At 43.5% G+C, this 57671-nt stretch carries 21 protein-coding genes, 1 tRNA gene and 1 other annotated feature (2 of these 23 only partly in view); all 22 genes read left to right on the plus strand.

Annotated features, from left to right (window positions below):
• A protein-coding gene (locus tag R4146_RS05150; RefSeq protein WP_339960352.1) for a hypothetical protein crosses the window boundary here: on the plus strand, positions 1-9817 show its 3' portion. It extends 13544 nt beyond the left edge of the window; the window shows 9817 of its 23361 coding nt (coding positions 13545-23361); its start codon lies beyond the left edge, outside the window; its stop codon occupies positions 9815-9817.
• A 140-nt stretch (positions 9818-9957) separates the two neighbouring features.
• Positions 9958-13488 carry a beta strand repeat-containing protein gene (locus tag R4146_RS05155; protein ID WP_339960354.1) on the plus strand — a complete coding sequence of 1177 codons (3531 nt, stop codon included), beginning with the start codon at positions 9958-9960 and terminating at the stop codon, positions 13486-13488.
• Between the two features lie 96 nt (positions 13489-13584).
• Positions 13585-16581, plus strand: coding sequence for a hypothetical protein (locus R4146_RS05160; RefSeq protein ID WP_339960355.1), 2997 nt, complete (start codon positions 13585-13587; stop codon positions 16579-16581).
• Positions 16499-18091, plus strand: a complete 1593-nt coding sequence (locus R4146_RS05165) for a DUF5776 domain-containing protein (protein WP_339960356.1) — start codon at positions 16499-16501, stop codon at positions 18089-18091. Before R4146_RS05160 ends, R4146_RS05165 begins: the two co-directional genes overlap by 83 nt.
• A 273-nt stretch (positions 18092-18364) precedes the next feature.
• A complete protein-coding gene (locus R4146_RS05170) occupies positions 18365-43477 on the plus strand; it encodes a DUF5776 domain-containing protein (RefSeq protein WP_339960357.1) in 25113 nt (8370 codons plus the stop codon).
• 354 nt (positions 43478-43831) lie between these two features.
• Positions 43832-44773, plus strand: a complete 942-nt coding sequence (locus R4146_RS05175) for an aspartate carbamoyltransferase catalytic subunit (RefSeq protein WP_339960358.1) — start codon at positions 43832-43834, stop codon at positions 44771-44773.
• A gap of 4 nt (positions 44774-44777) precedes the next feature.
• A complete protein-coding gene (pyrC, locus tag R4146_RS05180; RefSeq protein ID WP_339960359.1) occupies positions 44778-46031 on the plus strand; it encodes a dihydroorotase in 1254 nt (417 codons plus the stop codon).
• A 15-nt stretch (positions 46032-46046) separates the two neighbouring features.
• Positions 46047-47132 (plus strand): carbamoyl phosphate synthase small subunit, encoded by a 1086-nt coding sequence (locus tag R4146_RS05185; RefSeq protein ID WP_339960360.1) that lies wholly within the window; start codon positions 46047-46049, stop codon positions 47130-47132.
• Positions 47132-50305, plus strand: coding sequence for a carbamoyl-phosphate synthase large subunit (gene carB / locus R4146_RS05190; RefSeq protein ID WP_339960361.1), 3174 nt, complete (start codon positions 47132-47134; stop codon positions 50303-50305). Before R4146_RS05185 ends, carB begins: the two co-directional genes overlap by 1 nt.
• Before the next feature lie 21 nt (positions 50306-50326).
• On the plus strand, positions 50327-51253 hold the full coding sequence (locus R4146_RS05195) for a dihydroorotate oxidase (protein WP_373695349.1): 927 nt from the start codon (positions 50327-50329) through the stop codon (positions 51251-51253).
• A 127-nt stretch (positions 51254-51380) separates the two neighbouring features.
• A complete protein-coding gene (locus R4146_RS05200; RefSeq protein ID WP_339960363.1) occupies positions 51381-52253 on the plus strand; it encodes a hypothetical protein in 873 nt (290 codons plus the stop codon).
• Positions 52246-53172 carry a hypothetical protein gene (locus R4146_RS05205; protein WP_339960364.1) on the plus strand — a complete coding sequence of 309 codons (927 nt, stop codon included), beginning with the start codon at positions 52246-52248 and terminating at the stop codon, positions 53170-53172. The genes R4146_RS05200 and R4146_RS05205 overlap by 8 nt, the downstream gene beginning before the upstream one ends.
• A gap of 3 nt (positions 53173-53175) precedes the next feature.
• Complete coding sequence (locus R4146_RS05210) at positions 53176-53688, plus strand: hypothetical protein (protein ID WP_339960365.1); 513 nt, start codon at positions 53176-53178, stop codon at positions 53686-53688.
• A gap of 61 nt (positions 53689-53749) precedes the next feature.
• Positions 53750-53823: transfer RNA gene (locus tag R4146_RS05215), tRNA-Arg, on the plus strand.
• Between the two features lie 105 nt (positions 53824-53928).
• Positions 53929-54003, plus strand: a sequence feature (ribosomal protein L21 leader region).
• 20 nt (positions 54004-54023) lie between these two features.
• Positions 54024-54332, plus strand: coding sequence for a 50S ribosomal protein L21 (gene rplU, locus R4146_RS05220; RefSeq protein WP_339960366.1), 309 nt, complete (start codon positions 54024-54026; stop codon positions 54330-54332).
• Between the two features lie 16 nt (positions 54333-54348).
• Positions 54349-54684 carry a ribosomal-processing cysteine protease Prp gene (locus R4146_RS05225; protein WP_339960367.1) on the plus strand — a complete coding sequence of 112 codons (336 nt, stop codon included), beginning with the start codon at positions 54349-54351 and terminating at the stop codon, positions 54682-54684.
• Between the two features lie 25 nt (positions 54685-54709).
• Entirely contained in the window at positions 54710-55006 is a 297-nt protein-coding gene (rpmA, locus tag R4146_RS05230; RefSeq protein ID WP_339960368.1) for a 50S ribosomal protein L27, read from the plus strand.
• 145 nt (positions 55007-55151) lie between these two features.
• Entirely contained in the window at positions 55152-55715 is a 564-nt protein-coding gene (gene efp / locus R4146_RS05235) for an elongation factor P (RefSeq protein ID WP_339960369.1), read from the plus strand.
• Positions 55716-55756: 41 nt separating this feature from the next.
• Positions 55757-56197: an Asp23/Gls24 family envelope stress response protein gene (locus R4146_RS05240; RefSeq protein WP_339960370.1), complete on the plus strand. Its 441-nt coding sequence runs from the start codon at positions 55757-55759 to the stop codon at positions 56195-56197.
• Positions 56194-56595 (plus strand): transcription antitermination factor NusB, encoded by a 402-nt coding sequence (gene nusB, locus R4146_RS05245; RefSeq protein ID WP_339960371.1) that lies wholly within the window; start codon positions 56194-56196, stop codon positions 56593-56595. The genes R4146_RS05240 and nusB overlap by 4 nt, the downstream gene beginning before the upstream one ends.
• 137 nt (positions 56596-56732) lie before the next feature.
• Positions 56733-57593, plus strand: a complete 861-nt coding sequence (locus R4146_RS05250; RefSeq protein WP_339960372.1) for a bifunctional 5,10-methylenetetrahydrofolate dehydrogenase/5,10-methenyltetrahydrofolate cyclohydrolase — start codon at positions 56733-56735, stop codon at positions 57591-57593.
• Positions 57586-57671, plus strand: partial view of an exodeoxyribonuclease VII large subunit gene (gene xseA, locus R4146_RS05255; protein ID WP_339960373.1) — the beginning only. Its footprint extends 1273 nt past the window's final position; the window shows 86 of its 1359 coding nt (coding positions 1-86); the start codon lies at positions 57586-57588; its stop codon lies beyond the right edge, outside the window. Before R4146_RS05250 ends, xseA begins: the two co-directional genes overlap by 8 nt.

Below are 57671 nucleotides of genomic sequence, written 5' to 3' on the forward strand. Positions count from 1 at the left end.
AGGTCAAAAGACCATTGCTGCTAGCGCTAACAGTGTGGTCAATGCTAATGTGAACTTGATCAGCTCTGCTAGCTCAGCCTTTGTAGCTATTAGTGCTACTAATAGCATTTTCTACTCACAAGCTGTGTCTGCTTATGCTGCAGGTAATTTCGCCACTGCTTCACAAATGAATTCGGCTATGGCAAGTAATGCCGTAATTGCTAATAGTAATGCAGACGTTGCTAAGAGTGCGAGTGCAGCAATCACTAGCTTAAGCAGTGTTGCTAATTCCGCAGCTGCTCAAGCCGTTCAAGATGAAAGTAATGCATCTAATGCAGCAACTGCATTAAACACTGCTAATAGTAATGCTGCCAGTGCAGCTGCCTCAGCAACGCAAGGTGGCAATAGTAGTGCTAATGCAAATAGTAGTGCTGCTGCTAGTGCCTCTCAACAAACTAGTAGCTTTGCTAGTGCAGCCAATGCTAACGCCAATGGTGCTTCATTGTCTGCTAGTCAAGCTGCCAGTGCTGATAGTGCAATTAACAGTGCATCAGCTCAAGTAGATCAACAAAGTGCTCAAATGAGTAACGTAGTAACGAATAACCCAAGTAATGCAGCAATTAGTGCGGCTAATTCCTTGGTCAATAGTGCTAGTTCCGCTATTACTGGTCTCAAAACTGCTACTGATTCCCAAAGCAGCGCCGCTGCTTCTGATTACGCAACCGCTAGTTCAGCTGCTAGTGTGGCTAATGCAACGAGTGTTGCAGCTAGTTCGAATGCGAACTTAGCTAGCCTCTTTGCTAGTCAAGCTATCTCAGCTAATAATGCGGGTAACTACACGCAAGCGAGTGCTTTGAACCAAAGTGCAGCTAATTATGCTAGTGCCGCTACGAACTTGATCAGCCAAGCAAGTACGGCAAGTCAAAATGCTGCAACTGCAAGTACAAACGCTAGTACAGCAGCTAGTGCCGCCATTGCCAACCAATCCAAGGTTAATGGGTTAGCTAGTCAAATCAATAGTGCCATGAGTGCAGCCAATACTGCTAGTTCCGCCGCTAGTTACGCATCTAATGCTTCGAGTGCAGCCAATACTGCCAACCAGGCCAACTTAGCTACAAATACGAATAACACGAATACTAGTTCGAATGCGGTTATTGCAAGTGATAAGGCTAATTCAGCCAGTGCTAATGCACAATCAGCAAGTACTAATGCTAGCGCAGCTACTACTAGTGCAAGTGCAATTAATAGTTTATTTAGCGCTAACAGTGGTAACAGTGAAATCAGTTCTGCCGCCAGTGCTGCTAATAGTGCAGCGTCAGTAGCTAGTGCAGCTGCCAGTGAAGCTAACTCTGCTAACCAAGTAGCTAGTTCGGCTGCCAATACTGCTTCCAGTGCTGCCGGAAAAGCAAGTACAGCTAACTCGATTACTAGTGCTAACAATGCCGCTGCATCTGATGCTGCTTCGCTTGCTAGTTCCGCAGCTAATGGTGGTAACCAATCTGCTGCCTCTTCATATGCTCAAGCTGCATCTAGTGCTGCCAGCCTAGCGCAAAGTGCAAGCAATGATGCCCAAAGTGCATCAATAATTGCGAGTCAAAATGCATCAATTGCCAGTGCCGCTGCTAGCCAAGCCAATAGTGCTAATGTTGTAACTAGTTCTGCTAGTCAAACCATTAGTGCTGCAAACCATGATGCAAATAACGCTATTAGTAATACTAAGGACGGTAGTGACAGCGCCAATAGTGCTAACCAATCTGCTAATAATATTAATTCTCAAACTTCTAGTCTAGCTAATAGTACTAGTGCCGATGCTCAAAAGGCTATTTCATATGCTAACGATGCTAGTTCAGCTGCTGTTGCTACTAGTGGTTACAATAGTGGAGCAAGCAGTAATGCTAATGCTGTTTCTAGCGTGGCAGCTGCTAATAGTGGTAATACGATTGTTCAAAGTGCAAATACCGTTGCAAGTCAAAATGCATCGATCGCATCTTCAGCTAATGGGGTCGCTCAATCACAAGCTAGTGTGGCTGCCAGTGCTGCTAGTGTGGCCAGTGCAGCTAATAGTAAGGCGATTGCAGACAGTCAAGCTGCTAGTTCTGGTGCTAGTCTAGTTAATAGCATGACCAGTCAGGCTATGTCAGCTTATCAAGCCGGCAATTCAATTGCCGGTTCCATCTGGAACTCACAAGCTGCTAGTGCGGCAACTAGCTTAGCTAGTTACCAAAGTGATGCTACTAGTCAATCAAGCATTGCCAGTGCGGCCAAGTCTACGGCTAGTTCAGCGGCTAGTGATGCCATTAAGGCGCAATCAGCTGCTAATAGTGCTTCCGTAGCCATCAGTAATGCCAACTCAACTGCACAATCAGCTGCAACGGTGGCGCACAATGCTAATACCAATGCTAGTGGTAACCAAAGTACGGTAAGTAGTGCAACCTCGATTGCCAATAGTGCAATCAGCGCTGATACGACTAACGTTAGTGCTGCTAATCACTATGCTAGTGTTGCTAGTCAAACCGCTACTAGTGCAAGTACTAGTGCTAATAGTGTTAACAATATCAATAATAGTATTGCTAGTTTAGCAAGTTCCAACACGACCAATGTTTCACTAGCCAGTTATGCAACGGCTGCAAGTATGGCTAATGCTAACATTAGTTCATTTGCAGCAACTGCTAGTTCACAAGCCGCTATTGCAAGTAGTGCTGCCAGTGTTGCTAATGGGATTCATGCTTCAGACGCTAGTCTAAATGATTCAATTACGAGTGCTGCCAGTGCGGTTGTATCTGATAATACTTCTGCTAATTCCGCTTACTTAGCTGGTAATGATTCAGCTGGTAGTAGCTATGCCAGTGCTGCTAGTGCTGCTGCTTCAAATGCAAGCGCAAATGCTCAACAATTATCCAATCATGCTAGTGCAATTCAATCACTAACCAGTGTTGCTAGTGCGGCAGCGCAAAGTGCTTCTCAAGCGCTTCAAAATATGGGCGCTCAAATGGATGCCTTTAGCCGGGCTGCTAGTGCAGCTAGTCAAGCTAATACTGATCAAAGTCAGGGGAGTAGTTCAGCTCAATCTGCTAGTGATCGGACTCAATCTGCTATCAGTACCTTTAGTCAAACTGCTAGTGCAGAAGCCATTACTGCTAGCCAAGCTGGTAACTTTAACTCAACGACAGCATCAATTGCGAGTGCCGTTAGTTCCACTGCAGTTAGTGGTAATACGACAACCAGTCAAATTAATAGTTACTTTGCTGGTGATCCAGATAATAGTAACTTCCAAAATGCATCATCTGTTGCTAACAGTGCAATTACGATTATTAACAGTGCCAACTCAGATGCCCAAAGTCAAAAGGCAACGGCAAGTAGCGCTTATAGTGCAGTTACATCCCAAAACGCATTAATTAGTAGTGCTAATGCTACTTTAAACAGTGCTAACAGTGCTGTTAATGTTTACTATGCACGGGCTAGTGCTGCTTACCAAGTTGGTGATACGACCAATGGATCTGCATATACTGCTAGTGCTGCTAGTGCAGCTTCAGTTGCAGTAGCACAAGCTAGTTTAGCTACTAGTGCCAACAGTACGGTAATTGCCTTTAACGCTACTGCCAGCACGGCTGCTAGTGTGGCTGCTAACGATCAAACGAGTGCTGATCAAGCCGCTGCTAGTTTGAATTCGGCATTAACTAGTGCTAGTTCCGCTGCTAATGCGGCCAACCAAGGCGCTAGTGCAAGTGCTAATAATACGAACAGCAATGCTGCTAATGGTAGTGATAAAGCTAGTTCATTTGCTGGTAGTGCAAACGTTAGTGCATCTAGTGCTGCTAGTGCTAGTTCACTAGCCACTTCAATTGCAAGCTCCATTGCTAATGACTCAACAACTGCTAGTCAACAACAAGCAGTAATGAGCAGCTATGCTAATCATAATCAAACATCGGCCATGAGTACTGCTAATTCGGCCTTTAATAGTGCTAGTTCAGCATTAGGGAATGTTAAACAATCTGCTGATAACGCTGCTAGTGTGGCAAGTCAACAAAATCAACTCGCTAGTGCCGCTGCTTCAAATGCTAATAATGAAAATTCAATGGCTAGTGTGAATGCCAGCCTAGCTAGTTTCAACACCAGTTTGGCTAACTCAGCTAATAGTGCGCATAACTACACCCAAGCTAGTCAGTTCAATTCCATTGCTGCTAGTTACGCTAGTGGTGCTAACCAAAATGCTGCCAATGCAGGTACTGCTAGTCAAAGTGCTAACAATGCTAATCAAGCTGCTCAAGATGCCCTTAAGCAAGCTCAATCAGCTCAAAGCAGTGCCGATGCATTGAAGCAAACGCTTAACTCTGCCATGAGTGCTGCTGTTAATGCTGATGCTGCTAATCAGATTGCTAGTTCAGCTAGTGTTAACTCAGCGCAAGCTAATTCAGCTAATGCTGGGGCTAATACTGCTGCCAACAATGCTCAAACAGCTAGTTCCAATGCTAAGATTAGTCAATCCACGGCTGGTAGTTATGCTGCTCAAGCATCTGATAACGCGAGTGCTGCGGGCCAAGCTGCTAATAGTGCGTCATCCGTTGCTGCTAGTCAATCTAACAATGCAACGATTAAATCATTAGCTAGTGATGCAAGCAGTGCTGCTAGTGTTGCGAGTGCTGCTAGTCAAGCGGCTAGCCGGGCTCATGACTTAGCTACTTCTGCTAGTTACACGGCTGATAATAATAGTTCAATTGCTAGCTCAGCAGCTCAATCAGCATCTACTGCTAACCAAACAGCATCTCAAAATGCATCCCTTGCCGCTAGTTACGCCAATAACGGTGACTACAGTGCAGCCAGCTCAGCTCAACTGATTGCCAGTTCAGCAGCCAGTGCTGCTAAGAATGCCCAAAGTGTTGCTCAATCAGCAGCTAGTGTCGCAAGTAATGCTGCGAACGTGGCAAGTAGTGCGAACAATGATGCAAGCAACGCTGCTAGTTTAGCCAGTGCTGCTAACCACATGGCTACTAGTGATAATAGTGCCGTTAATTCAACCGTTAGTGCTGCTCAATCTGCTGCGGGCAATAACTCCACAATTAGTAGTAATGCTAGTCAAACATCATTGAGTGTCAGTCAGGCTACGAGTCAAACGATTGCCAACACAGCATCTGCATCTGCGGATGCGCTTAAGGCTAGTTCTGCAGCGGTTGCGGCTGGTAATTCGAACTCTAATGCCCAATCCAATGCCCAAACGGTAAGTAGTTTAGCCTTAGTTCACAGCAACAATAGTGTAGTTAATGCCCAACAATCAATCGTTAATACTGCTTCCAGCGCTGCGGTTAGTGCGGCTAGTGATGCCAATGTACAATCCAGTAGGGCTAATAGTGCTTACCAAGCAGCAAGTTTAGCTACTGCTCAAGCTCAATTAGCATCATCGAATGCTAGCTTAGCAAATAGTAATGTAGCTAGTTTAGTTGCTGCTGCCAATAGTGCTTATGGCAATGGTAATGCTACTGAAGGCAGCGTATATGCTCAACAAGCTAGTCAATCAGCTAGTGCAATGGTTCAACAATCTACCATTGCCAGTGCCCAATCATCGGTGGCTGCTTCTGCTAGCGCAGTTGCCAGTGCCGCTGCTAGTCAGGCAATTATTGATCAAAGTACGGCTAGTTCGGCTGCAGCAGCAATTGCAAATGCTACTAGTACGGCTAGTTCAGCGATTGCTGGGGCTTCACAAGCTGCCACGAATGCTGAAAAGAATAATGGTGCAGCTCAGTACAATTCATCATTAGGCTCTAGTGCAGCCGCTGCTGATGCAGCTAACGTTAGTTCAGCTAACTCTTATGCTTCTGATGCGGCTACAATGAATCAATCTGCTACGGCGATTGCAAGTACTGCTAATAGTATCAATTCAAATGTAACTAGCTTAGCTAGTGCAAATGCATCGAATGCATCGGTTGCTAGTTATGCTAATGCGGCGAGTGCTGCCATTGCGCAAATCTCAGCTAATGCAAGCATGGCCAGTGATCAAGCAAGCGTTGCAGCGAGTGCAGCTAGTGTAGCTAATACCATTCACAATACTGATGCATCCTTAACCACTACGTTAAGCAGTGCTTCTAGTGCAGTTGCAGCTAACAATGCGTCAGCTAATGCGGCTTACCTTGCTGGTAATTCCAGTGCGGGGGACAGTTATGCTAAACAAGCTGCTGATGCAGTTAACACTGCTAGCTTAACTGCGCAACAAATTGTGAACCATGCTAGTTCAGTTCAATCATTAACGATTGTGGCTAGTCAAGCAGCATCCAGTGCCGCCCAAAACGTACAAAACATGGCCGTTCAAATGAGTGCCTTTAACCAGGCTTCAAATGGCATCAATAGTGCCTTATCTGATGCGGCCAGCGGGACCAAGAGTGCTGCCACCGCTAGTGATAATGCCAGTGCTGCTAGTTCGGCAGTTAATAGTGATGCAACGATTGCAAGTGGCAACTTTAATGCTACTAGTGGTTATAACTCAGTAGCATCTACTGCTGCCGGTGCAGTTAGTGGTAGTACCACGGCCGCTAGTTCAATGACTTCAGCCATCAATAGCTATCTATCGAACGATCCATTTAATAGTACGTTCAGTAGTAATGCTAGTGCTGCCGGTCAACTAATGAACACCATCAATAGTTTGAACAGTAATGCGCAATCGCAAAAAGCAATTGCAAGCAGTGCTAACAGTGCGGCTGCTTCTCAATCTGCAGTCGTTCAATCTACTGCCGTGGTGATCACCTCTGCAAATAGTAATGCTAATAGTTACTATCAACAAGCTAGTGCAGCATATCAATCTGGTAATCAACAAGTTGGTTCATTATATACAGCCTTTGCTGCTTCGGCAGCGGCTGTAGCCAGTTCTCAAGCTGCAATCGCAGATAGTGCAACTAAGACGACGGATCAATTAGTGAGTGCTGCTAGTTTGGCAGCGGCTCAAGCTCAAGTTGATCAACAAAGTGCTGAAACAGCCACGACTAACCTTAGTCAAATGCTATCCGCAACTGCTACTAGTGCTTCGAATGCGGGAACCAGCATCAGTGCGAGTGCCAATGATGCTGATTCTATCGCTGCGAGTGCTAGTCGGGCGGCAAGTATTGCTGCCAGTGCGGCTAGTGACAGTGCCCAAAGTGCTACAAGTGTCAATGCCCAAGCTAGCGTTAATGGCAGTCAGGTAAGTAGTTATGCTAATTACGCTGACCAACAAAGCGCTACGATGAGTAACTACGTTAATAATCCAAACAATGCTAATAACTCAGCTATGCAAGCGGCTAACGGGGCCTTTAGTCAAGCTAGCGCTGCATTAGTTAGTGCTAATAGTGGTGCCAAGAGTAATGCTGCCGTTGTTTCAAGTGCTTATCAAAGTGCTAGTGCTGCCTTGCTCAATGCAAGTAGTGCCAGTGCAGTCGTAAGTATTAACGCTAGTTTAGCAAGTATCACGACTAGCCAAGCTATCTCGGCTAACAGTGATCATAACTACACGCTAGCTAGTCAATTTAATTCTTCAGCTGCCAGTTATGCTGCATTAGCAAGTACGAATGCTGCTACGGCTCAACAAGCTAATCAATCTGCGAGTGCGGCATTGTCAAATGCCCAAAGTGTGGCAATGCAAGTTAGTCAAAGCCAAAGTGCAGCAACGGCCTTGAATGCTTCGATCAATGCAGCCTTAAGTATTGCGGCAGCAATCGATAGCGCCGTTAGTGACGCTAGTGCTGCGAGTCAAGCTAATGCCAAGGCTCAAATGAATAGTCAATCAGCTAATAGTGCTGCCAGTCTTGCTAATACTGCAAATCAAACTACAGTTGCTCAATCGAATACGATTAATTCAATGAACCCAGTTGTATCTGGTGTGGCCAGTGCGGTTAATCAATCTGCCCAATCCGTTGCAGTTGCTGCTGCCTTGAATTCTAGTAATTCAGTTGTGCAATCATTAGCTGCTAGTGCAAGTGCCGTCAATAGTGCTGCAAGTGGCTTTGCTAGTTCGTTGAATAATATGATTCCACAAATTAGCTCTGCAGCTGCAGTCACGAGTGTGAATGCATCCCTTGCCAGTCAAGCTAGTCTTAGTGCTAGTCAGGCTAGTTCCAATGCTGCTAGTGCTGCAATTGCGGCAAGTAGTTATGCCAACGCTGGTAACGCTAGTGCGGCCAGTGCAGCACGTTTCACTGCTGAATCTGCACAACAACAAGCAAGCAGCAATGCCAATACGGCTAGTTCTGCAACTGTGATTGCTCAATCATCAGCAAGTGTGGCTGCTGGATTGCAATCATTAGCACAACAAGCAAGTAGCAATGCTGCATCAGCTCAACAAGTAGCGCAATCATTAGTTAGTGCTACTCAATCAGCTATTTCGGTCGCCAATAGTGGTCAAAGTGCAGTTGGAATCATCAACAGTAGTGCTAATCAGGCAACGAGTTCCGTTGCTAGTTTTGCTACCAGCGCCACCAGCTTTAATCAACAAACTGGCATTGCGACTGGTCAAACTAGTTCTGCTGCGGTGGCAACCAGTGGTTTGACTAGCATTGCTTCAATGAATGCTGATCAAATTGCTAGCCTCGCTACCACTAGTGCAAGCAATCAAGTTATTAGCCAACAAGCTCAAATTGCCAGTGCTGCCCAAAATAGCTTGAATGCAAGCACTGCCCAAAGTAATGTGAATACGTTATTTGATCAAGCTAACCATGCTTATCAAACTGGGGACCAATCTGCGGGTGACATTTACCAAAGTCAAGCGCAAAGCTTCTTGGATAATTTGAAGCAACAAGCCAGCGCTGCTAGTGCTCAAGCATCAATTGCTAGTGCCCAAAGCACCGTTGCTAGTTCAGCTAGTGTCCAAGCGGGAATAGATCAATCGAAGGCTAGTGTCGCTGCAAGTACGGCTTCCTCTGCATTCAAGACGGCTAGTTCCGTTGCGGACGCAGCTAGCTTAGCCAATTCCAATGCCAGTGCGGCTAGTGGAACTGCTAGTCAAACTGATCAAATTCAACAAAGCGTAGCCAATAACAGCGTGGCTAGTTTAGCCAGTGCTAACTCTGCTAACGTTTCATTGGTTAGCTATGCAAATACGATCAGTAGTGCCAGTGCAGTTGTTACAAGTGCCAATACCACGGCAAGCAATGCCGCTGCTACTGCTAGTTCCGTGCAATCATCTGATGCCGCCCTAGTGTCCGTGGCACAAAGTACGGCCAGCGATGTTGCTACTAATAATCAAGCCGCTAGTTCTGCTTACCAAGCCGGTGATTCCAGTGCTGCAAGTAGTTATCAAGCTCAAGCTAAGCAAGCATTATCCAACGCAATTATGATTAACCAATCGGTTGCAAATGATGCGAGTCAAATTCAATCATTGACTAACGTCACCAGTAGTGCTGCTCAAGCAGGGGCGGATGCACTTAAGCAAGCCCAAAGTGCTGCTAGCATGATCGCCCAAGCAACGAGCGCTGCGAACTTAGTTAACAGCACGGCGAACCAAGGGATGGCTCAAATTAACTCAGCAAGTCATCAAACTAGTTCCGCTAACGTTGCATTGAGTAATAATTCCAAAGCGGTAGTTCAAGCACAATCGGCTAATAGTCAATACAGCATTACTGCTAGTGATGCTTCATCAGCCGTTAATGCGAGTGCATCGGTTAATCAACAATCAGCGAGTGCCGTTGCCAGCATGTTCAACCAAGATTCAATGAACAGTGCCTTTATCAATGCCAACAGTTCCGCTAGTTCAGCATTAGCTGCCTTCGATCGGGCTAATCAAGATGCGCAAGCACAATCACAAGTAACCAATAGTGTCAGTCGGCTAGCCAAGCTACGAATACGGCCAGTGATGCCACTAGTGGTATCAACCAAGCAGTAAGCGCCGCTTCGGTTGCGAACCAAACGACTAATGCTGCCAATACCGCAGTTAGCCATGACATTGCTAATGCGGATCAACAAAGTAACGCCCTCAATAGTTACAGTAATGCGGTATCAAGCAATGCTACCATCAGTAATGCCATGGCTAGCTTGAACGCATCTAATGCGGCCCTTCAAGTTGCGAACCAAAGCATGCAACAAGCTAGTGTTAATGCAGCAAGTGCATATCAAGCGGTTAACTCAGCTGCGGTGAGTGGGGCGGATGCCAGTGCTGACGTTGCTTCGAATGCATTATTGGCTAGTGTTTATGCTAGCCAAGCCGCTTCAGCAGCTGCCGGTCACCATTACACCCAAGCCAATGCTTACAATGCATCTGCATCATCATATGCAGCTTTTGCTACAAATGCAGCGAACGCGGGTCAAGCGGCTAGTGGTTACATGACAGCGGCACAAACGGCAGCTAGTCAAGCTACTAGTTATCAAGCCGCTTCTGACGGGTTGAACAGTCAAATCAACGCCACCGTTAGCGTTGCTGCTCAAGCCGTACAAGCTGATCAATCAGCTAAGCAAGCCGCTAGTTATGCTAGTGCGAATGCTCAATTATTAAGTGATGCTAATTCGATGGCTACAGCTACTTCAAATTCTGCTGCTGGGACTCAACAATCAAATACGGGTATCAATACTACGATGAGTTCAGTCAACTCAAGCATGGGTTCAATGAATGCTCAGGCGAGTCAATTTGCTCAAGTGGCTAGTGCCAATGCTGCCAATAGCGTCATCAGTAATGCTGTTTCGAACGCTGACCTAGTTGTAAGCAGCGCTAATGGTTTGACCAATCAAGCTAATACGGCTAGTCAAGTGGCCAGTGCCGCATTGTTAGCGGCTAATAATGATAATGCCCAAGCCGCTGCTGCATCTAGCAACGCGAAGGTCAATGCCAGCGTGGCTGCTAGTGCGGCTACGGTCGCAAGCAATGCCGCCCAAAGTGGGGATGCATCGGCTGCCGCCAGTGCCGCTGCCGTTGCTAAACAGGCTAATTCCAATGCGATTGCTGAACATGCTACCACTAGTGCAGCTAGTTTAGATGCATTGAATCAATCCAGTAATGCTAGTTCTGCTACTAATGTTGCTAATAGTGCCGCATCATTAATGAGTAGTGCGAGTGCATTCATGGCATCGACATCGGTAGTAATTGCTAACGCCCTTAGTGCCCAAGCTAGCCAAGATGCTCAAGATACGAACCAAGCCGCTTCAGCTCATTCAACGGCGGTTAGTTCATTAGCTAGTTCCACGACTGCGAATGCCAGTGCGGCCCAAAGCTTAGCTGGCGTTACGAGTGCGACTAGCTCGGCAGTTAGTGGTTACAATGATACAACGACTAGCAATGCTGCTAACGTTAACCAATTAGCAGCTCAAGATACCTCCAATGCAATTATTGCCAGTCAAGCTACGATTGCTAACTCAGCTGCTAGTGTGGTATCCAGTCAATTAGCAATTGCTAATCAACAAAATGCCATTGCTAATAGTAATGCAGTGGCTGCGAGTGCTGCATCTGCCCAAGCTGCTCAATCCCGTCAACAAGCCAGTGCTGGGTCACAAACGGCTAGTCAATTAGCTAGTGAAGCGGTCTTAGCATATGCCCAAGGGAATGCAACCTTAGGGAGCTTATTCCACTCCCAAGCTACTTCAATGGTCGATAGCTTAGCAGCAGTCCAAAGCAGTGCTGCTCAACAATCCAGCATTGCTGCTAGTGCCCAAAGTGCTGCTAATCAAGCTGCCACATCTGCTCAAGCTGCCCAATCCATTGCCAGTGTTGCTGATCAAGCGGCAAGCAGTGCTAATAAGGCTGCCATTGCGGCTGCTAGTCAAACTGCTGATGCTAAGTCCCATGCTGCGGATACCCAAGGGGTAATTAAGAACGTTACTTCTACCATGGCTAATGCAGTGACGAGCGCCACCACGGCAGTTAACTCCGCAGACAGTTATGCAAAGAGTGCGGTTAGTGCCGCTTCGGCTACAGCCAGTCAAGGGAAGCTCACTGATGGTAACAATAGTGTTGCTAATACCATCCTTAGTGCTAACCCAACGAATGTAATTATTAGTCAAATGGCAACGAGCTTAGCAACCATGACTAGTTCTATGGTTGCCAACATGAATAGTGTGGCTCAAGCTACTAGTGCAGCGGTAAGCAACGTTACTAACAGTAGTAGCGCTACGAGTCAATTCTTAAGCGCTACGAACCAAACGACTAGCGAGGTGACGACTAATACGAGCCAAGCTAGTGTAGCCGCAAGTGTAACTAGTAGTGCGGCTAGTCAGGTTAATAGTCAACAGGTAGTTGCCAACAGCATGGTCAGTGCAATTACTAGTGATGTGCACACCATGCCAAGTGCATTGAGTGCTGCTGGATCAGTGGCTGCTAGTGCAGCTGCAACAATCAGTGCCGCAAATAGTAATGCATTGATTCAAAGCTATGTAGCTGCGAGTGCCAACCAAGCTGTTCACTCCCTTGCTCAAGTGGCGCAATCAGCTAACCAACAAGTTGCGAGTGCCAACCAAGTTGCTGCCCAACAAGCTAGTGCTGCAACGACTGCTTATCAAGCTGGTAATCAAGCCCTCGGTGACACGAACAACGCAACGCTCAGTCAAGCTACTAGCGTGGCAAGTCAAAACGCTGCCGTAGCTGCGAGTGCATCTGCTACCATCAGTCAATTAACTAATACGATCGCGACTGCTTCTCAACAAGCATTGTCAGCATCGACGACAACTGAAAATGCAATTAGTGCCTTGAACAGTGCGATTGCATCGGCAACCAGTGCGGTTGATAGTACGACGAGCGCTGGAATTACCAGTGCCGCATCAAATACTAGTCAAGCAGCTGGGGTTAATGCGGCCGTTAAACCAGTCCAAAGCAGTGCAAATGCGAATGTAGCTACGGCTCAATCCGCTGCTAGTCAAGCAAGTGGAAATGCTCAATCAACGAACGCTCAATTTACGAGTGGTCAAGCTAGTGCCGCTACCATTCATTCCATTGCCGCTGCGAACGCTAATAACGCAGCGCTCAATAAGCTCAATAGCCAAGCTAGTGCCACAATGAGTCAATTATCAGCTGTGCAAAGTGATGCTATTGCCCAAAGTCAAGCTGCTAGTCATAACTATCAACAAGCTAGTGCTGCAGCGATGACGGTCAGTGCGAACGGGGATGCGGTTAGTTCTACGGCCCAATTGGCAAGCATCTATGCGAGTCAAGCGGCTCAAGCTAGTCGTGATCACCAATTTGCTCAAGCAGACTCACTAAATGCAAAGGCGGCTAGTTACGTTGCGAATGCCAATGCTGCCTTGAGCAACGCCAACCAAGCAAGTCAAGCAGGGAGCCAATTTACCAATGCTGCTGGTGTTGCGGCTAGTCAAGACGCTAATGACGTAACGCAAGCTACTTCATTAGTAAATCAATTGAGTCAAGCTGTGGCTAGTGCCAACGTGGTTCAATCAGCCATTGGCCAAGCTAGTCAAGCCGCTAGTGCAAGTGTAAATGCAAGTCAAGCGGCGGTTGCAACTCAATCTGCTAGTCAATCAGCAATGCAAAGTGCTAGTTTAGCAACTGCAGCCGTTAATAGTGCTAACCAACAAGCAGCAACGGCGCAAGCTACGGCTAGTCAAGCTAACGCCTAAGCAATTGCTGCCAGTGCCTTAGCGAGTCAACAAAATCAACTTGCATCGACTGCTGCGCGAAACGGGAATGCTGATAAAGCCAGTGCCGCCAATGAAGTGGCTCAAATCGCAGCCAGTCAAGCCAGTGATTATCAACGGACTGCTTCCCAAGCGGCTAGTGCCAATGTTTCAGCTGCTAGCCTTGCTAGTTCTGCCGTTAGTGCATTGAGTACTGCCAATAGTAACATTAGTGCCGCCGGCTTAGTGGTTAATTCCGCCAGTCAAGTGGTCAGTGATCAATTAGCCGGAATGCGGATGGCTTCCAGTGTCGCAACTAGTGATAACCAAACGGCTAGTTCCCATGCAAGTGCCATTACTAACGTTGCTAGTGCTACGCATCAAACGGCGCAAACGACTAGCTCATATAACGACCAAGCTAGTGCTGCTAGTCAATTAGCAAATAGCATTAACGCAACGACCAGTAATGCTGCGACCGCAAGCAATAGTTTGGCGGCAGCAATGCCTACGAACAGTGCGATTGCTAGTCAAAATTCATTGATTCAATCTGCTGCCAGCGTGGTTGCTGATGCTACTAAGCATGCACAATCACAAGCTGGAATTGCAAGCAGTGTAAATGCTGCTGCCAGTGCGGCTGCATCGCAAGCTAGTGCGAACCAATCCGCTGCTGTTAGTGGTTCGAGTCAAGTGGGCTCATTAACAAGTCAAGCGGTAAGTGCTTATAACCACGGAGATGCTAAGTTAGGAAGCTACTTTAACGACCAAGCTGCCAATGCAATTAACAACTTAGCTAGTCTCCAAAGTGATACGGCACGGCAATCATCAATTGCGACCGATGCTCAAGCGGCGGCTAGTGCTGCCAACATTGCAGCTACTAGCTACCAACAAGCCGCCCAATCTGCTGCGGACACTGTGAAGACCACTAGCACGACGATTAGTTCTACTGCGAACCAAGCCGCCCACAGTGCCAACGCTGCTAACGGTAGTAGCGCTGAAGCATTGAACAGTCAATTTAATAGTTACGTTAGTGCTGCTAGCGTAGCTGCTAAGTCGATTACCGATGCAACGGCAAGCGTCAATAGTGCCACCAGTGCGGTGCATTCTGATCACGTTGCTGGTCAATCCGCATCACAAACGATGACTCAATTGATGAGTGCTGATCATAGTAATGCAATTATTAGTGCTGCTGTCCAAATCGTTCAATCTGCTACGGCCCAATTAAGTGTTACTGATTCTGGAGCTCAAGGGCAAGCTAGCGTTTACGCATCTGCTTCTAAAGCGGCGCAATCTGGATTAGGCGTGCTAAGCAGTGCAGCGGAATCAGTTGCGGCTAACATTAAGTCTGCCAATGACTACACATCATTAGCAAATAGCGCAACTAGTGCCAATGATTACGCTGCGGCAAGCAAGTTTACTTCCTTAGCACACCAGTATGTAACGGCTGCCTCTGCAATGATGGCAACTGCTTCTACTGCGAATGCGAACGTAACGACGAATTCGAATGTGGCTGCTAGTGCTGTTCAACGGCTCCAAGCCAGCCAAGCTAGTGCGACTGCCTTATCGGCAAGCATCAGTAGTGCGGTGCAAAGTGCTATCCAAGCCAGTCAAGCTGACAGCGATGCAGTGGTTACTAACAGTACGGCTGCTACCGCTAGTGCAATGAGTGGTAATCTGGACCGTGCCCAAACGAATATTCAATCTGCTAGTGCTCAAGCCAGTCAAGCAAACCAACAATTAGTTCAACAGGCAAGTCAAGCAGCAGCTGCTTACAGTGCTGCGAATGCCAATGCTAGTGCGGCCGTTAGTGCTGCTAGCGCCGCTAATATTAAGGTCCAATCAGCTAGTCAAACCATTAGTGCTGCTAACCAAGTCGCTGCTAGTGCCAATGCAGTGATCACGAGTGCTAAGGCAACGGCTAGTGCTGCTGCTCAAGTTGGGGATGCTAGTGTAGCGAGTGCTGCTCGTTCCACGGCTGTCTCAGCAGCTGGCTTAATCACCAGTGCTAGTGCAACTGCTGTCAGTGCGGCTCAAGATGGCCAAACCAATGGCCAACTAGTTAGTTCAGCCAATGCTGCCGTAAGCAGTGCCAACCACATTGCGCAAAGTGCTAGTGCTGCAGCTAATAGTAATGCGAATGCCACGAGCACCGCTGTGAGTGCTGCCAACGATGAGATCAACCAGATCTATCAAAACGCCAGTGCTACTAGCGTCAATGCAGACCAAGCACGGCAAGCTAGTGTTCAAGCTAGTTCAGCTGGTATTGCAACGACGAGTGCCAGTGCTTCCACAACTGCATTGCAAAGTCAAATCGCTACGGTAGCGAGTGCTAATGCCAATAGTCACTTGATTCAAAGTCAAAATGCAATTGGTCAACAGGCAGTATCAGATGCAACGAGTGCAATGCAAGTGGTTAGTGCCGCCAATGCTAAGGATAGTGCAGCTTACCTTGCTGCTAGCTCAGCATCAGTCGTAGCGAGTGCAGCAATTGCGGATGCTGAAAAGTCGATCGCATTCATGAACGCTGCGCAAAGCAATGCTGCTAGTTACTATCAAAATGGTAATTCTGCAGCGGCTAGTGTCTACAACGATTACTACCTTTCAGCAGTTAGTGCCTTAAATGCTGATAAGGCATCCGTTAGTGCCGCCCACAGCATTGCCAGTCAAAACACGGCCATCGCTCAATCGGCTGCGGCGCAAGCATCCAGTGCCCAACAGGTAGCGACAGCGGCTAATAGCCGTGCTGCAACTGCCTTGACCACGGCTCAAAATGCATCTGCAGCGATTGCAGCTGCCAGTGTAGTGGCCCAACGGTCATCACAAGTAAGCGTTGCAACCAGTGCATTTGCTAGTCTAGGCCAATCAACGACTAGCGCTAGTCATACAGCTGATAGTATCAATACTTCAGCCATGACGACGTCATCTGCATTTAGTAGTAATGCGGCTCGCTTAACGAGTAGCATTGCTGCTGGCCAAGCTAGTGCGGCTGGTCATTTGGATAGCTTGAACTATGCAATTGCTAATAGTAAAGCTCGGGCAATTATCCATTGCCGCCAGTGCCGCTGGTTCATTGATGAATTCTGCTGCGACAGTCGTTAGTGCCGCCAATGCATCTGCGCAAAGTGCAACGGTAAGTGCTCAACAGGCTCAATCCAATGCGGTAGTAGCAAATCAACAGGCTAGTGATGCTGCATTAACTTCAAGCATCGCTGCAACTAACGGTGATTACGCTACCGCAAGCACAGCGCGGACAACGGCAACGACTCTCGCATCAATTGCTAGTCAAGCACAATCAACGGCGAGTCAAGCAAACAGCACTGATGAATCAGCAGTAGCTACTGCTAGTTCTGCAGCTCTTCAAATGAGTATTGCCATTGCAATGCTCAGTAACGCAGCGAATGCTACGAACAGTGTGGTTAGTGGGATGAATAATACTACTTCGGCATCGAGCAACCCTACTTCGAACCCTAGTTCTAATTCGCAACCATCAGCTAGCGTTAATCCAACCCCTAGTTCTAATGCAACCAATAATGGAACAACACCAAGTACTAGTGGTTCCACATCGATTAACAACAGTGCATCGTTGTACGTGCCATCTAGCAGTAGTAATAGCACAACGGCTACTTCGACGACGAATGGTGGAACGACTGCTAACTCAGCTACTTCAAATGGAACGACCGGCACCACGAATGCAGGGCCTACCACAAACGGTAGTAGCGTAAACGGTAATGCCACTAATAGTAATTCAGCGAATGCTAGTTCTAGTGCTACGATGAGTAGTAGTGCTAACTCAGGATTGAGCAGTAGTACAACTGTGAACTACTATTCTGATGCAATTCGGGATGCCAAACGGGATTCGGTCAATGCGTCATTTGCTAACAATTCGATTTACAAGGGTGCTTACAATGGTTTCGTTCAAGGATTGAATGGTGATTCAATGGCTAGTGTAGCTAGTGACAATGCTGAATATGTCAAGAACTATCAATCAGCATATGCACAAGGCCGTGCTAGTTATATGAATTACTATTCTGAAGGAGCCTCTGAAGCTGCTGAACAATCGATGGCAACGACTTCACTACGTGACAAGCCAAAGGGTTACATTAATGGTTATGTCAATAAGTTCAATGCCAAGTTAACTAAACGGCCAATTTATATTTACAACCACAAGCCAGTCTATGTTTATAGTCAGGCAACGTTTGACAAACGTGGTAAGATCATCAAGCGTGATCAAAGACCACAAAACAAGATCCATGAATTTGAAGTTAAACGGATCAAACTCGCCAAGAGCGGGTTGGTTAGATACTACGTTAAGAGCCATCAATCTGATCGCCATATCGTAGGATACCTAACTACGAATCCAAAATTCATTGCGAATGCATACTATCAAAAGGCCAACCTAAAGCATAATACTGATCGAAAGATTCGAGTAATTAATGATAAGGGAATTTGGACTCATGGTAGCAAATCATTTGATACTAAACACCGCTTCTATCGAGTTGGTGCTAAGCTAAAGGTTAAACGAGTGGTAAGATATAAAGGGGTGACCAGATTCTATATTGGTGCTGGTAAGTATATTACAAGTAACAAGAAATTCGTGAAATTTCTTTAAACCACATTAGGTTTAAAAAAAGACCGTCACTATCTGATTCAGATAGTTTGACGGTCTTTTTTTTAGTTATTATTAATGGTATTAATTTGAGAAAGTGTTATAATTTCACTATGCAGGTTTGTAGGCTAATAATATATTTATATGATACAATATAAATGTTTATTAAATCTTTTTTATATTTCATAGTTATAGTTTCTCGATTGGATTGGTCTTGCAAAGCGTGAGACTAACTTATCGTTTGATATAAATATGCTTCTAAAGGGGGAATCATATTTGCTTTATAATAAGTATAGATTCAATAAAGTAAATGATAAAAAAGTACTTAGAAAAGTTAAGAAACAATGGATTGTTGTTTCATTATCCATGTTAACAGTACTTGGTGGATCCACAATGGTGGCCCAAAATACTGTTCATGCTGATACCACTTCCGCTAACTATAGTGAAAATAATGATAGCAGTGCTAATAAGACTAGTGATAGTAGCGCGGCTAATAATAGTAGTAGCAGTAGTAATGCGAATATAAGTACAAATACTAATACTAATGCTTATACACAGTCGACTGCAACGACGAGTACTGCTAATGCTAGTAGTAATGCTACTTCTGACACTAGTACCGCTGCCAGTGCGGATACGCAATCAACGACAAGTGCTAGTGCTGATAGTACATCAACCGATAGTAGTTCGAATGCTAAGAGTATCGATAGTGCGTCATCTAACAGCAGTGCTACTAGTAGCAGTTCAGATGCCAAAACTGATAGCAGTAGTGCAAAGAGCAGTGATAATAGTAATGCTAGTTCGAGCGCATCGACGGATAGTTCCAGTGTTAAGGGTAGTGCTAGTGCATCCAGTAGTGATGCTAGTTCACAAAGTACTACTGATAGTAGTGCAAATAGTAGCGCAACGTCAAGTGCGTCCAATAGTGTAAGTGGTGTGAGTTCAGCTAGCACGAACGCTTCTTTGACGTCTGATCAAACAGCTGAATTAAAGAATATTTTAACTAGTACAGGAACCGCTGACACGATTGATATTGCTAAGCTATCTACTTCAGATGCTGCAAACATTGAAACGCTATACCGGGCTGCATTAATTTCCACTGATGGTGGCTCAGACTCGTTAACCACATTGAAGAGTTATATTGCTACCATTGGTAGTTTAAATAGTAATATTTCATCAGTTGCTACTATTTACAGTGATGTAAATAGTATTGTTTCTAATGCATCTTCAGTGGCTCAACAGGCAAACATTTTATCGACTCGGTATGCTGATTCATCAACTAGCAGTAGTAGTCAAGTAGCTAGTAAGGCAGCAATTTCAGCCCAATCTGCTTTTGGTAGTATGGCTAGCTACGTTACGAATGCAAAGCTACAAAGCGTGTTTGCTAGTAACGCTCAAACCAATAATAGTTCGTTGTCTTCGGCCCTTAGTTCAGCTGCTAGTTTGATGAATAATGGTGGTTCTGTTAGCTCACTTGAATTAAGTAGCTTATTTGATGCCGCAGACTCACAAGTTAGCAACGTTAATAAGTATCTATCTAGTGCTAATGACGCATTAAGTAGTGCGAGTGCTAACTATACTACAATTAGCTCATATACCAGTATTACATCATCTGCTACTAGATCAACTGCTGTTCAAGCATCTCGAAATGCAAGTAAACCTGGTACAGCTAGTGGATTTATTAACGTTACTACTGCCAGTCAATTCGATGCCGCATTTAAAAACTCTAATATCTCCCATATTAATATTGACGCCAATATGAGTTTGTGGAGTTTATATAGTGGGTTTAATAATATGTGGACCAGCAATAACCATACTGGTAACTTTGTAGTGAACGGACTTCAGATGAATAATACTTGGTCGACCGTTGACTTTGCTGGAATATCTTACAATGCTCAAGATAGTGTTACGGTTGTTCAGAATTTGAACTTATACGGGGCCAATTACTATGGGCCCATCACTAGTCGGACCACTGCTGGAGCAAAACTGTACTACGACAACATTAATTACACGGGGAGTCAATTAGCATATGCTACCACGACGAACCTGTATTTAGGTAACCCTAATAATACGCCAGATACTAGTAATAGTTCTATTGATACAGCTGATAATCCAATTAAGAGTACGGTCAATATTAATGCTGGATTTAACTATAGTCCAACTCAAGTTGCAAAAAATTATGGAATGTCATATTCATATAATGGTAACGGATCGTTGGATTTGGTTAATGGATATGTTTCAGTTCAAGGTAATGGTCCAAACGGTCCGCAAGGTGGTTCTAACCAACAAGCGTTCCAAGTAGCTAGTGTTGAATTTCTACCAGGATCTACTTTTAATGCCAAGACTTATAACGGGAACGTTATGGAATTATCCAATGGTGGGAACATGACCGTTGACCACGGTGCTAATGTTACCTTTACGCCTGGTGGTTATGCTCCAGAAAATAGTCCTACTAGTTCAACTGCGTTTGGGTTATACATGCGAGGAACTGGGACCGTTAATGTTAATGCTGGGGCCATTTTAAATATTAATCCATATGTTAATACAAATTGGACTAACAACATTGGTGGAGCTATTTATACCAGGGGTGGAGCGACTATTAACGTTGTTAATGGGGCGCAATTAAACATTAATCCAACTGGAAGCGTTAATTCAAGTGGAAACGTTATTACTAATTACCCAAATGGATTAGGATTTGTTCAGATTAATGGTGCTTCAACCATTAACGTTGATAACCAAGCTCAATTTAACTTTAATGGAACGAACATTGGAAACAATGCTCTTTCAGCCATCAAGGTATCCGGTGGTGGAACACTTAAATTGACTAATTCTGCTACGATGAAATTGGCGATTGATGGTGTGGCTGCAGATACGTTATTGGATATTTCTGGAACGGTTACAATTGATAACCCACAACAAATTATCTTTGACTTAACTAAAAATACTAATAGTGGTAGTAATGCCTTTATTAGTGGATTAACGGTTAATGGAACTTCCATTTCATTTAAGGATGTGAACGGAACTGTCTTTGGTCCTTTTGCGATTACTACCCTTAAGAGTAATGGTAGTGGAACGGTTACTGCTACAACAACTGGTGTATTGAATGGGGCCACTAATACTGACATCACTAAGGCAGCTAATTTTAGTCGTTACATTGAAATGGATCACGTTCAAGATGTTCAAATTGGTGGGATTCAATATAATTCAACAACCGGTGTTATTTCTGGTTACGCTACCCCAGGTGCTTATATTAAATTACCATACTATTTGCCATCTTTTACTGACCCAAATAACTATTCAGTCCAGCAATATGTTGCCTCTCCTCATTCACTCGTATCTAATGATCCAAATGATACATCTGGTGCCGTTTACACTGCGGTTGCAGATACTTACGGTAATTGGAGTGTTACAATTCCAGCAGACTCAATGAATTATTATAATCGATCACTTGCTAGATATCTTAATACTGCTACTGCTCATTTAAATACCGTTAAATCCGTCAAGGAAGCAACCGTCAACATTCAAGCATATATTGATGGATATAATAAATCTACTGTAAACAGTAACGATACAACTAATAGTAATGATTATACTGCCGGTAGTAACTATAAAGATGGTTATACGCAAGGTCAATCTGATATTAACTTCAATAATGGGATCTACAGTAAAGCATTAGACTATCAATTAGGATATCAAAATGGATATACATCAAAGCCAGATACAGTTGCTAAACATTATTACGATCAAGCTAGTTCAGCTGTGTCCGCTACTGCTAGTTCATATGCTTCAGCTAGTTCCATATCATCTGCTGCAAGTAGTGCATCTTCAATGGGTTCTGTTGCAGTTAGCAATGCTAGTGCTCAGTTAAGCTATGCTAATGTAGTAGGATCAACTTATAGCGATTATCAATTTATTAAAAACTATGAAAGCTTCCAAGCTAGCGCACTTTCAACTGCATCATCTGCTGCCAAGGTTATTAATGATACTGTTGGTTCCATTGCTTCATTACTATCATCGGCTACAAGTGCTTATGGTGATGGAAGTAATGCCTTCTATGGTGGGGGCAGTCGAGCAGCAAGTTATTTAAGTGCAGTTCAATCTAATATTGCGGCCGCTAGAATTGCGGCTGCTAGTTCTGCAACTGCTATTAATGCTTCAGCATACATTGCAGTTGCTTCATCATATGCTACTAATCTATTGTCAATTGCTGGAATAACAACTAGCGATTATGCAACGACATCTTCTGCCATGAGTGCTGCTAATGTTAACTATAGCGCAATTCCAAGTGCATATCTGGCTGCTAGTAGTGCTTCTTATGTTGCATCGTCAAATGATGCGGTATTAAAGTCACTAGTATCATTAGCAAGCAGTGGGATTGCAATAGGAACCGAAATTGTAGCTAAGGCTGATATTGTTAGTCAATATGCCTCAGCTAGATCAGTTGCTGCTCAAGAGGCTGAGACTAGCGCATCTAGTAATGCATCGGCGGCTGGAATTTCTTCGAGTGCTGCTAGTGGTGTATATACAAACGTGTCATCAATAGCAAGTAGTGCTGTAATTCAGGCTTCAAAAGCTGCAAGTTTAGCCAATTCAACTAACAATGATGCTAGCGCTCAAGCAATCGGTAGTTTGATTGTCACAATTAATAGTGCGGCCTCAACAGTAAGTAGTGCTGCCAGTGATGCTTCTGTTGCTAAGAATGATGCTAATAGTGCTTATTCATCTGCGATAAGTGCTGCTAGTATTACCGCTACCTTTTTTGCAAGCCAAATTTCCGCTCAAGCCTCTACTGCGATGGCATTGGTGGGCAGTGCAGTAGCTATATTAAAGAGCAATCCAACTGATTCTAATGCTGATTCCTTACTTAGCTCTGCTACCGCCGCAGTTAGTTTAGCAGATGCTGCAAGTGCTTCAGTTGATGCTGCTAAAAGTTCTGCTGAAGCTGCATCTTCAGCTGCTCTGTCGGCAGCTAATCGTGCTGCCGCTGCTGCACAAAATGCTGCGAATGCTGCGAATGCTTTAAATGCTGCGTTGGCATCCTTGAACAGTTTAACTGCTTATAATCCAACTAATGATATAAATACTGCCAATTCAATCATGGCCAGAGCCTCATCGGCTAGCTCTGAGTATACGTCCGCATCTAATGCCGCAGCTGGTACCGCTTCATTGGCTTCCACGCAATACAATAGTGTAACTACTTTATTGAGTAGTACTAGTGCTGCTAAGACTTCTTATTCCAGTAATGAAGCTACGTTATCCAGTGCAGTGAGTGCTCAATCAAACAATGCATTAATTAATTCATATAGTACCGCTGGTTCAACGGCTGCATCTAATTTAAATAGCTATATTGCTGAAGCAGATTCATTATCTGATGTTGCATCTTCACAAAATTCATTGGTTCATTTAGCTTCTAGTCAGATGAGTGATCAAAATGCATCTTCTAGCAATGGTCTTTATTATGCTAGTGTCACTTATAGTATTGCAAGCTCAGCATTGAGTTATGCTAATGCTGGAAATAGTGCCTCTGCTTCTTACTACAATTCCAATGCTTTAGTTTCACTTACGCCTGCTATGGATGGCGCAACATCAATGTATAATGGTCAACAGACTATTTCGAATGCTTCTACTACTTTACAATCTATTTATGATCGGTTAAATACTTTAAATGCTGATATTAGCAGTGCTAATGCTTCATTATCGTCAGCTGCTTCTGGTGCTAATTCGGTTGCAAATAATGTTAATAGTATGAATAGTGACGTACAAAATGCTGCTAGTTCAGCTACTGATGCTGCTAATGCTGCTAAATCTGCTGATAGTTATAGTAGCCTAGCTGGTAGTTATTCCGCTAATGCCAGTGTTAGTTCTTCTAATGCTACAAGTGTTGCCGGTAGTGCTAATTCTAGTTCTCAATTAGCATCTTCAATTGCAAGTAAATACCCAAGCGATTCTTATATTCAAAGTCAAAATACTAGTGCTAGTATTGCGGCAAGTACTGCGGCTAGTGCTGTAAATGATGCAACTAGCGCATCTAGTGATGCAGTTAGTGCAAGTACTGCAGCTAGTCTTGCAGCAAGCCAGGCGCATAGTGCTGCTAGCTATGCTTCAGCACAGGCTAAATCTGCTTCAGATAATGCATCCTTAGCAAGTAGTGCTTATTCTGCTGGTGATTCAAGTGCCGCTTCTTCATATAGTGCAGCGGTAGCTACTAACTCTAATAATGCTTATTCAGCTTATTCTGATGCTAAAAACTATGCTAGTGCTGCTTCAATTCAAGTAAGTTCTGCTTCTTCAGCCGCTGCTAGAGCTGCTAGTGATTATACGGTTGCAAGTAATGCTGCCAACTCTGCTAGTGTGGCTGCTTCAAATGCAGCAAGCCAGGCTTCTGTAAATGCTTCCAATAGTACTGCGCAATCTAGTGCTGCTAAAAGTACTGCTGCATCTAATAGTACTGCCACCAGCAATATTGCTGCTAAGGCTGGTCAAATTAATCAAGCCGGAAATGCTCAATTACAAACCGCATCTGGTGCTCTTCAACAAACTAAATCTGCGGCTGCTGTAATATCTAGCTATTCTAGTGCTGGACAAAGTTATGCTACATTAGTTAGTGGTTATTTAAGTAATAGTGCAAATGCTAACAACTCTGTAATTAGTTCTGCATCATCTGCAATTGCTTCAATGAATAGTTTATTAGCAGCTCTAAATAATGATGCAGTTAATCAACTATCCAGTGCAAATAGACAGTATGGGATTGCTAGTGCTAATGTTGCACAAATTAGTGCTAATAATACTAATGCAACTGGTTATACTAATACGGTATCATCACTTTATAATGCTGCCGTTGCTGCTGCTAGTAATGGAGACTCAGCAACAGTAACATCTCTTAATGCTCAGATAGCTAACTATGCCAGTTTAGCTAATTCAATCCTATCGGGTATGAATAATGCTTACAATATCGTTAGTTCAGCAACTAATGGCGTATTAGCCGCTGCTAGTCAAGCAATTATTGATCTAAATAGTACATCATCCATTACTGCAGATATTGCATCTGCTCAAGCTAGTGCATCATTAGCTAGTGCTGCTGCATCTAATGCTAGTGTTGCATCTAGTTATGCTAATCAAGCATCTAGTGCTAATAATGGAGCCCAAAATGATAGTAAGGCAGTTAGTGATGACGTTAGTTCTGCCAACACCAATGCCAGTGCTGCTGCTTCTACTGCCGCTAGTGCTTCTACAGCTGCTGCTAGTGCTTCAGATAATGCTAAGTCAGCTTCTGCAATTGCTTCGGCTAACCCAAGCAATTCAGCTATTCAGTCATTAGCATCCAGTGCTAATAGTGCTGCTACTGCTGCTTTATCGGCTGCTGTTATTGCATCATCTGCTTACACTCAGGCAAGTGAATACGCATCGAATGCTGCTGCGCAAAGCTCAAATGCTACTGCTGCATCTATTGCTGCATCTACTGCAAACTCGATTGCAGCGAGTGCTGCTGCCGATGCAGCGAGTGCTGCCCAAAGGGGTGATAGCGTTGCTGCCAGTTCTGCAGCAAATGTTGCTAGTGCCGCTGCTGCTGATGCAGCAAAGGCATCGTCCACTGCTGCTGCTGCCAAGAGTGCTGCTGACTCATATGCTAATGACGCTAGTGCTGCCAATAGTAATGCATCTAATGCGAGCGCTACTGCTAATTCTTACAATAATATTGCATCCAGTGCTAATAGTGCGGCTAGTTCCAATGCGAATGCTGGTAAGAGTGCAGGTAGTAATAATTCTGCCACTGTAGCATCAGCTAACAGTTATGCTTCTGTTACTGGCACTAGTACCAGTACTGCAGTTAGCTATGCATCTCAAGCATTTTCATATGCTCAAACAGCTAGTTCTGCAGCAGTTGCAACTAGTGGCTTTAATAGTCAAACGCAAAGTAACGCTACTGCTGCGCAAAGTTTAGTTAGTGCAAATAGTCAAAATACGATCGTTAAATCCCAAGCTGCTGCTATTGATGTTGCTAATAGTACGGCTGCGAGTGCACTTGCTGACGCTAACCAACAATCATCAGCTGCTAATTCCGCTTATGCGCTTGCATCCAGTGCTGCTGCGAGTGCCATTACAGCTTCAACCACTGCAAGTAACAATGCAAGTACTGTCAATAGTCTAGTATCAGCTGCTAATAGCTACTATGCTAATGGTGATGTTAGCAATGGTGCGATCTATGCTAATCTAGCCTCTGACACTGCTAAGAGTATGAGTGCTCAATCAATTGCTGCTTTAAATGCAGTAATTGCTGCTTCAAGTGCAACTATACTTGCAAGTAATGCTGCTGCTCAGGCCGAAAAAGATCAATCAATTGCTTCTCAGGCTGCTATTGATGCATCAAACGCACTAAGTGCGGCTAATTCTGCTGCTAACCAAGCTAATGGAGCTAGTTCAAATGGTAGTGCTAATAGTAATTCCATTTCATCTGCATCATCAATTGCTAATAGCGTAGTATCCGGTGACGCTGATAACGCTAGTTTAGCTGGTTCATATGCTGCGAATGCATCATCATCTGCTAAGTTAGCTAATGATAGTGCTGATAGTACTAATAGTGTGAATAATAGTATTGCTGCTTTGATCAGTGCTAATAACCAAGATACATCATTAGCTAGTTTCGTTGCTGCTGCTAGTGCAGCCAATTCAGCTATCGCATCTCTTAATGCGGATGCTCAAGCACAAAAGAGTGCTGCGAGTGCTGCAGCAATTGCTGCTAGCTCAGCTCAAGGTTCAGATAGTTCCCTTGTTTCAGCCATTACTAGTGCATCGAGTGCTGTAAGTTCCAATGATGCTGCTGCTAATTCAGCTTACCTTGCTGGAAGTACAGATGCTGGAAACAGTTATGCTCAAGCTGCTAAGGACGCAGTTACTGCTGCATCGAATGCTGCCCAAGCATTGATTAACAACTCAGCTGCTATTCTTTCACAAACTAACATTGCTAGTTCCGCTGCTTCTCAGGCTGCGAGTGATGTTGCTCAAATGGCAGTGCAAATGAGTAGCTTTAATAGTGCTGCGAGTGCCGCTTCTAGTGCTAAGTCTGCTGTTGATAGTGGTAATAGTGCCGGTAGTAAAGCATCTAACGATGCTAAATCAGCTAGTGCTGCAACATCAATTGCTGCCAGTGATGCTAATGCTAACGATACAATCGTTAACTCAGCATATAGTGCTGCTAGTTCAGCTGCTACTGCGGTAAGTACTATTTCAAGCAATGCTGTTGTTGCTTCTAACTCCATTAATAATTACCTCAACAACGATCCAAGTAACTCCACGTTCAAGAGTGCGGCTTCAGTTGCTACTAGTGCAGTGAGTGCTATCAATAGCTATAACAACGGTGCCGCTAACCAAAAGAATATTGCAAGTAGTGCATCCAGTGCTGCTAGTTCACAAGTCGCAGTGATTGCTAGTGCTAGTGCAGCCATTAGTGGTGCAGTTACTAACGCTAATACTTCCTATGCACAAGCCAGCTCTGCTTACCAAACTGGTGATCGAATTGGTGGAGCGATTTACACTTCCGGTGCAGTTAGTGCCGCTAGTGTGGCTAGTGTTAATGCTTCGATTGCAGCTAGTGCCGCTGCCAATATTAGTACGTTAGCTTCAATCGCCGTTAGTGCTGCTAATCAAGCAGTCAATGATGAAAATTCTGCTAATGTAGCTATTGGTTCATTGAACGCTGCTTCATCTGCTGCTGCTAGTGCTGCAGCAAATGCTAGTGCTGATACTTCATCAGCTATCAGTAGTGCTAGTAATGAAGCTTCATCCGCTAGTGCTGCCGCTTCTAATTATGCAAGTGGTGCTAACGCAGATGCTACAAAGGCATCAAATGCTAATATACTTGCATCATCTGCTGATTCAATCGTTACTAGTTATTCTAATAACGTAAATATCTTGAGTTCAGCAATGACTAACTTTACTAGCAACAATTCTGGTAATTCAGCCGTTAGTGCTGCTAGTTCTGCATTTAGTATTGCTAGTTCCGCATTGACTAGTGCTAAGTCTGCTGCTGATGGATTCTCAAATACGGCTAGTTTAGCTTATAGTGTTGCTAGCTCTGCTGTTAATGCTGCTAATAATGCTAATTCAACGGCTAGTTTCAATGCCAGCATCGCTAGTGATAATGCTGCTCAAGCTAAGAGTGCTGCTGCCAATGGGAACTACTCACAGGCTAGTGAATTGAATTCTAGTGCTGCGGAATTTGCATCAACTGCTAGCCAGTATGCGGATTCAGCTAAATCGGCTAGTTCAACCGCTGCAAGTGCTACTATTAACGGAGTTAATGCTGCTAATTCAGCTAGTGCTGTAGCTAGTTCTGCAGCTGCCTTTGATAGCGATGCTAAGAGTGCTTACGCTCTTGCATCCAATGCTAGTGCTGCTGCATCTAATGCTAGTGTTGCATCTAGTTATGCTAATCAAGCATCTAGTGCTAATAATGGAGCCCAAAATGATAGTAAGGCAGTTAGTGATGACGTTAGTTCTGCCAACACCAATGCCAGTGCTGCTGCTTCTACTGCCGCTAGTGCTTCTACAGCTGCTGCTAGTGCTTCAGATAATGCTAAGTCAGCTTCTGCAATTGCTTCGGCTAACCCAAGCAATTCAGCTATTCAGTCATTAGCATCCAGTGCTAATAGTGCTGCTACTGCTGCTTTATCGGCTGCTGTTATTGCATCATCTGCTTACACTCAGGCAAGTGAATACGCATCGAATGCTGCTGCGCAAAGCTCAAATGCTACTGCTGCATCTATTGCTGCATCTACTGCAAACTCGATTGCAGCGAGTGCTGCTGCCGATGCAGCGAGTGCTGCCCAAAGGGGTGATAGCGTTGCTGCCAGTTCTGCAGCAAATGTTGCTAGTGCCGCTGCTGCTGATGCAGCAAAGGCATCGTCCACTGCTGCTGCTGCCAAGAGTGCTGCTGACTCATATGCTAATGACGCTAGTGCTGCCAATAGTAATGCATCTAATGCGAGCGCTACTGCTAATTCTTACAATAATATTGCATCCAGTGCTAATAGTGCGGCTAGTTCCAATGCGAATGCTGGTAAGAGTGCAGGTAGTAATAATTCTGCCACTGTAGCATCAGCTAACAGTTATGCTTCTGTTACTGGCACTAGTACCAGTACTGCAGTTAGCTATGCATCTCAAGCATTTTCATATGCTCAAACAGCTAGTTCTGCAGCAGTTGCAACTAGTGGCTTTAATAGTCAAACGCAAAGTAACGCTACTGCTGCGCAAAGTTTAGTTAGTGCAAATAGTCAAAATACGATCGTTAAATCCCAAGCTGCTGCTATTGATGTTGCTAATAGTACGGCTGCGAGTGCACTTGCTGACGCTAACCAACAATCATCAGCTGCTAATTCCGCTTATGCGCTTGCATCCAGTGCTGCTGCGAGTGCCATTACAGCTTCAACCACTGCAAGTAACAATGCAAGTACTGTCAATAGTCTAGTATCAGCTGCTAATAGCTACTATGCTAATGGTGATGTTAGCAATGGTGCGATCTATGCTAATCTAGCCTCTGACACTGCTAAGAGTATGAGTGCTCAATCAATTGCTGCTTTAAATGCAGTAATTGCTGCTTCAAGTGCAACTATACTTGCAAGTAATGCTGCTGCTCAGGCCGAAAAAGATCAATCAATTGCTTCTCAGGCTGCTATTGATGCATCAAACGCACTAAGTGCGGCTAATTCTGCTGCTAACCAAGCTAATGGAGCTAGTTCAAATGGTAGTGCTAATGGTAATTCCATTTCATCTGCATCATCAATTGCTAATAGCGTAGTATCCGGTGACGCTGATAACGCTAGTTTAGCTGGTTCATATGCTGCGAATGCATCATCATCTGCTAAGTTAGCTAATGATAGTGCTGATAGTACTAATAGTGTGAATAATAGTATTGCTGCTTTGATCAGTGCTAATAACCAAGATACATCATTAGCTAGTTTCGTTGCTGCTGCTAGTGCAGCCAATTCAGCTATCGCATCTCTTAATGCGGATGCTCAAGCACAAAAGAGTGCTGCGAGTGCTGCAGCAATTGTTGCTAGCTCAGCTCAAGGTTCAGATAGTTCCCTTGTTTCAGCCATTGCTAGTGCATCGAGTGCTGTAAGTTCCAATGATGCTGCTGCTAATTCAGCTTACCTTGCTGGAAGTACAGATGCTGGAAACAGTTATGCTCAAGCTGCTAAGGACGCAGTTACTGCTGCATCGAATGCTGCCCAAGCATTGATTAACAACTCAGCTGCTATTCTTTCACAAACTAACATTGCTAGTTCCGCTGCTTCTCAGGCTGCGAGTGATGTTGCCCAAATGGCAGTGCAAATGAGTAGCTTTAATAGTGCTGCGAGTGCCGCTTCTAGTGCTAAGTCTGCTGTTGATAGTGGTAATAGTGCCGGTAGTAAAGCATCTAACGATGCTAAATCAGCTAGTGCTGCAACATCAATTGCTGCCAGTGATGCTAATGCTAACGATACAATCGTTAACTCAGCATATAGTGCTGCTAGTTCAGCTGCTACTGCGGTAAGTACTATTTCAAGCAATGCTGTTGTTGCTTCTAACTCCATTAATAATTACCTCAACAACGATCCAAGTAACTCCACGTTCAAGAGTGCGGCTTCAGTTGCTACTAGTGCAGTGAGTGCTATCAATAGCTATAACAACGATGCCGCTAACCAAAAGAATATTGCAAGTAGTGCATCCAGTGCTGCTAGTTCACAAGTCGCAGTGATTGCTAGTGCTAGTGCAGCCATTAGTGGTGCAGTTACTAACGCTAATACTTCCTATGCACAAGCCAGCTCTGCTTACCAAACTGGTGATCGAATTGGTGGAGCGATTTACACTTCCGGTGCAGTTAGTGCCGCTAGTGTGGCTAGTGTTAATGCTTCGATTGCAGCTAGTGCCGCTGCCAATATTAGTACGTTAGCTTCAATCGCCGTTAGTGCTGCTAATCAAGCAGTCAATGATGAAAATTCTGCTAATGTAGCTATTGGTTCATTGAACGCTGCTTCATCTGCTGCTGCTAGTGCTGCAGCAAATGCTAGTGCTGATACTTCATCAGCTATCAGTAGTGCTAGTAATGAAGCTTCATCCGCTAGTGCTGCCGCTTCTAATTATGCAAGTGGTGCTAACGCAGATGCTACAAAGGCATCAAATGCTAATATACTTGCATCATCTGCTGATTCAATCGTTACTAGTTATTCTAATAACGTAAATATCTTGAGTTCAGCAATGACTAACTTTACTAGCAACAATTCTGGTAATTCAGCCGTTAGTGCTGCTAGTTCTGCATTTAGTATTGCTAGTTCCGCATTGACTAGTGCTAAGTCTGCTGCTGATGGATTCTCAAATACGGCTAGTTTAGCTTATAGTGTTGCTAGCTCTGCTGTTAATGCTGCTAATAATGCTAATTCAACTGCTAGTTTCAATGCCAGCATCGCTAGTGATAATGCTGCTCAAGCTAAGAGTGCTGCTGCCAATGGGAACTACTCACAGGCTAGTGAATTGAATTCTAGTGCTGCGAAATTTGCATCAACTGCTAGCCAGTATGCGGATTCAGCTAAATCGGCTAGTTCAACCGCTGCAAGTGCTACTATTAACGGAGTTAATGCTGCTAATTCAGCTAGTGCTGTAGCTAGTTCTGCAGCTGCCTTTGATAGCGATGCTAAGAGTGCTTACGCTCTTGCATCCAATGCTAGTGCTGCTGCATCTAATGCTAGTGTTGCATCTAGTTATGCTAATCAAGCATCTAGTGCTAATAATGGAGCCCAAAATGATAGTAAGGCAGTTAGTGATGACGTTAGTTCTGCCAACACCAATGCCAGTGCTGCTGCTTCTACTGCCGCTAGTGCTTCTACAGCTGCTGCTAGTGCTTCAGATAATGCTAAGTCAGCTTCTGCAATTGCTTCGGCTAACCCAAGCAATTCAGCTATTCAGTCATTAGCATCCAGTGCTAATAGTGCTGCTACTGCTGCTTTATCGGCTGCTGTTATTGCATCATCTGCTTACACTCAGGCAAGTGAATACGCATCGAATGCTGCTGCGCAAAGCTCAAATGCTACTGCTGCATCTATTGCTGCATCTACTGCAAACTCGATTGCAGCGAGTGCTGCTGCCGATGCAGCGAGTGCTGCCCAAAGGGGTGATAGCGTTGCTGCCAGTTCTGCAGCAAATGTTGCTAGTGCCGCTGCTGCTGATGCAGCAAAGGCATCGTCCACTGCTGCTGCTGCCAAGAGTGCTGCTGACTCATATGCTAATGACGCTAGTGCTGCCAATAGTAATGCATCTAATGCGAGCGCTACTGCTAATTCTTACAATAATATTGCATCCAGTGCTAATAGTGCGGCTAGTTCCAATGCGAATGCTGGTAAGAATGCAGGTAGTAATAATTCTGCCACTGTAGCATCAGCTAACAGTTATGCTTCTGTTACTGGCACTAGTACCAGTACTGCAGTTAGCTATGCATCTCAAGCATTTTCATATGCTCAAACGGCTAGTTCTGCTGCTGTCGCTACTAGTGGTTTCAATGATCAAGCCCAAAGTAATGCTACTGCTGCGCAAAGCTTAGCTAGTGCAAATAATAATAATACAGTTGTTCAATCACAAGCTAAGTTAGCCAGTGCTGCTGCTATTGCTACTTCAAACGCCTTAAGTGATGCTAACGCTCAATCTGTTATTGCTAGCTCTGCATATGCAACAGCTTCTGATGCTGCCAATAGTGCTAAAGCTGCTTCAATTGCTGCTTCAATTGCAATTAGTAACATTAACAGTAATGTTTCTTTAGCTAATAGCTATTACGCAAATGGTGATACAAACAACGGATCACTCTTTGCTTCCCAAGCATCTGCGGGCTTAAGTGGACTTAGTTCTCAAGCAAGCATTACATCCAGTGCTAATAGTGTTGCATCCAGTGCCACTATTGTTGCAAAAGATGCTGCTGCTAAGGCAATTGCTGATCAAAATACTGCTAGCTCTGCTGCTAGTGAAGGTTCAGCTGCCATGAGTACTGCCAGTTCTGCTGCTAGTGCTGCTGCTAAGAACGCTAATAACGGTAGTAACGATACTTCATCAGCTAATTCAGCTAATTCAGTTGCTGGTAGTGTTGTTGCTGTTGATTCTACTAATGTTAGCTTAGCTAATTCATATGCATCTGATGCATCATCATCAGCTAAAATTGCTAATAGTGAAGCAACTAGCATTAATGCTGTAAATAATAGTGTTGCTAGTTTAGCTGCTGCTAATTCCGCTAATGCTTCAGTTGCCAGTGCCGCTGTTGCTGCTAGTCAAGCTAACTCACAACTTGCTTCTTATGCGAGCGATGCTAACGATCAATCTTCTACTGCTGCTAGTGCTGCCGCTGCTGCTAAAGGTGTTCAAGGCTCAAATGCAGCGCTTAGTTCCGCAATTACTAGTGCTTCAAATGTAGTTAATATTTATGTTGCTTCAGCCAACTCAGCTTATCTTGCTGGTAGTCAATCTGCTGGTGATAGTTATGCTAGTGTTGCGAGTGAAGCTGCATCTACTGCTAGTTTGAATGCTCAAACAATGGTTAATAATTCTAGTGCAATTCTTAGTTACACTAATATTGCCAGTGTTGCTGCTTCTAAGGCTGCTAGTGATGTAGCTCAAATGGCAATTCAAATGAGTTCATTCAATAGTGCTTCATCTGCAGCATCGAGTGCTGCTAGTGCTGCTAATGGTGGTAGTAGTGCCGCTAGTTCTGCATCCAGTGCTTATGGATCAGCTGCAAGTACTATTAATGTTAACTTCAAGACAGCTTCTAATGATTCAGCAGCTGCTAGCTCATACAATGCAGTTGCATCCAGTGCTGCTAGTGTAGTTGATAGTACTACTAGTGTTGCTAGTGGGGTTACTAGTGGAATCAATAGTTACTTCGACGATGATCCTACTAATTCTACCTTTAAGTCAGCTTCTGTTGCTGCATCTAGTGCAATGGCAACCATTTACAGTGCTAATAGTGATGCCCAATCTCAAAAGGCAATTGCAGCTAGTGCCACTTCGGATGTCAATTCATACTATACATTGGTAAGTAATGCTAATAATGCTCTTACAGCTGCTAACGTTGGTATTTTATATCAAAATAGTTTAGCTAATTCAGCTTATGCGAAGGGTGACTTTACCGATGGCGATGCAGCAATTAGTGCTGCCTCATCATACGCCGCTGCTGCTAGTCAACAAGCAATTGTTACCACCAGTTATGCGAGTGCAATGAACAGTTTAACTGATGTTGCAAGTAAGGCTGCTAGCCAAGCTAAGACTGATATTGATACTGTTTCAATTGCTAATACTGCATTGAGTCAAGCTGCTTCAAGTGCTGCATCTGCTTCTTCCAATGAAGGGACAAATGCTACGAATAGTGCTGGTGCTACTAATGCTAGTGCTACTTCAGCTAGTTCAGCTGCTTCAATCGCAGCTAGTGGTGCGAATGTAAATGCTAGTGCTGCATCATCTGCTAATTCAGTTGCTTCATCTGCAGATAATACGGTTACCAGCTACTCTAATGATGCTAATAGCATGAGTACTTCAATGGGCAGTTATGCTAGTGCTAATTCAAGTAATACTGCAATTAGAAATGCTAGTTCTGCTTTCGCAAGTGCCAGTGCTGCATTATCTAACGTTAAATCATCTGCTGACACTGAATCATCAAATGCAAGTTCAGCTGCTCAAGCTGCAATTTCAGCTGCTTCAACTGCTAATAGTGCTAACTCGGCAGCAAGTGTCAATGCTAGTTTAGCAAGTATTAATACTAGTCAAGCAGTTTCTGCTAATAGTGCTCATAACTACACGCAAGCTAGTCAATTTAACTCAGCTGCTGCTAGTTATGCAGCTTTAGCTAGTTCAAACGCTAATGATGCCAAGTTTGCATCAACAACTGCATCGACCGCAACTGAGACTGCTAAGAGCGCTGCTTCATCAGCATTAAGTGCTGTTAACTCTGCTGCTGATTTGAATAAATTAATGAGTTCAGCAATTGATGCTGCCTCCAATGCTAGTGCCGCAACTAACGATGCTAGTGCTGCTAAGAGTTACGCTAATCAAGCTTCTAGTGACGCTGCTGCTGCTGGTAGTGATAAGGCTAATGTGGATACTAAGTCAACTAATGCTAAGAGTTACGCTAATCAAGCTGCCAGTGCTGCTAACTCAGCTGCATCTAGTGCAGCTGCTGCTAATTCCGCTGCTTCCACAGCAAATTCAATGGCTTATGCCAACCCAAGTAACTCAACAGTTAAGTCATTAGCTGATAAGGCTTCTAATGATGCTAGTGTTGCAAGTAGTGCTGCTTCCTCTGCCGCTAGTGCTCGTGATAAAGCTAGTTCTGCCAATTCCGTTGTTTCATCAGCGCAATCTGCTGCTTCTACTGCTAATGCTGCTGCTTCATCAGCAAATTCAATTGCTAGTGCTGCGGCTAATGCTGCAAGTAGCTATGCTAATGATGGGAACAGTAGCGCTGCCAGTTCTGCTCGTTCAGCTGCCAGTTCAGCTGCTCTTGATGCAAGCAATGCTAAGAACAGTGCTGCTGCTGCAAACAGCGCTGCAAACAGCGCTGCTGATGCCGCATCCAGTGCTAATGCCGATGCAACCAGTGCCGCTAGTGCTGCAAACAGTGCTGCTGCTGCTGCAAACAGTGCTAACAGTGCTGCATCGAGTGCCGCTAGTGCTGCTAGCAATGGTAACACAAGTGCTAATGCTGCTAAGAGCTTAGCTGCAAGTGCATCTAGCGTAACTAGCAGTTATGCTAGTGCTGCTAATGCTGATGCTAGTGCTGCCGGCAGTTATGCTAGCCAAGCATCTAGTGTCGACAGTAATGTTACAAGTCAATCTACTATAGCGGATCAACAACGCAACTCAATGAACAGCTTAGTAGCTGCTAACTCTGGTAATTCAGCTATTAGTAAAGCTGCTAGTGCATTAGCATCGGCTAGTTCCGCTCTAAGTGGCGTTAAGCGTGATGCTGACTCTCAAAACAGTGCTGCATCCAGTGCTGCCATTGCTGCCATTGCTGCTGCTAATGAAGCTAATAGTATTAGCGTAGCTGCTAGTTCTAATGCTAATATGGCTAATGTTTATGCTAGTCAAGCTAGCTCTGCTAACTTTGCGGGTAACTACTCATTAGCTGCTTCATTGAATTCGAGTGCTGCTAGTTATGCTAGCCTCACCAATGGTCAGGTTAGTTCAGCTTCAACCGCAGCAGCTTCAGCTAATTCAGCTAAATCAGCTGCCAGTTCTGCTGCTAGTGCAGCAATTAATGATCAAACTAATGCTGATAGTTTAACTAGTCAGATCAACAGTGCAATGAGTGCTGCTAACCAAGCTAGTGCAGCTAATAGTTATGCAAGCAACGCATCTTCAGCATCATTTGACGCAGCTTTAGCTAGTTCAGGGGTCAATAGTAATTCTGCAATTGCTAGTTCAGCTACTAGTATTGCTAATAGTGCAAGTAATATTGCTAATTCGGCTTCTCAAGCTGCAAGTATAGCTGCTTCTGCAGCAACTAACTCTGCAAAAGCAGCAGATAAGTTAGCTAATACTAATCCAAGCAACTCTGCAATTAGTTCTGCAGCTAGTGTTGCTGATTCTGCTGCCAGTGCTGCCAGTGCTGCTGCAAATGCTGCTGGAAAAAATAGTGTGGATGCAAGTAATGCAGCTTCCAATGCGGCTTCTAACAGTATTAATGCTGATTCAGCAAAATCTGCAGCTAGTGCAGCAAGTTCAGCTGCTAGCTCCGCTGCTAGTGCAGCAAGTACAGCTGCTCAATCTGGTGATAGTAGTGCTGCTTCACAATATGCATCAGCTGCTGCTTCCGCTGATGCAGCTGCACGTGCGGCAAGTAATGCAGCTTCAACAGCAGCAGCCAATGCTAAGTCATATGCTTATATTGCAAGTTCAGCTGCTAATGAAGCTGCTAAGAATAAGAGAACCGCTGACAGTGCAAGTTCTACTGCTGACTCAGCTAATAATGCTGCAAACAGTATTGCAAGTGATGCAGCCAAAGGTGCTGGTTCAGCAACTGCTGCTACTAATAGTGCAAGTAGCGTTGTATCTGCTACTGCTAGTTTTGCAAACCAAGCAGATACGAATGCTTCAGCTGCTGGTTCATACGCTGCAATTGCAAGTTCAGCTGCTAATGCTACGTCTGAATTTAATAGTAATGCCATGAGTTATTCAGTAACTGCATCTAGTATTGCTAATGCAAACTCAGGTAATACAGTTGTTAGCAAGGCCGCTATTGATGCTTCCAGCGCAGCTGCAGTAGTTTCCAGTGCTAACATTGAAGCCCATAATCAATCTAGTTCTGCACAAACTGCTTATGCTGCTGCAAGCACAGCTGCTTCTAAGGCAGCAAGTGATTTATCTTCCGCTAAATCTGGATTTAGTGATGCGAGTGCATTTGCAAGTCAAGCCGCTGACGCATATAAATCTGGAAATGCAACCACTGGAAGTATATTTAACTCACAAGCCGCCAGTGTTGCTGCCAGAGTTGTTGCTTATCAAAATGATGCTCAAAGTCAATCTAGTATTGCTGCTGCTGCCACGATTGCTGCAAGTATAGCTGCTTCACTAGCTACTAGTGCCCAAGCTGTAGCTTCTGGAGCCATTAGTCAAGTTGCTAGTGCCACATCAATGGCTGAATCAGCTGCAAGTGCTGCTGGTAGTGTCACTGATCAAGCCGGTAAGAACGCTAATAGTACTAATTCAGTTAGTGTATTTTCAAGTAGTGCTGCTAACGTAATTAGTTCTAGTGCAAATATGGCTGGTCAGTATGCATCAATAGCCGTTAGTGCAGCTAGTGTTGCCAATGATGGCTCAACAGCTGCATCTAAGACTAATAATTCGGTTAATAACTTAGCAAATAGTTATCCAAGTAACGCTTCGCTTGCTAGTTACGCTAGTGCTGCTAACTCAGTTAACGCTAATATCAGTAATTATGCTAGTGATGCAGATGCACAATCTAGTGCAGCGATTGCTGCTAATAGTTCTGCTCAAGCACTTAAGAGTAGTAGTTCATCATTGCTTAGCTCACTTGCAACGATGTCTAATCAGGTCTCTAGCTATGACAGTCAAGCGAAATCAGCTTACCTAGCTGGTAGTAGTGCAGTTGGTTCTAGTTATGCTGCCCAAGCATTAGCTAACGTTAGTGCAGCTAGTTCTATTGCGCAACAACTAAGTGCTAATTCTAGTGCAGTTCAAAGCTATGCTAGTGCAGCTAGTATAGCAGCTGATAATGCTATTAAAGATCGCGATAATATTGCATCTCAAAATAGTATGTTAAATAACATCAGTAATAATGCTAATAGTGCAATTGCTGCTGCTAATAATGGATCAGCTTCTGCTAACTCAGCTTCTGCAACGATTAGTAGTGCTAATAGCGCAACTAACATGAATTCATCAATTGCTAGTGGTAATAAACAAGCTGTATCTTCATACGCTTCAATTGCTAGTTCAATTGCTGGTGTAGTTAGTTCAAATGCAGTTGTGAATAGTCAAGCTACTGGATTCATTAATAGCTTATACAACCGTGATCCTCAAAATAGCTCTTTCCAAGCTGCCGTATCAATTGCTTCAAGTGCTATGAACGTAATTAACAGTGCTAATGATGATGCTAATACGCAAAAGAGTATTGCAAATAGTGCTTCATCTGCAGTTGACTCTAATATTGCAACTCTTAACTCAGCTAGTGCAGCCATTAGTAATGCAGTGCTTCAAAATAGTATTTACTATGCTAATGCATCATCTGCATATGCGGCTGGTAATACAGCGGGTGGTTCATACTTTACAGCTAGTGCTCAATCTGCTGCATCCGTTGCTAGCTCTAATGCTGCAATTGCTGCGAGTGCTGCCCAAGCAACTACTAGTTTGACTAGTGTGGCATCTAGTGCTGCGGATCAAGCCCAAACTGATTTAAATAGTGCTAATGCAGCTGGAGCTGCGTTAAATGCAGCTAAGACGAGTGCATCGAATGTTGCAACCAGTGCTGCTCAAAGTGGAACTAATTCTGCTAATAGTGCTTCAGCCACTGCTTCAAGTGCTACGAAGGTAACTGCTAGTGATGCTATTGTTGCTCAAGACGCTGCTGATAGTGCAATGAGCAATTCCGCAGTCGTTTCCGCTGCTGCTAGTGTGGTTGTTTCAGATTCTGCAAAAGCAGACGGCTCAAGTGCGGTCATGAGTGATTACGTTGCTCAAAACCCAAGCAACACTATAATTAAGAGTGCTGCTGCGGTATTAACGAGTGCTAGTGCTGCGATGACTACGGTTAAATCCAATGTTGATAACCTTAATTCAGCTACTTCCACTGCTGCTAGTGTTGCTAGTTCTGCTGCACAAGTTGCTAATAGTGCTAGTGTTGTTGCTAGTTCCAATGCTAATATGGCTAGTTTCGTGGCTAGTCAAGCCATCAGTGCTAATAATGCTGGTAACTACACCCAAGCTAGTGCTTTGAATATCTCTGCTAATAGCTATGCTAATGCAGCTAGTGCTCAAGTAAGTGCTGCTAATGCTGCTGCATCCACTGCAGTTAGTGCTAACTCATTTACTGCGAGTGCTGCTACATCGGCATTAAGTTATCAAGCACAAGCAGATTCATTAGCGGCTCAAATTAGTAGCGCAGTTGGATTAGCTAATAATGCTAGTGCTGCTGACCGGATTGCAAGAGATGATACTAGTGCTAATAGTAGTATGGTAGTTAGTTATACTAGTGCTACTAATAGCTACACAAATGGGACTAATGATGCACTTAATGGAACTAATTCAAATGCAGCTATTGCTGCTTCAGCTTCTATTGCTGTATCAGGGTCATCATCAGCTGCTCAAAATTCATCCAGCGTGGTTAAATCAATTGCTGCTGCTAATAGTAGCAATGCCGCAATTAACAGTGCTGTAAGTACTATTAGTAGTGCTAATAGTAAGATGAATAAGGTCAACCAAGATGTGGCAAGCCAAAAAGATGCTGCTTTCGCTGCTGCTAGTGTTGCTAGTGCTGCTGCAAATGATGCTAATAGTGCTAATGATGCAGCTAATGAAAGTTCTAAGATTGCTTCAATCTACGCTTCATTAGCATCTAGTGCTGTTATTGCTCATGATTTTGATAATGCAAGTAAGTACAGCAATTCAGTAGCATTAAATGCTAATAGTGCTGTAATATTAGCTAGTATCGCTGCTTCAGCTTATGCTAATGCAACTACTCAATCGAGTATCGCATCCCAAGCTGCAGCAAAGGCACAATCTGATGCATCAATTGCAAATTCATTATCTGGTGTAATCAGTGATGCAACGAATGATGCTCAATTAGCTAGTCAAGCTGCTAGTGATGCAAATCGTGCTAGCTTAGCTGCCGGATCAGCTCAATCAGATGTGAATGCTACTAGTTCTGCAGTTGCTGTAATTAGTAGTGCTAATTCAACGGCTAACACAGGCAGTTCTGTAGCTAGTCAACAAGTTGCTAGTGCTAATGGTGCTGCTACTGACGCATCTAAGACCGCTAGTGCTGCTACTAGTACGGCTTCTGCCGCTGCTAAGGATGTAGTGGTTAAATATAATGTATCAATTGCTAATAGTGCTGCTATCGTTGCTGGTTCTGCTGCTCAACAAGCTAGTGCTGCCAATGATGCACTTAGATCAGCATCAGTTGCAGTTAATGCTGCCAGTGTTGCTGCTAATAATGCTCAAAGTGCTGCTAATAGTGCGAATGCGTCTGCAGTTAGTGCCAATGTGGTTGCTAGCTTAGCTGCTCAAGCGGGTAACAGCTCTACTGCTAGCTCAGCTCGTTCAATTGCTGAATCGGCTGCTAGTGTGGTATCGATTTATCATAGTCAAGCCGTTAGTGCTGCCAGTGCTGCTAACGCTGCCGCTTCAAACGTAGTGACTGCTCAATCGCAAGTTGCTAGTGCTAATAGTGCAGCGCAAAGTGCTAATGCCGTAGCTAGTGCTGCTAGTTCAGCGATTGATTCAGAAATGGCTGCAACTAGTGCTGGAACGACTAATGTTCAAAGCATTGCTAATTCTGCTAATAGTGTAGCTTCAAACGCTACTACGAACCTAAGCAATGCTAATGCTAATGCTGATCAAGCTAGTTGGGCTAGTCAATCAGCTAGTTCAATTGCCAATGCCATTAGTCAGACTAGTCAAACAATAAACGATGCTGCAAATAGCATTGCCCGTTTCAATAGTGCTATTTCTGGTAATAGCATCTTAGTTAGTGAAGCTAGTCAAGCAAGCATTGCCAATAGTGTAGCTAGTGCTGCTCGTCAAGTTGCTATTCAACAAAATAGCATTGCTAGTTCAGCTTATGCTAATGCTAGCTCAGCTGTTGTGGTTGCTAACTCTGCTAATGCTGATATGCAAAAGTCAGCTGCCTTTGCTAATTCAATTGCAGCTAAAGCAACGTCATACTATGCTGACGGAAACCGTGAAGCTGGTGACATTTATACTAGTCTTGCATCTTCAGCATTAGCTAGTGTGAATGCAAGTAATCAAATCTTTAGTTCTGCTACCGGAGTGATTGCTACTGATACTTCCACTGCTACTTCTGCTGCTAGTCAAGCAAGTAGCGCTCAAAGTAACGCTGACAGTGCTAGTCAACAAGCTGCTAGTGCACTAAGCTTAGCTTCAGATGCCTATGCAGCAGCCTCAGATGCCATCGTTGCTTCTAAGGCAGCAACGACAGTTAGTTCCGCTGTTAAGACGATTGCTTCGGATGCCGCTAATACTACTTCTAATGCTAGTGCTACTAATAGTTTAAATAGCTTAGTTGCTTCTAATTCAGCTGCTATTCAACCAGCGGTTAGTGCAATTAATAGTATTGCTAGCTCTGCCGCTGTAACTGCTGGCGAGTATGCTGGTAATGGTAATATTGCTAGCTTAATGGCTACGATCAATAGTAACGTGGCACTTGCTAGCTCAGCATCTGCTGATATGTCATCTGCTACGAGTGTAGTTAGTTCAGCTAACCAAGTTGCTAATAGTCAAAACAGCTTGGCTAGTTCCGCTAATGCCAATGCGAATAAGTTGAACAACTTAGCTACATCGGCAACTTCGATTGTTAACTCTGCTGCAAGTGGTGCTAATAGTGCGATGGCTAGTTATGCTCGTTCCACTGCAGTATCTGCTGCTAGTGCTGCAACGAGTGCCCAAAGCGTTGCAACTAGTGCATCTGCTGCTGCAAGTACGGCTGAATCGATTGCTAGATCTGCTGCTAGTCAGGCTGCTTTAGACTACTCATTAGCTAACAGTGCTAACTTTGCAACTAGTACGGCTGGTGATAACATTAGAAGTGTTGCCGGTAGTATCAGCAATAGTATCGCTACTTCCAATGCCCTTTCATCAGCTTCTGCTAGTGCCTCTGCCAGTGCTTCTGCGAGTGCATCAATCGCCTCTGCTAACTCTGCTAGTGATAGCGTAATCTCATTTATGAACAGTGTTATCAATAGTGCTTCTGCTAGTGCTTCTAAGGCAATCGCAGATAAGACAAGCAGTGCAAGTTCCACTACCTCTTCAAACAGTGCTACTGGATCTACCAGCACCGCTAGTTCTACTAATTCGGCTACTAGTTCGGTAGCTAATGCTGATTACTTCAAGTCTGGAGTTAGTGATGCTAAGCATAATCGGAAACGGAATGCTAGTTACGCTAATCAAGACACCTATCAAGGTGGTTACAATGGGTACTCTGCTGGATACAACAATAAAAATTACAGTGAAGCCAGTGGAGTTTCATCCACGTATGCAAGTTATTATGCTCGTGCATATTCACTCGGCCAATCTGCTTACAATTCTCAAGTAGCATTAGGAAGTAAGCAAGCTGCTAAGGATGTTGTTGCTGCACCATCCCTTAAGAACAAATCACAAGGTTACAAAGATGGTTACACGACTTCATTCGATAGTAAACTTGCTAAGCATCCAAATTACGTTTACAATAAACAAACTATCTATCTCCACTTAGGTTCTACCTTTAATAAGAAGGGCCGGATTATTAAGTTACGTAAGACTTCTGGTAGTAAGATCAAGAAGTTTAAGGTTAACAAGATTACGATTAACAAGAGTGGTTTAGTTCGTTATTACGTCAAGAATGCTTTAATCTCCGGTGTGAAGAGAAGTGGGTACATTACTGCAAATCATGGATTTGTAGTTAGTGCTTACTATCAATCCAATGATGTTAAAAAGGCTAAAAAGGCTAAACGTGCCGTTAAGGTCATTAACTCTAAAGGAGTAAATGTCCATGGTAACGTTAAGTTCTCAACTACCAAACGTCATTACAAATTAGGTGCAAAGGTAAAAGTGAATAGAGTTGTCAAGTACAAGGGAATTACCCGTTTCTACATTGGAAAGGATAAATACCTTACTAGTAACAAGAAGTTCGTTAAATTTATCTAATCGCCTTAATTAAAAAAAGTGAGTTCGATTTTTAATCGGACTCACTTTTTTTATTGTTTTCTGTGATGTTCAATGCTATAATACAATCAACATATGAATATTGATATCCTTTAAAAGCTGACCAGAGAGTCACCAAGGTTTGAGATAGTATTGTGCTGGTTCCACAATAGCATTGAATACATACTAGAAGACCATTAAAAGCCACTCTGATCATCGATCAGGGTGGCTTTTTTTACCGATATCAAATTCATTCAATAATCAATAATGGCCCCAGTGAGGGTGGTTGATGTTTGAAGAATGCCTAAAAACAAGACTACCCAAGCTCATTGGATCGTCTTGTTTTTTTAGGAGGGAATGATACAAATGCGAGCAATCGATGGCGAAAATTTCTTGAACATCAATGATTTATCGAATGAAACCATTCATCATTTAATTGAATTAGCTGAACAATTTAAACATGATCAAAAAACGGTGCGGCTAAAGCGACCCGTTTACGCTGCCAATCTATTTTTTGAAAATAGTACTAGGACTCACAGTTCATTTCAAATGGCGGAAAAGCGCTTAGGAATCGAATTAATTGGCATCAATCCAGCGACCAGTTCAGTTAAAAAAGGGGAGTCACTTGGCGATACGGTCAAGACCCTACAAGCCATTGGCGTTGATCTAACGGTGATTCGCCACGCCCAGACGGGGTGGTATCAACAATTGCGATCGGACAAAAACATTACGTTATCCCTAGTGAATGCAGGGGATGGGAGTGGTCAACATCCCTCTCAAACGTTACTCGATTTAATGACGATTCACGATGAGTTTGACCACTTCAAGGGCCTAAAAATCGGTATCATCGGTGATTTAGCTCACTCGCGAGTGGCTCGTTCAGACGCTGAAATTTTGCATCGCCTGGGGGTTGAATTATTCTTTGGCGGACCACGTGAATGGTATCCAGCTGATTTTGATCAGTTCGGGACCTATCGCGATATCGATGAGATGATCGATCAACTTGACGTAGTAATGTTACTACGGGTTCAATTAGAACGATTGAATCAAAACGCAGTCGCCGCGTTCACGCCCATTGATTACTATCATACCTACGGCTTGTCCGAACAACGCGCAGCTAAAATGAAGCCGGGTGCCATTATTATGCATCCCGCTCCCGTTAATCGCGGTGTCGAAATTGCATCATCACTAGTGGAAGCCCCACAATCTAGGATCTTTACACAAATGCGCAACGGGGTGTTTGCCCGCATGGCGATTTTAACGACCATCTTAAACCACCGTGGACTATTGGAGGAATAATCAAATGAAGACCTTAATTCAAAATGCACGCTTAAACGACCAACTCGTAAATATTTTAATTCAAGATGGCAAGATTGCCGCCATCGAACCGGGTTTAACAACGCCTGCTGATCAAATCTTTGATGCGCACCACCATCAAGTTATCCCCGGATTAGTTGATGTCCACGTGCACTTTCGTGACCCCGGACTAACGTATAAGGAAACGATTGCAACTGGTAGTAAGGCATCGGCTCATGGCGGGTTCACCACGGTATTTGCGATGCCTAATGTGAAACCAGTAGTCGATACGCCCGAAGCCTTTGAGAACATGTTAGTTAAAAATCGTGAAGACGGCGTGATTAAAATTAAACAATACGCGGCAATCTCTGGGGACTTAACTGCTGACCACCTCACGGATATTCGAAAGATGGCCGAATTAGGGGCCATCGCGTTCACTAATGATGGCCATGGGGTCCAAACCGCAGATACGATGTATCAAGCCATGCAGATGGCTGCTGCAGTGAACCGGCCCATCATTGCCCACGTAGAAGATGATAGTTTGATTCATGGTGGGGTCATGAATGCCGGCCCTGCTGCCGATCGCTTAGGGTTACCAGGGATGAGTAGCTTGAGTGAATCAGCCCAATTAGCCCGCGACTTAGTATTGGCGTATGCGACTGGGTGTCACTACCATGTTGCCCACATTTCAACTAAGGAATCAGTGGAATTGGTCCGGATGGCTAAAGCCCGTGGGATGCATGTAACGGCTGAAGTTTCACCCCACCACTTATTATTGGACGATGCCATGATCGAAATGGACAATCCGATGATGAAGATGAACCCACCACTACGTAGCCCAGAAGATCGCGCCGCATTAATTGCAGGCCTATTAGATGGGACCATCGACATGGTCGCAACTGATCATGCGCCCCACAGTGCAGATGAAAAGCGTGGCTCCATGAAGACCGCATCATTTGGTATCGTCGGCATTGAAACGGCCTTTAGTTTGATCTATACCCACTTTGTAAAAAGCGGGTTGGTCGATTTAGATACGGCGTTACGCTGGATGGTAACGAATCCGATCAATGCGTTCAACCTAACGGATGCCGGTCAACTGCGGGTTGGGGATGCCGCTGATCTAGCCATTATGGATTTAGACCATGCATTTGAAATCGATGCGGCTGAATTTTTATCCAAGGGGAAGAACTCACCATTTATTGGCGATACGGTATACGGTAAGACGATTGCAACGTTTGTGGATGGCAAACAGGTTTACTAATTGAGGGGGAGAACAATGAAACGGTATTTAGTATTAAAGAACGGCTCAGTCTATTCGGGTGAAGGATTTGGTTCTAATAAAGACGTATTCACTGAAGTAGTTTTCAGTACTGGGATGACTGGGTATCAAGAAACGATTACAGACCCTAGTTACTATGGACAATCAATGGTGTTTACATACCCATTAATTGGTAATTACGGTATCAATAGTGATGATTTTGAAAGTTTTAAACCGGCTGTGGATGCCATTATTGTGCATGAACTAGCCCGCCGCCCAAGCAATTTCCGGTCGGTAATGACACTGGCTCAATACGCTGAACAAGAGGACCTCCCAGGTATCACGGGAGTCGATACTAGAAATTTAGCCAAGGAAATTCGAAACGAAGGATCCATGCCCGCAGTGATCGTGAGCGAATTAGACCAAGCTAAGATCGATAAGATGTTTGAACGCGACTATCAAGCTGAATTAATCGCTAAGGCCAAGCAAGTTGCTACCAAGAACATTTACCAAGCTCCAAGTGATGGGGTTCGGATCGCGTTACTAGACTTCGGGTTAAAAGAATCGATCGTTAAGGCCTTAACGAAGCGGGGAGCTAACGTAATCGTGTTCCCAGGTTCGACTCCAGCTAAAGAAATCATTGAATCCAATCCAGATGGTATCTTGTTATCCAATGGGCCTGGTGATCCTACTGAATATCCATACGCCTTAGATGTTATTAGAGAGCTACAAGAAAAATACCCCGTCATGGGGATCTGTTTAGGCCATCAATTGTTCTCACTAGCGAACGGGGCCAAAACTTACAAGATGAAGTTCGGCCACCGTGGCTTTAACCATGCGGTGAGTGATATTGATTGTACCCGGCGGAACTTTACTTCCCAAAACCATGGGTATGCCGTTGACCGTGAATCATTGAAAGACACCGACTTGATCATTACCCATGAAGAAATTAATGATGGGACCGTTGAAGGGGTTAAATTAAAGGGGCATGAAGCCTTTTCCGTTCAATTCCATCCGGATTCTTCCCCTGGTCCCCACGATTCCGAATACATTTTCGATCACTTTATTCAAATCTTGAATCAACATAATGGAGGGAACAAATAATGCCAAAGAGAACTGATATTCACAAAATTTTGGTCATTGGTTCGGGTCCAATTGTAATTGGTCAAGCCGCCGAATTTGATTACTCGGGTTCACAAGCTTGTCTTTCATTGCGTGAAGAAGGCTATGAAGTGATCTTGATCAACTCTAATCCTGCGACGATCATGACTGATAAGGAAATTGCGGACAAGGTCTTTATCGAACCAATTACCTTAGAATTTGTTGCCAAAATTATTCGCCAAGAACTCCCAGATGCCATCCTACCAACCTTAGGGGGCCAAACGGGATTGAACATGGCTAAGCAATTAGCCGATTCCGGCATTTTAGATGAACTAAAGATCGAACTACTAGGTACGAAGTTACACGCAATTGAAGAAGCCGAAGACCGTGAATTGTTCAAGGACTTAATGGAACGCCTATATGAACCAGTTCCCGAATCAAAGATCGCAACGACCTTAGAAGAAGCCCAAGCATTTGTGGATGAAGTTGGTTTTCCAGTAGTGATTAGACCAGCTTATACCCTAGGGGGGACCGGGGGTGGTTTTGCCTACAATGAAGCCCAATTGACTGAAATTACGACCAACGGATTGGAATTATCACCAGTAACGCAAGTCTTAGTTGAAAGATCGATTGCTGGATTTAAAGAAATTGAATTCGAAGTTATGCGGGATGCCGCTGATAACGCATTGATCGTATCATCAATGGAAAACGTGGATCCAGTTGGGGTCCATACGGGGGATTCAATTGTGGTGTCACCAACGCAAACGTTATCCGATCGTGATTATCAAATGTTGCGGGATGTTGCCTTAAAGATTATCCGGGCCCTAAAGATCGAAGGTGGGGTCAACATTCAAATGGCGTTAGATCCAAACAGCTTCAAGTACTACGTTATTGAAGTAAACCCCCGGGTGTCTCGTTCATCCGCACTAGCTTCTAAAGCGACTGGATACCCAATTGCTAAGATGGCCGCTAAGATTGCGGTGGGCTTACACCTAGATGAAATTACCAATCCAATTACCGGAACGACCTTGGCTGAATTTGAACCCGCCTTGGACTATGTAGTTACAAAGATTCCTCGCTGGCCATTTGATAAGTTCCCAGCTGCCAGTCGGAAACTAGGGACGCAAATGAAGGCGACCGGTGAAGTCATGGCCATTGGCCGGAACTTCGAAGAATCAATTCTAAAAGCGGTGCGCTCACTAGAAATTGATGACAAATGCGTTTCAGATCCACGGTTGAAGGACGTTTCAACTGATGATTTATTAGCGCAATTAGTACCAGCTCAAGACGACCGGTTATTCGTTATTTGTGAGTTATTAAGACGGGATGTACCGTTAGAAAAAATTCATGAAATCACTAAGATCAATGAATTTTACCTGGATAAATTCTTACACATTATCGAAATTGAAAATCAATTAAAGCACGACCAATCCACTGAGGCCCTCCGCTTAGCTAAGCAAAATGGGTTCACAGATGACGTAATTGGTTCGATTTGGCACCAAAGTGGGGATGACATTAGAGCCTTACGGAAGCAAACCGGCGTAATGCCAGTTTATAAGATGGTGGATACGGTGGCTGGTGAATTTGAATCCAAGACGCCTTATTACTATGGGACTTACGAATCCGCTGATGAATCCGTAGTTACAAAGCAACCATCCATTTTAGTGATTGGTTCCGGTCCCATCCGGATTGGCCAAGGGGTCGAATTTGATTATGCGACCGTTCACAGTGTAAAGGCCATTCAAAAGGCCGGCTATGAAGCCATTATTATGAATTCGAACCCAGAAACGGTCTCAACTGATTTCTCCATTTCTGACAAGCTATACTTTGAACCGTTGACCCTAGAAGATGTGTTGAACGTGATCGACCATGAACAACCACAAGGGGTAGTCGTTCAATTTGGGGGCCAAACGGCCATTAACTTAGCCGAACCACTACATGAACGGGGAATCAAGGTTCTTGGGACAACGGTTGAAGATATTAACCGTGGTGAAGACCGGGAACTATTCGGTGAAGTAATCGATCGCCTCCAATTACCACAACCTAAGGGTGCGACCGCGACCACAATTGACGGGGCGGTCAAAGTTGCCAATGAAATTGGGTATCCCATCTTGATCCGGCCATCATACGTGTTAGGCGGACGGGCAATGGAAATCATTACATCTGATCACGCCCTTCGTGAATACATGAACCGGGCCGTAAAGGTTTCAAACGAACACCCCGTTCTAATCGATTCATACCTAGTGGGTTCAGAAGCCGAAGTCGATGTGATTTCAGACGGTGAACACGTTGTTATTCCAGGAATCTTGGAACACATTGAACGGGCCGGAATTCACTCTGGAGATTCAATGGGTGTATACCCACCACAAAACATGGCTCCAGATATTAAGCACCAAATTGTGGAAGATTCCATCAAGTTAGCTAAGGACTTGAACACGGTGGGATTAATGAACATTCAATTTGTTATTCATGACCAAAAGGCATACGTCATCGAAGTTAACCCACGGGCATCGAGAACCGTGCCATTCCTATCTAAGGTCACGAAGATTCCAATGGCCCAAGTGGCTACCCAAGTCATGTTAGGTAAATCATTACCTGAATTAGGCTTTGCGGATGGGTTAGTGCCAGAACCTAAGATGGTGCACGTGAAGGCACCGGTATTTAGCTTTAGTAAGCTACCAGCCGTTAACAGTACCTTGGGCCCTGAAATGAAATCGACCGGGGAAGTAATGGGCTCTGATATGACTTATTCAAAGGCCTTGTACAAAGCATTCGTTGCTTCTGGAGTGCATGTGCCAGACCATGGGAACGTATTATTTACGGTCGCCGATGATGACAAGCAAGAAGCATTGGGATTAGCCAAACGGTTTAAAGCATTAGGGTTCCAGATCCAAGGGACAGAACAAACAGCTAAGTTCTTTGCGGATAATGGATTGACGGCTAACAAGATTGATAAGTTAGCTGAATCTGAAAACAACGCCCTTACTGAATTACAAAAAGACCAGCTACAAGTCGTAGTGAATACCGTTGATAATACTAAACGGGCCGCTAATGACGAAAGTAAGATCAGAGCAACTGCGATCGAAAACGAAGTGCCATTATTCACCGCGTTAGACACCGTTGCCGTATTTTTGAACGTGTTAGAAGCACGGTCGTTTGCAATCAAGCCACTATAGGAGGACACATTAATGAGTAACCTGGATTTATCCGGCCAAATCAATGGTCAACAATTTGAACACCTCTTTTTAAATGCATCAGGGGTGCATTGCCAATCAACGACTGAATTAGATGATTTATTGAACCATCCCGCCGTCGGAGGCATCGTTACCAAGAGTGCGACTCTTGAGAAACGGGATGGGAACCCAGCGCCGCGTTATTACGAACTAGCTGATGGTTCGATCAATTCGATGGGTCTGCCTAATTTTGGGTATGATTATTACATTGACTATGTTAAACAAAGCCATGCTAAGCCCACGATTCTATCAGTGGCGGGCTTATCTGCTGCAGACGATGTTCAATTATTGCACCAAATTCAAGCCTCTGATTATGCGGGCTTAACTGAATTGAACCTTTCGTGCCCAAACGTGATCGGTAAGCCCCAAATGGCTTATGACTATGCCGGAACAGAAGCATTGTTAAAGGAAATCTTTGCCTTCTTTAAGAAGCCACTCGGGGTTAAATTACCTCCTTACTTTGACTTGGTGCATTTTGACCAAATTGCGGCCGTATTGAACCAATTCCCATTGACCCATGTGAATACCATTAATTCAGTGGGGAACGGCCTTTGGGTCGATGTCGCTAGCGAATCAGTTGTGATTAAGCCGAAGGGTGGTTTCGGTGGCCTGGGGGGCCGGATGGTCTTACTGACTGCACTGGCTAACGTGCGGGCCCTTCGCCAACGATTGAACGACTCCATTAAAATTATTGGGACCGGTGGAGTTAAAACCGGTGCAGATGTCTTTGCTCACATCCTATGTGGCGCAGAGTTAGTTTCAGTGGGGACCCAACTCCAAGTGGAAGGGTTATCCGTATATGATCGGTTGACGACTGAATTGAGTCGGATCATGGCAGATAAGGGTTATCACTCATTATCTGATTTCCGTGGGAAATTAAAGACAATTTAAAGCAAATTTATTTATTACAAAAATTAAATTATGATATTATAGAATGTAGTTAACTAGATCCAGTTAGCTACATTTTTTGATTATTAAAGAATGTAGCTTAAAACCAAAAGTAGAGTGAGGGAAAATAATGGATAATTATAGTGTCAATTCCAATGCCGATAAGCTCGGTGATAATTTAAACGCTAAAATCAAATACTTAAATTCACTGCGAAATGCATTGTTTGCTAATGATGATCTGGAAATTTATCGGTTAATTAACGTCAAACGGTACAATGAGATTATGAAACCGACCCATCCAATTGATAACAAGTACGATATATCATTAATGATTGAGGATTTGCAGGATGATTTAAGTCACTATTTATGTGAAAAATTAATTAGTTATTTAGGTAAAAAGTATCCATTTCTTTATTATTATGAATACCGATTTGGTCACTTTCGGATTTATTTCGGCAACTGGTGGGATCACAAACTATTTGGTGAGTTAGACGTATTGAACGTTAAATTTGATTTTGACCCAGATGAGTTAAATAAGCTTAGCAAGTCCTTTGAACTGGAAGCTGAAAACAAGACCTTTTATTCTGATACGATCAATGATATTACCAATGATAGTCAAAGGGTGCAATCATTGATCGATGCTCAACCCCAACGGGATGCTAGAAAAGAAGAATTAAAGATCGCATTGCAAAAGAATGAGTCCAAGAGTACCATGCCTTGGGAAATTGGCCGGGTCAAACAAGAACATAAGCGATTGGCTGATGAATACCGTAAAATCGTGTCAATTGATGAACAGGCTAATAACGGGTTACAATTAATTAAATCCAATGAAGCCAAAATATTGGAACTAAATAAAGAAGATATGATTATTAGCTATGAGAAACAAAGCATTCGTGACTCATTTCAAAACTTTCAAAAGTTCATTGACATGCAAAGTCATCTTTATTTTGATTATTTAAATTATTTAGCTGATAATAAAGATGAGGTGAAAAAAGATGAGTAATAGTTTGAAACGAACTAGTGATTCATTAATTAACTACAACAAACAACTCAAAGCCGGATTAGCAAATGGAATTAAGTTTACCGACCTAATGGATGTTATGATTGAAACTTCTGATAAAAATAAATTATTGGATGCTGTTCATAAGCTAGTTAAATTTCGGTTAAGTACGGAATTTGTTAATTTTCCAATTCAATACTCGAAGGCTGATTTTTACTTACTATTCATGAATCGACTACTAGAAGAACATAACTTATCAACGGCGACCCAATTAAAAACGGGTCAAATTGGTAACTCATTAGTCCAGTACTTAGATCCATTGTCCAATCACGATAGCTTTCGATTTAGCATCAATAATTCACAGGTAGCGTATATCGATACGCAAATGAATGAACCGATTTTTTATTTAGATTTTGATGCAAAATTATTAGCGTTCAATAATGAATCGCTCTTAGAAGTATTTGTGTACAATTTAAAGGATCAATTAGGGGCGAAGGCCGTATCAGCCGCCATTAATATTTTAATGAAGTTTGCTAGCTTTATGGCTGAAGACTATGGATACCAAGTTAATTACAGTATTTTGGATACTAGAAACGCCCTCTTTACCAGTTTTGCGACCCATGATTTTGATCGCCATATTATTGATCAACTATTCGTTAGCGCGGCTGAAAATGGCTATTCTTTAATGGCATATAATGTAACTGGTGCACAATTGGAATTAGATGATGTTCAAGTGAACATATTTGATTCTAATCAAGGCGAAGCTAAGAGTGCTGCTGATTGGGGCTTACAAGTCGTTGATCCTAAAAATAAAGTATCTTGGTTCCAATTACTATTGAAGTATGACTTTTTAAAAAATTGGTACTTAGATAACTTAGAACATTTAGAATTAGAGACTAGAGCACAAAAGATTGAGAGGTAAATTGTGAATTTTCAAGAAATGTTGATTAATGCGGTTAATTCATATCGACAATACGAACAAAAAAATCAACTCGAGTCGTTACCAGAGACTCGCTTTAAGAATGCATTCGTGGAATTAGACGTTGCGTTAGCTACCTTAGCTGATGATCTAGGGTGGTTCGTGGCCAATGCTGATCGTAAAATGGTTGATCATGAAGCGATTTTGCGTGATTATGTGCGCGTGATTCGACTATTTTTATTAGTAGCGAACCTCAGAAATTGGAATCGAGATGTTTTAGTCGATGACAAACAACTCGCAAAGTTAAACGTCCAATTTGGTAAGACTGACTATAGTAAGATTTACTTGGCCATTAAAAATATGATTTATGCTGCTTACTTTAAGCATAATCAAGTTGACTTTAACCATGCCTGGAAATTAATTTTAAAATTAGGATTAGCAGATTTAAAGCTAAAACCCGATGACATCAAGAATGAATTTGATCGGCAAACCCAGTTGACCCCAATTGATTATGATTAATTTTAAAATATGGATTGACACATTTAATTCCATCTCGTATAATCATTAATGTTGTTTGAATGTCGCAGTAGCCCAGTTGGATAGAGCAACGGTCTTCTAAACCGTAGGTCGAGAGTTCGAGTCTCTCCTGCGACATTGAATATAGCATTGAAAAGGATTGGTCATTTGACCAATCCTTTTTTGTAACTTGACTTTAAATTCAAGACTATGTATACTAAGCATTGTTGTATTTGTGGACTTCCACAGCTACAACCGCACGATTTAAGTATTAAGTTCGATGATCGACGCTTAATATCGGCGAGTCTAAGCATATTTATTTAAGGAGGTGCACGTAGATGTACGCTATTATTATTACAGGTGGTAAGCAATACAAGGTCGCTGAAGGTGAATCAATCTTCGTTGAAAAGTTAAACGCAAACGAAGGTGACAAGGTTACTTTTGACAAGGTTGTATTCGTTGGTGGTGACTCAACTAAGGTTGGTGCTCCACTAGTTGATGGTGCTTCTGTTTCAGGAACTGTTGAAAAGCAAGGCCGTGAAAAGAAGATCACAATCTTCAGATACAAGCCAAAGAAGGGTGCTCAATCCAAGAAGGGTCACAGACAACCTTACACTAAGGTTAAGATTGACTCAATCAAGGCTTAATTAAAAGGAGTTATTAATGATACGGACAATTATTAACCACCATGGTGATACGATCACTAGTTTTGAATTGACAGGTCATGCTGATTCAGGCGAATATGGTCAAGATATTGTCTGTTCGGCAGTTTCCGCATTGTCAATTACGACAACGAATGCACTACAAGCTGTTGCTGGGGTTGATCCCGAGATTGAAAGTGATTCCGTTAATGGCGGATTACTTAAGGTACGGGTCCCAGTCATTAGTAATCATGAGCAATCATTACAGGTTCAGACGTTGCTTGCAGCGTTTGAGCTTGGAATGAGTGACATTGCGAAAAGTTATTCGCAATACGTTAATTTAAAAATAAAACAATAAATTCCATCCGTGGAGGTGTATTCGAATGTTAGAAATGAACTTACAATTCTTCTCTCACCATAAAGGGGGAGGTTCAACTGCCAATGGTCGTGACTCAGCTGGTCGTCGTCTAGGAACTAAGATTCCTGATGGTGGTATGGCTACTAAGGGTTCCATCATTTACCGTCAACGTGGTACTCACATTTATCCAGGTAAAAACGTTAAGCGTGGTGGCGATGATACCTTATTTGCTCTTGCTGACGGGATCGTTAAGTTTGAACGTCTAGGCCGTAACCGTCGTCAAGTTTCAGTATACCCAGTATCTGAAGCTGTCGCTAAATAATACGGACAAAATAAACTAAGGAGCCTGATGGGCTCCTTTTTATTTTGGAATCACCACTAGCGGGTAAAAATAAACTTAAAGTGTGTTATAATACTTGAGAGAATTTAGATTGAAATATCATTGTTTACTATTAGGAGGAATAACAATGGCAACAATTTCGACTGCACAATTTAAAAATGGTTTAACGATTGAAGTAGATAACGCAATCTGGAAAATCATTAGCTTCCAACACGTTAAGCCTGGTAAGGGTGGCGCTTTCGTTCGTTCTAAATTAAAGAACCTAAGAACCGGTGCCGTTCAAGACAAGACTTTCCGTTCCGGTGCTAAGATGGAACAAGCACCAATTACCACTAGAAAGATGCAATACCTATACGGTGATCCTTCTGGTTACGTATTTATGGATATGGACACTTACGAACAAATTACAATTCCTGGTGACCAAATCAAGGAAGAATTAAACTACCTCCAAGAAAACATGGAAGTGAATGTCGTTCAATACGGTAGCGAAACTTTAGGAGTTGAATTACCAAACACGGTTGTCCTAGAAGTTGCTGATACTGAACCAAGTATCAAGGGAAACACTGCTTCTGGTGGTTCCAAGCCTGCTACGATGACAACTGGCTTAGTAGTGCAAGTACCATTCTTTGTTAATGCTGGTGATAAGCTTTCAATTAACACCACTGATGGGACTTATATTTCTAGAGCTTAATTACAAAATCAATATCGGCATCTAAACGAAAGGGTGAGATTATGGCAGAGAGTAATACTTTATTAAAAAACAGTGATGGTCGTGGCGGAGCGATTAATATTGCCCCCCGTGTACTGGAAATCATTGCCAGTATCGCAGCTGTAAAGGTTAAAGGTGTTGACCGGATGCGTGGTTCGTTTGCCACTGGGGTAAATGAATTATTTGGTCATAAGGACTTTGGTAAGGGCATTAAGCTTTCTTTAAATGATCAAAACCAAGTTAGCATCGATATTTATGTTTACGTTGAATACGGCGTATCAGTGCCCAAAGTGGCCTTAGAAATCCAAGATAAGGTAAAACAACAATTACTATTTATGACTGAGTTAGACGTTGTAGACGTAAACGTTCACATTGAAGGCATTGTTCATGCTCATTCTGAAAGTAAGGTTGATCCCAATAGTTTATTTGCGGATAAAGATAAGAGTAAGGGTGAGAATAAGTGAGTTTAACTCGACATCAAATTAGAGAACTTGCTTTTCAGACTTTGTTTGCGATTAATGCAAACAAAGATACTGATCAGGAAAGTTTCTTTCATGCACTGACCAAAAATGATGACGCTGAATACCCAGCCTACCTAAAACAATTGGTAGATGGCGTAACAGCGCACCAAAGCGATTTAGATGCGCAAATTAGCCAGTTTTTAGGTCAAGGTTGGTCAATTGGTCGGATTGCAAAGGTGGACTTAATTGTATTAAGAATTGCCTTTTTCGAACACGACTATGTGGACGATATCCCAGATCGCGTCGCAGTCAATGAAGCAATTGAATTAACTAAAAAATATAGTGATGACCGCTCCCGGCGCTTCGTCAGTGGTGTGTTATCGCATATCGTTCAAGATTAATCGAACAGATTAATTTATTATAAAGGATTCGCATTAAATGCGAATCCTTTTTTTAAATTTAGAATGGTTATGCTAGAATAAATATAGACGCTTAAAATAATCTTAGTCTATAAAAAATCAAGGGGTTGAATTTTGGCATGGCAAATATTATTGATGGAAGAGCATTAGCAAAGAAAACGAATGAAGCAACTAAGCAAATGGTGACCGAACTAAATAGTTTGGGCGTTAAACCATGTTTAGCTGTTATCTTGGTCGGAGATGACCAAGCAAGTGCAAGATACGTTCGGAATAAGCATAAAAAGGCTGAACAATTGGGCATTGAATCAATTGTGAACCACCTTCCAGCAGATACGACTCAAGATGAACTACTTAAGATCGTGAATGCATATAACCATGATGATAAAATCGATGGCATCCTAGTTCAATCACCACTTCCAAAACAAATTGATGAACAATTAATTACAAGAACCATTTTACCCGAAAAAGACGTTGATGGGTTCCATCCAGTTAACGTTGGGAACCTATTTTTAAATGAACCTAAACACTACCCAGTGGCTTGTACGCCAAAGGGCGTGATGGCAATGTTTGCTGAATATAACATTGACTTAACTGGTAAAAAAGCCGTTGTGATCGGCCGTAGCTCCATTGTGGGCCGGCCAATGGCAGCATTATTGATCAATGCGAACGCAACGGTAACGGTATTAAACCACTACTCAGAGGATGCTAAGCACTTTATCAAGGAAGCTGACGTGGTCGTTGCCGCGACTGGTAAGCTTCACATGGTGTCTGGCGATGACTTAAAGGCCGGTGCTACTGTAATCGACGTTGGTCAAAATCTTAATGAAGACGGTAAATTAGTGGGGGATGTGGACTATGAATCCGCAGCTAAGGTTGCAGGATATATCACTCCCGTACCCGGTGGGGTTGGCCCAATGACGATTGCGACATTAATGCGGCAAACCGTTGAGTTAGCTTCTTGGAGTGCTAAGCATGACTGAAGATAAGCAACAATATCTATCCGTTTCAGCCTTAAATGGCTACATTAAGCGTAAGTTTGATGTGGATCCCTATTTAGG

It is taken from the genome of Nicoliella lavandulae (genome assembly GCF_037546185.1).
In the GTDB taxonomy this organism is placed as follows: Bacteria; Bacillota; Bacilli; order Lactobacillales; family Lactobacillaceae; genus Nicoliella; species Nicoliella lavandulae.

What these genes read in the sequence shown, in the direction of transcription:
- R4146_RS05155 (WP_339960354.1), top strand. Translation starts at nt 9,958, where the DNA reads ATGGCTAGCTTGAACGCATCTAATGCGGCCCTTCAAGTTGCGAACCAA.
- R4146_RS05175 (WP_339960358.1), top strand. Translation starts at nt 43,832, where the DNA reads ATGATACAAATGCGAGCAATCGATGGCGAAAATTTCTTGAACATCAAT.
- pyrC (WP_339960359.1), top strand. Translation starts at nt 44,778, where the DNA reads ATGAAGACCTTAATTCAAAATGCACGCTTAAACGACCAACTCGTAAAT.
- R4146_RS05185 (WP_339960360.1), top strand. Translation starts at nt 46,047, where the DNA reads ATGAAACGGTATTTAGTATTAAAGAACGGCTCAGTCTATTCGGGTGAA.
- carB (WP_339960361.1), top strand. Translation starts at nt 47,132, where the DNA reads ATGCCAAAGAGAACTGATATTCACAAAATTTTGGTCATTGGTTCGGGT.
- R4146_RS05200 (WP_339960363.1), top strand. Translation starts at nt 51,381, where the DNA reads ATGGATAATTATAGTGTCAATTCCAATGCCGATAAGCTCGGTGATAAT.
- R4146_RS05205 (WP_339960364.1), top strand. Translation starts at nt 52,246, where the DNA reads ATGAGTAATAGTTTGAAACGAACTAGTGATTCATTAATTAACTACAAC.
- rplU (WP_339960366.1), top strand. Translation starts at nt 54,024, where the DNA reads ATGTACGCTATTATTATTACAGGTGGTAAGCAATACAAGGTCGCTGAA.
- R4146_RS05225 (WP_339960367.1), top strand. Translation starts at nt 54,349, where the DNA reads ATGATACGGACAATTATTAACCACCATGGTGATACGATCACTAGTTTT.
- rpmA (WP_339960368.1), top strand. Translation starts at nt 54,710, where the DNA reads ATGTTAGAAATGAACTTACAATTCTTCTCTCACCATAAAGGGGGAGGT.
- efp (WP_339960369.1), top strand. Translation starts at nt 55,152, where the DNA reads ATGGCAACAATTTCGACTGCACAATTTAAAAATGGTTTAACGATTGAA.
- R4146_RS05240 (WP_339960370.1), top strand. Translation starts at nt 55,757, where the DNA reads ATGGCAGAGAGTAATACTTTATTAAAAAACAGTGATGGTCGTGGCGGA.
- R4146_RS05250 (WP_339960372.1), top strand. Translation starts at nt 56,733, where the DNA reads ATGGCAAATATTATTGATGGAAGAGCATTAGCAAAGAAAACGAATGAA.